This window comes from Pseudomonas sp. MWU318 (assembly GCF_016756945.1).
In the GTDB taxonomy this organism is placed as follows: Bacteria; Pseudomonadota; Gammaproteobacteria; order Pseudomonadales; family Pseudomonadaceae; genus Aquipseudomonas; species Aquipseudomonas putida_A.
On sequence record NZ_JAESJL010000007.1, the window covers coordinates 1 to 57,671 of the forward strand.

The window sequence follows — 57,671 nt, forward strand, 5'->3', positions numbered from 1 at the left end:
ATCTTCAGCCTTTGAGCGCAGCTGCCAGAATCAGCGCCTTCATCTCGGACACTGCAGACTTGAACCCGACGAACAACGCATGCGCCACCAGCGCATGGCCGATGTTCAATTCGTTGATGCCCTTGATCGCCGCCACGGCTTCGACGTTGTGATAATGCAGGCCATGCCCGGCGTTGACGATCAGGCCCTGCGCCAGACCAAACGCTACGCCGTCAGCCACACGCTTCAGCTCTTCAGCAACTTCGGTCGGGGTTTCGGCATCAGCGTAACGCCCGGTGTGCAGTTCGATGGCCGGCGCACCGACGCGCTTCGACGCAGCGATCTGGCGCTCGTCAGCATCGATGAACAGCGACACCTCGCTGCCGATCTTCGACAGGCGCTCCACCGCTGCCTTGATCCGCTCTTCCTGCCCCGCTACATCCAGACCGCCTTCAGTGGTCAGTTCCTGACGGGTTTCCGGGACCAGACAGATGTGCGCCGGACGGATGCGCTCGGCGAACGCCATCATTTCTTCGGTGACGCCCATTTCGAAATTCATGCGGGTCTGCAGCACATCCTTGAGCAGCAGCACGTCGCGTTCCTGAATGTGCCGGCGGTCTTCGCGCAGGTGCACGGTGATGCCATCGGCGCCCGCCTCTTCCGCGTCCAGCGCTGCCTTGACCGGATCCGGGTAGCGTGTGCCACGGGCCTGACGCAGGGTGGCGACGTGGTCGATGTTCACGCCAAGAAGAATGCGATTGCTGGTGGTCACGGATGCGCTCCTGAAGGGAAAGATTCGGCGCACAGCATATCAGGGCTTGCGAAATAGCTCGCGGCTGACGAGGGGGCGACCGCCCAAGTGCACGGCCAATGCCTGACGCATCAGACGCTTGGCGGCGGACAGTGCGCCGGGAGCGGTCCAGTCGGCCTCAGCCATGGCCAGCAGTTCGGTGCCGTTGAACAGCCCCGGCTGCAACAGAAACACCCGTTCAAGCCCGGCGTCCACTTGCAGACGATACAGACCGTCCGGCGCGACCGGTTCGCTGTGGATATCGGTGTTCAGGGAAAAGCCGTAACCGAGATCGTCCAGCAGGCGCCATTCGAACGAGCGCAACAACGGCTCCAGCGGGCGACCTTCGGCCAGCGCCAACAGTGTGGCAGCGTAGTGATCGAACACCGCCGGGTGCGGGTCTTCGGCGGGTAGCAGGCGGATCAGCAGCTCATTGAGATAGAGGCCGCTGAACAGCGCCTCGCCGACCATCCAGGTCGCGTTGCCGGCACTTTCCATGCGCCCGACGTTCTTCAGCTCACCCTTGCCACGAAACTCGACTTCCAGCGGCACGAACGGTCGCGCCAGTGTCCCGGCCTTGCCCCGCGCACTGCGCAACACCGCCCGCAGCCGCCCTTGCGGCGTGAGGAAGTCGACCAGCGCGCTGGTTTCGCGGTAGGCGCGCGAATGCAGGACGTAGGCGGGTTGGGCGGGAGGTGGGGTTTGCGACATGGACGTTGTTTCCCGGTCGGGATTGCAAAAAAGATCGCAGCCTTCGGCAGCTCCTACAATGTCTTGTGTACACCTGTAGGAGCTGCCGAAGGCTGCGATCTTTTGATCTTCGAATCGCTTACAGGTCGCCGTAACCCAGCGAACGCAGTGCACGCTCGTCGTCGGACCAGCCGCCCTTCACCTTGACCCACAGGTTGAGCATGATCTTGGAGTCGAACAGCAGCTCCATGTCCTTGCGCGCTTCGGTGCCGATGCGTTTGATGCGCTCACCCTTGTCGCCAATGATGATCTTCTTCTGACCGTCACGCTCGACGAGGATCAGCGCGTGGATGTGCAGGGTCTTGCCCTGCTGCTTGAACTCTTCGATCTCGACGGTGATCTGGTACGGCAGCTCGGCGCCCATCTGACGCATGATTTTCTCGCGCACCAGTTCGGCGGCAAGGAAACGGCTGCTGCGGTCGGTGATCTGGTCTTCCGGGAAGAAGTGATCGTTCTCCGGCAGATGCTCGGCGATGACCCTTTCCAGCGCGTCGAGGTTGTGCCCGTGCTGCGCGGAAATCGGGATGATCTGCGCATTCGGCAGCTGTTCCTGCAACCACGACAAGTGCGGCATCAGCTCGGACTTGTCTTCGATGCGGTCGGTCTTGTTCAGCGCGACGATCAGCGGGCCGGTCACGTACTGCACGCGCTCCAGCACCATCTGGTCCTCTTCGGTCCACTTGGTGCGATCAACCACGAAGATCACCACGTCGACGTCTTTCAATGCTGCCGAAGCGGTTTTGTTCATGTAGCGGTTCAGGGCCTTTTCGCCACCCTTGTGCATGCCGGGGGTGTCGACGTAGATCGCCTGCACGTCACCCTCGGTCTTGATCCCGAGCATGTTGTGGCGGGTGGTCTGCGGCTTGCGCGAGGTGATCGCGAGCTTCTGGCCGAGGATGTGGTTGAGCAACGTCGACTTGCCGACGTTGGGACGGCCGACGATGGCAACGTAGCCACAGCGAGTTGCGTTTGTATCAGTCATTGCCATTCTCCACGCCCAGGGCAATCAGTGCTGCGGCGGCCGCTACCTGTTCGGCAATACGACGGCTCACACCCTGACCTCGGCTTTTTTCATTCAATAAGACCACTTCGCACTCGACGAAGAAAGTACGGCAGTGCGGCTCACCCTGGATATCCACCACTTCGTAGCGTGGCAGTTCGCAACCGCGCGATTGCAGATGTTCCTGCAGACGGGTCTTGGGATCCTTGTTGGTATCGACCAGCGTCAGGCCTTCGAACTCACCGGCCAGCCAGGCCAGTACGCGCTCGCGAGCGACGTCCATGCCGGCATCGAGGTAGATCGCACCGATCAGCGCTTCGAGGGCATCGGCCAGAATCGATTCGCGACGGAAGCCACCGCTTTTCAGTTCGCCCGAGCCCAGACGCAGGTAGTCGCCCAAGTCGAAACCACGGGCCAGCACGGCCAGTGTCTCACCCTTCACCAGACGTGCGCGCAAACGCGACAACTGGCCTTCGCGGGCCAGCGGGAAGCGATCGAACAGCGCCTCGCCGGCAACGAAGTTGAGGATGGCATCGCCGAGGAATTCCAGGCGTTCGTTATTACGACCGGCAAAGCTGCGGTGCGTGAGGGCCAGCAGCATCAGCTCCTGATCCTTGAAGGTGTAACCGAGCTGGCGCTCGAGACGGCTTAGAGAAACGCTCACGGTTTACCCACGCTGAGTTCGTGGCTGGATTCCACTGCCATCGCCGGGGTACGGCGCAGGCCTGGGACAATTAACGCTGTGTTCAAAAATGACGTCCTGAATATCGTGGCTTCATGCCCTGGTGCCGATTTGTGTCGACTCCAGAAATGCATTCGGCGCTGTGGTCAACAGCGCCGTGATTGATTACTTGATCAGGCCAACCCGCGAGAAATTCGGCAGGTGGCTGAGTTTCGGTTCCGGCCAGCTCATCCAGACAGCGAAGGCTTTGCCGACGATATTCTGGTCGGGAACCATGCCCAGCAGATCCTTGGGAATGTTCGGGTCATCCCAGTAGCGACTGTCGTTGGAGTTGTCGCGGTTGTCGCCCATCATGAAGTAATGGCCGGCCGGCACGGTCCAGGTATGGTCCGGGGTAGCACGGTAGCGGCTCATTTCCTTGCGGATCAGGTGCTCGGCAGCGCCGAGTTTTTCCTTGTAGAGCTCCGCGCTGCCCAGCGTGCCCGGCTCGGAGCCGACCAGTTGTTCGGCAATCGACTCGCCATTGACCAACAGGCGCTTGTCGGCGGTGTAACGCACCGTGTCGCCCGGCAAGCCGACTACACGCTTGATGTAGTTGACGTTCGGGTCGCTCGGGTAGCGGAACACCATCACATCGCCACGCTGCGGATCACCGACTTCGATGATTTTCTTATCGATCACCGGCAGGCGGATCCCGTAAGAAAACTTGTTCACCAGAATGAAGTCGCCCACGTCCAGGGTCGGTTTCATCGAGCCGGACGGGATCTGGAACGGTTCCACCAGGAACGAACGCAGCACCAGCACGATGAACAGCACCGGAAAGAACGACTTGCCGTATTCAACCAGCAACGGCTCTTTGTTCAGCTTCTCGACCACCACGGGCTCGGGCTGGCTGACACTGCCTTGATAAGAGGCAATGGCAGCACGCCGACGCGGCGCCAGGAACAGCAGATCGAGCAACGCCAACAGGCCGCAGACGAACACGGCGATGACCAGCAACAGCGGGAAATTTAGTGACATAGGACCTGACTATTCCAACCTGAGCACGGCAAGGAAGGCTTCTTGCGGAATTTCCACGTTGCCGACCTGCTTCATGCGTTTCTTACCGGCCTTTTGCTTTTCAAGCAGCTTTTTCTTACGGCTTACGTCACCGCCGTAGCATTTGGCCAATACGTTCTTTCTGAGTGCCTTGACGGTTGTCCGGGCAACGATCTGACCGCCAATGGCCGCCTGGATCGCTACGTCGAACATCTGACGAGGAATCAGTTCTTTCATCTTCTCGGTCAACTGGCGACCTTTGAAGTGCGAATTGTCACGGTGCACGATCAACGCCAGGGCGTCGACCTTGTCACCGTTGATCAGCACGTCCAGTTTCACCAGATTAGCCGATTGGTAACGATCGAAATGGTAATCCAGCGAAGCATAGCCGCGGCTGGTGGATTTGAGGCGATCGAAGAAGTCCAGGACCACTTCGTTCATCGGCAGGTCGTAGGTCACCTGTACCTGATTGCCGAGGAACAGCATGTCGACCTGTACGCCGCGTTTCTCGATGCACAGGGTGATGACGTTGCCCAGGTGTTCCTGCGGAACCAGAATGTTGGCCCGCACGATAGGCTCGCGCATGTCTTCGATTGCCGACACATCCGGAAGCTTGGATGGGTTGTCGACGTAAATCGTTTCACCGGTTTTCAGCACCAGCTCGAAAATTACCGTTGGCGCGGTGGTGATCAGGTCCAGGTCGTATTCGCGCTCGAGGCGTTCCTGGATGATCTCCATGTGCAGCATGCCGAGGAACCCGCAACGGAAGCCGAAGCCCAGGGCGTCGGAGCTTTCCGGGGTGTACTGCAGCGACGAGTCGTTCAGGGTCAGTTTCTGCAGCGCTTCGCGGAAGTCCTCGAAGTCGTCGGAGCTGACCGGGAACAGACCGGCGTAAACCTGTGGCTGGATGCGTTTGAAGCCGGGCAGAACCGGCACATCCGGGGTCGAGCTCAGGGTCAGGGTGTCACCGACCGGCGCACCGTGAATGTCCTTGATGCTGGCGATGATGAAGCCCACTTCGCCAGCCTTGAGGTCAGCGGTAGCGGTGTGCTTCGGGTTGAATACACCAACGCTGTCGACCAGGTGGATCTTGCCGGTGGATTTCACCAGGATCTTGTCGCCCTTCTTCACGCGGCCATGACGCACGCGCACCAGGGAGACAACGCCCAGGTAGTTGTCGAACCAGGAGTCGATGATCAACGCTTGCAGCGGATCTTCGATGTTGCCGGTCGGCGCGGGAATGGTCGCGACCAGACGCTCGAGCACTTCGTCGACACCCAGGCCGGTCTTGGCGCTGCAGGTGACGGCGTCGGTGGCGTCGATGCCGATGATCTTCTCGATCTCGTCCTTGACGCGGTCCGGCTCGGCCTGGGGCAGGTCGATCTTGTTCAGCACCGGCATGACCTCGAGGCCTTGCTCGATGGCGGTGTAGCAGTTGGCCACGGACTGGGCTTCAACACCCTGACCGGCATCGACCACCAGCAACGCACCTTCACACGCGGCCAGGGAACGGCTGACTTCGTAGGTGAAGTCGACGTGACCCGGGGTGTCAATGAAGTTCAGCTGGTAGGTGACGCCATCTTTGGCCTTGTAATAGAGGGTAACGCTGTGGGCCTTGATGGTGATCCCGCGTTCGCGCTCCAGATCCATGGAATCCAGTACCTGGGCTTCCATTTCACGCTCGGCCAGGCCACCGCACATCTGGATGAAACGGTCAGCCAGCGTCGACTTGCCATGGTCAATGTGGGCGATGATGGAGAAATTGCGGATATGACTCAAATCACTCACGGATCAACACTCAAAAAGGCTGCAGGCTTGGCCCGCCGAAAAATAGCCGGGAATTGTACCTGATACACGGCGCAAGCGTCACGTTCGCCTGTCACCCCGATTGCATACGAAAACGCCCCGATCTGTCGACCGAGGCGTTTTCGCGGTTAAAGCATTGGCAACAACGCGGCCATCAGCCGGCCCGTCGCAGCAACCACACACCCGCCAGCGCACAGACCGTGGCTGGCACCAGCACCGCGAACAGCGGCGAGAAACCGAACACCAGGCTCGACGGGCCGAGCAGATCCTGGACAATGCGGAAGGTGAAGCCCACCAGCACACCGGTGAACACTCGCTGACCGAGGGTCACCGAGCGCAACGGACCGAAGATGAAGGAGATCGCCATCAGCACCAGCGCGGCGGTGACCAGCGGCTGCAACACCTTGACCCAAAATGCCAGCCAGTAGCGGCCGTTGCTCAGGCCCTGATCCGCCAGGTAGTGGATGTAGCCCCACAGACCGGAAATCGACAGCGACTCAGGCGCCATCACCACCGTGTTGAGCAGTTGCGGGCTCAGCGACACGTCCCACTCCTCGCTCGGCGCATTCACCACTTCGGTGCTGCGCTCGTGGAAGACCGTGGTGGTCACGTCGCTGAGCAGCCAGCGCTTGCCGTCGAACTCCGCACGCTTGGCGAAGCTGGAGCTGAGCAGGTGGCGCTCTTTGTCGAAGTGATAGCGGGTCACGCCATACAACAGGCCGTCGGGTTGCACGGCGTTGATGTGGATGAATTCCTCACCCTGACGGTGCCACATGCCGTGCTTGGCGCTCTGCGCATCGCCGCTGCCTTGCGCCAGCGAGCGATTGGCCTGGGCCATGCTTTCGGTGGCCGGGGCCACGTATTCGCCGATCAGCACGCCGGCCAGCATCAGCACCAGCATTGGCTTCATGACCGCCCAGACGATGCGCCCGATGGACACACCCGCGGCGCGCATGACCGTCAGTTCGCTGCTGCTGGCCAGACTGCCGAGGCCGATCAGACAGCCGATCAGCGCGGCCATCGGCAACATTTCATACAAGCGACGCGGTGCGGTGAGCAGGACAAAGCTCAGCACATCGGTCAGCGTGTAGGTATCGCTGACGTCGCTCATCTCGTCGATGAAGGCAAACAGGGTCGCCAGACCCAGAATGATCGCCAGCACGGCGATGATCGCCACGAATACGCTGCTGCCGATGTAGCGGTCGAGTTTAACCACGGGCCACCTCCAGCGCAGCGCTGCGACGGCTGGCCAGCTTCAGGCGCAACGGCTCCCAGTACAGCAGGCCGAGACCGATGACCAGGAAGATCCCGTGCACCCACCACAGTCCCAGCGCCGCTGGAATCTTGCCTTTTTCGAGGGCGCCGCGGGCGGCAATCAGGATGGTCAGGTAAGCCATATAAAGAAGAATCGCCGGCAGCAGCTTCAGGAAACGGCCCTGACGCGGATTGACCCGCGACAGCGGCACCGCCATCAGGGTCACGATGAACACCAGCAACGGCAGGGAAATCCGCCATTGCAGTTCGGCCCTGGAACGCTCGTCGTCGGCGCCCAGCAGGGTCGAAGTCGGGATCGCGTCACGGTCGGTGACTTCGTCACTGGCATCAGGTTTTGGCAGCAATACGCCGTAGGTGTCGTATTTGATCGCGCGGTAATCGGCCTGACCCGGGCTGCCGTCATAGCGATAGCCGTTGTGCAGGATCAGGTAGCGGTTGCCGTCAGAGTGGATCTCCTGACGGCCCTTTTCGGCCACCAGCACGGAAATCCCGCGGTCCTTCTGATTGGCCCCGAGATTTTTCTGCGAGATGAACACGCCGCCGAGGTTGACGCGATCGTCGGTCAGGCTTTCGGTGTAGGTCACTCGGGTACCGTCACGCAATGCCTGGAAACGGCCAGGCTCGAGGGTATCGAACTCGGTCAGGGCGTCCTGCTTGTTCAGCAGCAACTGAAACTGGTTGGCGCCTTGCGGGGCCAGACTCAGGCTCAGCCACGCCACCACCAGTGCCACCAGCGTCGCCGGGAACAGGGTCATGCGCAGCAGACGCTGCTGACTCATGCCGGTGGCCGAGAGCACGGTCATTTCGCTTTCGAGGTACAGCCGGCCGTAAGCCAGCAGGATCCCGAGAAACAGACCCAACGGCAGGATCAGTTGCATGAAACCCGGCAGACGGTAACCCATGATCAGGAACAGCGATCCCGGATCGAGTTGGCCCGCAGCGGCCTGGGCAAGGTATTTGATGAAGCGACCGCTCATGATGATGACCAGCAGCACGGCGCTGACGGCGCTCAGGGTCAACATCACTTCACGGGACAGATAACGGAAGACGATCAAACCAGACACTCCAGGGTTGTCAGGCTAAGGCGGCCAAACAAGCAAACGTTTCGAGCGACCCGCAAGGCAGAGCCGTCGAAAAAAGATGCGGCATTATCCTGTGATTGAGGGCGCCTGTCACTGCGCACACTCACCCAAGCGTAGATTCCGTTGAAGATCGCACAACCGAGGGTTGTCAGGCGCGGTGAGCGAGGTTCAAACTGCCGCCTTCGTCGCAGGCACAGACCTGCGCCTCTTCTATCTATAAGCAGGCGACTGCGGACACCGTCGAACGCCTGTGTGTTGACCATTCATTCAGGGATCCGGACATGGAACTGGTTGTAAAAAGCGTTAGCCCAGAAACGTTGAAAACCGCCACTCTGGTGGTTGCCGTCGGCGAAGGCCGCAAACTCGGCGTCGCCGCCAGACAGATCGACGAACTGAGCGGTGGCGCGATCAGCGCCGTGCTCAAGCGTGGCGATCTGGCCGGCAAGGTCGGTCAGAGCCTGCTGCTGCACAGCCTGCCGAACCTGAAAGCCGAGCGCGTGCTGCTGGTCGGCGTCGGCAAGGATGAAGAACTGGGCGACCGTCCGTTCCGCAAAATCGTTGCCGGCATCCTCAATACCCTGAAAGGTCTGGGCGGCAGCGACGCCGTGCTGGCCCTGGATGAAATCATCGTCAAGAACCGCGACAGCTACGGCAAGACCCGTCTGCTGGCGGAAACCCTGGTGGACGGCGAATACACCTTCGACCAGTTCAAGAGCCAGAAAGCCGAACCGCGCACCCTGAAAAAAATTACCCTGCTGACCATCAAGGCTGCTCAGGCTGAAGTGCAGCGCGCCGTGAACCACGCTACGGCAATCGCCAACGGCATGGCCTTCACCCGCACCCTGGGCAACCTGCCGCCGAACATCTGCCACCCGACGTTCCTTGGCGAGCAAGCGAAGAACCTCGGCAAAGAGTTCAAGGATCTGAAAGTCGAAGTCCTCGACGAGAAGAAGATCAAATCCCTGGGCATGGGCTCGTTCTACGCCGTCGGCCAGGGCAGCGCCCAGCCGCCGCGCCTGATCGTCATGCAATACAACGGTGGCAAGAAATCCGAGAAGCCTTACGCGCTGGTCGGCAAAGGCATCACCTTCGACACCGGCGGTATCAGCCTCAAGCCGGGCGCCGGCATGGACGAAATGAAGTACGACATGGGTGGCGCAGCCTCCGTGTTCGGTACCCTGCGTGCCGTGCTCGAGCTGAAGCTGCCGATCAACCTGGTGTGCATCCTCGCTTGCGCGGAAAACATGCCGAGCGGCAATGCTTCGCGTCCGGGCGACATCGTCACCACCATGAGCGGCCAGACCGTGGAAATCCTCAACACCGACGCCGAAGGCCGTCTGGTGCTGTGCGACGCCCTGACCTACTCCGAGCGCTTCAAGCCACAAGCAGTGATCGACATCGCCACCCTGACCGGTGCCTGTGTGGTTGCACTCGGTGCACACACTTCCGGCCTGCTGGGCAATAACGACGAACTGATCGAGCAACTGCTCAGCGCCGGCAAGGCTGCTGACGACCGCGCCTGGCAACTGCCGCTGTTCGACGAATACCAGGAGCAACTGGACAGCCCGTTCGCCGACATCGCCAACATTGGCGGGCCGAAGGCCGGCACCATAACCGCCGCGTGCTTCCTGTCGCGCTTCACCAAGAACCTCAACTGGGCGCACCTGGACATCGCGGGCACCGCGTGGACCAGCGGCGGCAAGGACAAGGGCGCCACCGGCCGTCCGGTTCCGCTGCTGACCCAATACCTGCTGGACCGCGCCAAAGCCTGAAACCGATGAACCTGGGCGGCGTCACTTTGCGGTGACGCCGCTCAAGGCTCAGGGAACCGCAATGACCAAAGTCGACTTCTATATCCTGCCCAGCGCCGATCCTTCGGCTCGCCTGGACTTTGCCTGCAAACTCACTGAAAAAGCCTGGCGCATGGGCCACCGCATCTACCTGCATTGCAGCGATGCCGCTCAGCGTGACGATCTCGATGCACGCCTGTGGGCGTTCAAGGGCGAAACCTTCGTGCCGCACGGCCCTGCCGAAAGCGAACCGGACGGTTTGATCGTGCTGGGATTGGGCGCTGACTGCGGCGCGCATCAGGATCTGCTGGTCAACCTCGACCTGAAAGTCCCGGCCTTCGCCAGCCAATTCGCCCGAGTGGCGGAAGTGGTGGTGGAAGATCCGACGATTCGCGCGGCGGCACGGGAGAGTTTCCGTTTCTACCGCGAACAGGGCTATCCTCTGCAAGATCACCGTTTACAGCGACTCTGAGTACGCCGATGGACACTCCAAAACCGCTGCAAAAGCCTGCACACCTGCTGGACGATCTCGAATCGATCCGCCAGTTGCTCGGCGATGACAACCTGCAACCGCCACTGCTGACCGACACGGTCGAGGACGGCGAACAGGAACAGATTCCGATGCTGTTCGAGGCCGTCGACGCCACGCCGCCGACCGTCGAACCGCCACCTGCTCCGGCCCCGGCACCTGCTGCCGCACCTGTGGATAAAGGCCCGGACGCCCTGCTGCACCTCGATAGCGAACTGCGCGCCGCCGCGCAATTGATCATGCAGGACGTGATCGACGACTTCGCGCCGCACATCGAAACCGAAATCAAACGCCGCCTCGAAGCGCGGATGGAACGGCTCCTCAGCCAGTACGAATAACCCGGATGGATCTCCTTGTGGCGAGGGGATTTATCCCCGATCGGCTGCGCAGCAGTCGTGAACCCTGCAAATACGCAGCGTGATTGAAATATTAGGGCTGCTGCGCGGCCCATCGGGGATAAATCCCCTCACCACAAGGCTCCCCCCAACATTAGTGTCCGCCCAGCCTCCCCCCCGCTCGCCCTCGGCCCCATGCCCCGCTATACTTCCCGGCTTTTCCTGAATAAATGCCAATAGGGTCCCGCCGCGCATGGATAAGACCTACCAGCCGCACGCCATTGAAACTTCCTGGTACAACACCTGGGAGTCCGAGAACTATTTCGCACCGCAAGGCGCGGGCGATTCCTACACCATCATGATCCCGCCGCCGAACGTCACCGGCAGCCTGCACATGGGTCACGGTTTCAACAACGCGATCATGGACGCCCTGATCCGTTTCCGCCGCATGCAGGGTCGCAACACCCTGTGGCAGCCGGGCACCGACCACGCCGGTATCGCCACGCAGATGCTGGTCGAGCGTCAACTGGAAGCCACCGGCCAGAACCGTCACGACCTGGGCCGCGAGAAATTCCTCGAGAAAGTCTGGGAGTGGAAGGATCAGTCCGGCGGCAACATCAGCCGCCAGATCCGCCGCCTCGGCTCGTCTGTGGACTGGAGCCGCGAGCGCTTCACCATGGACGACGGTCTCTCGGAAGCGGTTAAAGAAGCCTTCGTACGCCTGCACGAAGACGGCCTGATCTACCGCGGCAAGCGTCTGGTCAACTGGGACACCAAGTTGCACACGGCGATTTCCGACCTCGAAGTGGAAAACCACGACGAGAAAGGTTTCCTGTGGAACCTCAAGTACCCGCTGGCTGACGGCGCGAAAACCGCTGAAGGCAACGATTTCCTGATCGTCGCGACCACCCGTCCGGAAACCATGCTCGGCGACTCCGCCGTCGCGGTTAACCCGAACGATGAGCGCTACAAAGCCCTGATCGGCAAATTTGTCGAGCTGCCACTGGTTGGCCGCCGCATCCCGATCATCGCCGACGATTACTGCGATCCTGAATTCGGCACCGGTTGCGTGAAAATCACCCCGGCCCACGACTTCAACGACTACGAAGTCGGCAAGCGCCACAATCTGCCGCTGCTGAACATCTTCGACAAGAACGCCAACGTGCTGCCCGCAGCCCAGGTGTTCAACCTCGACGGCACGCTGAACGACAGCATCGACGGCAAGATTCCGGCCGAGTACGCCGGTCTCGAGCGTTTCGAAGCGCGTAAGCAGATCGTTGCCGCGTTTGATGCCGCCGGCCTGCTGGTCAGCGTCGACGATCACAACCTGAAAGTGCCGAAAGGCGACCGTTCCGGCACCGTGATCGAACCGTGGCTGACCGACCAGTGGTACGTGTCGACCAAACCGCTGGCCGAGCCAGCGATTGCCGCCGTTGAAGACGGCCGTATCCAGTTCGTGCCAAAACAGTACGAAAACATGTACTTCTCGTGGATGCGCGACATCCAGGACTGGTGCATCAGCCGTCAACTGTGGTGGGGCCACCGGATTCCGGCCTGGTACGACGAGTCGGGCAAGGTCTACGTCGGTCGCGACGAAGCCGAAGTGCGGGCCAAGCACAACCTCGGCCCGGACGTTGCGCTGCAACAGGACAACGACGTGCTCGACACCTGGTTCAGCTCGGGTCTGTGGACGTTCTCCACCCTCGGCTGGCCGGAAAAGACCGAGTTCCTGAAGAAATTCCACTCCACCGACGTGCTGGTCACCGGTTTCGACATCATTTTCTTCTGGGTTGCCCGGATGATCATGCTGACGATGCACCTGATCAAGAACGAGGACGGTACCCCGCAAGTACCGTTCAAGACCGTTTACGTGCACGGTCTGGTGCGTGATGGCCAGGGTCAGAAGATGTCCAAGTCCAAGGGCAACGTCCTGGACCCGCTGGACATCATCGACGGTATCGAGCTGGAAGCCCTGGTGCAGAAACGCACCTCCGGCATGATGCAGCCGAAACTGGCGAAGAAGATCGAGAAGCAGACCCGCGACGAGTTCGCCGACGGCATCGCCAGCTACGGCACCGACGCCCTGCGCTTCACCTTCTGCTCGCTGGCGTCCACCGGTCGCGACATCAAGTTCGACATGGGCCGCGTCGAAGGCTATCGCAACTTCTGCAACAAGATCTGGAACGCCGCGCGTTATGTTCTGGACAAGGGCGAAGACTGCGGCCAGAACGGCGAAGCCTATGAGCTGTCGCTGGCGGATCGCTGGATCATCTCGCAACTGCAACGCACCGAAGCCGAAGTGACCCGTCAACTGGATCAGTTCCGTTTCGACCTCGCCGCGCAAGCGCTGTACGAGTTCATCTGGAACCAGTACTGCGACTGGTACCTGGAACTGTCCAAGCCAGTGCTGTGGGACGAAAACGCTCCGGTCGAGCGTCAGCGCGGCACCCGTCGCACCCTGGTGCGCGTACTGGAAGTGGCGCTGCGTCTGGCGCACCCGTTCATGCCGTTCATCACCGAAGAAATCTGGCAGCGCATCGCGCCGCTGGCCGGCATTCAGGGCAAGACGATCATGCTGCAGCCTTGGCCGGTGGCCAACGAGGAGCGCATCGATCCAGCCGCCGAAGACGACATCGAGTGGCTCAAGGGCCTGATGCTCGGCACACGTAACATCCGTGGCGAAATGAACATCGGCCCGGGCAAACCGTTGCCGATCTACCTGAAGAACGTCAGCGCTGAAGATCAGCGTCGCCTGACAGAGAACGAGGCGCTGCTGAAGAAGCTGGCGCGTCTCGAGTCGATCACGGTACTCGCTGCTGGCGAAGAAGCGCCGCTGTCCGCCACCGCACTGGTGGGCGAGATGGAAGTGCTGGTGCCGATGGCCGGTCTGATCGACAAGGGCGCCGAGCTGGCACGTCTGGATAAGGAAATCCTGCGTCTGCAGGGCGAAGTCCAGCGGGTTGGCGGCAAGCTGTCGAACGCCGGTTTCGTTGACAAGGCCCCGGCCGAAGTCATCGAGAAGGAACGCGCCAAACTGGCCGAGGCTGAACAGGCCCTGGGCAAACTGGCCGAGCAGCACGCGCGGATTTCCAGCCTGTAAGGGCAAGCCGCAATGAAAAAGGGAGGCCGCAATGGCCTCCCTTTTTTATGCCCGCCACACCTCCCCTGTAGGAGCTGCCGCAGGCTGCGATCTTTTGACTTTGGATTTTTAAAAACAAGATCAAAAGATCGCAGCCTGCGGCAGCTCCTACAGGGAATGGGGTTCACAGCGGCTGGATGTGGGACAATACCCGCCACTTTCAGCCATACCCGAATCGATCACACCCATGAACGCCCCCCGCACACCCAAACCTGCGCGCAAGAAGCCTGATGCCGCGACCCCGGCCAAAGCCGTCGAGCCGCGTGAAAAGGCCAGCCTGCACCCGCGCAATCGCCACCAGGGTCGCTACGACTTCCCGGCGCTGATCAAGACCACGCCGGAACTGGCGAAATTCGTGATCACCAACCCGTACGGCAAGGAAAGCATCGACTTCGCCAGCCCCGACGCGGTGCGCGTGTTCAACCGGGCGCTGCTCAAGGCGTTCTATGGCATCGAGCATTGGGACATTCCGGCGGATTATCTGTGCCCACCGGTCCCGGGCCGTGCCGATTACGTGCATTTCCTCGCCGACCTGCTGGCGAGCATGAACGACGGCAAAGTGCCGCGCGGCGCGATCGTCAACGTGCTGGATATCGGCATGGGCGCCAACTGCGTTTATCCGCTGATCGGCAACAGCGAATACCGCTGGCACTTCCTCGGTTCGGAAATCGATCCGACCGCCGTGGCTGCCGCCCGAGCCATCGTCCAGTCCAACGGGCTGAACAAGGTGATCCAGCTGCGCCAGCAGGAAAACCGCAAGCACATCCTGATCGGCTTGCTGGAGCCGGGAGAGCGCTTCGACCTGACCATGTGCAACCCGCCGTTCCACGCTTCGATGGAAGAGGCGACCAAGGGCAGCGAGCGCAAATGGCGCGCACTGGGCAAGGCCGATCCGAAACGCAAGCTGCCGGTGCTGAACTTCGGTGGTCAGTCGGCCGAGCTGTGGTGTGAGGGCGGTGAAGCGCGTTTCGTAACGCAACTGATCGCCGAGAGCGCGAACTTCCAGCACAAGGTGCTGTGGTTCAGCACCCTGGTGTCGAAAGCCTCGAACCTGCCGGCCATCGAAACCGCCCTGAAAAAGGCCGGCGTGCTGGAAAGCCAGGTGGTGGATATGTCGCAAGGGCAGAAACAGAGCCGCTTTGTGGCATGGACCTTTCAGACCAAGTCCGAGCAGCAGATCTGGCGTCGCGAGCGCTGGGTTCGCTGATTCTGTAGGAGCTGCGGCACGCTGCGATCTTTTGATCTTGATCCTGAAAAGATCGCAGCCTCGTTTCACTCGACAGCTCCTACAGAGTGGCGTAGCTCCACGCTAAATCGCAGACACAAAAAAACCGTGCCCGGATCGCTCCGGTGCACGGTTTTTTTATCGCTGCGTCTTACTTGTTCACAGCGTCGGTCAGGCCTTTGGCCACAACCAGCTTGATCACTTTCTTGGCAGGGATTTCGATGGCAGCGCCAGTCGAAGGGTTACGGCCAGTGCGGGCAGGACGCTCGGTCACTTTCAGCTTGCCGATACCTGGCAAGGTGATTTCGCCGCCGTTTTCCAGCTGATCGGCAACGATTTGGCCCAGTTGGTCCAGAGCGTTACGCGCGGTGGTTTTCGGCGCGTCGATAGCTTCAGCGATGTCGGCGATCAGTTGGTCTTTAGTAAGAGCCATGTAGTGTTCCTTCCCTATCAAATTCATATGGATTGCAGAGTGCAGTGTCAGCCATCGAGCCCGATCTTCTGGATCTGGCACCCTCGGCGATAACCACGACGAGTCGGGTTATAGATGCCGAAATCAGGGTTTGGTTCGACCTGACAAATGCTGATTGCACGCTTAACGCAGTGACTTCGCGTAAGACCGGGCAAAACTAGCACAGAGACGGGGAAATATCCGCCTCTAGCTACCCATTTGGTCAGCTTTATTGCTCTAAATTGGTAAAAAACTGCATAAGCACAGGCGCTTGCCCCGGATTTGCCCTTCCACCCCCTGATTACGCCGCCATGGGCCACAATTTCCCGACCATCCCCCATTCATGTAGGAGCTGCCGAAGGCTGCGATCTTTTGATCTTGTTTTTGAAAAATCAAAATCAAAAGATCGCAGCCTTCGGCAGCTCCTACAGAGAGCCTCGAATGGAGATTGCGGTACACTGGGCGCTTTTTCGGGGGAGCCTGCCCTCCTCCCTTCCACCAGCCGAGAAGCCCATGCCGATCCGTCATTGCATCGTCCACCTGATCGACAAAAAACCCGACGGCACGCCCGCAGTTCTGCACGCCCGTGACTCCGAACTGGCTGAGTCCGCGGCCATCGAGAACATGCTCGCCGACCTCAACGAGAGCTACAACGCCAAACAGGGCAAAGCCTGGGGCCTGTTCCATCCGGAATCCGGCGCGTTTCCGTTCAGCGGCTGGCTGAAGGAATACATGGAAGGCGGCAAGGACTTCGCCGCGTTCAGCAAGGTTGCGGTCGAGCATCTGCAGAAGCTGATGGAAGAGTCGAACCTGTCGGTCGGTGGCCACGTGCTGTTCGCCCACTATCAGCAAGGCATGACCGACTACCTGGCGATCGCCCTGCTGCACCACAGCGAAGGCGTGGCGGTGACCGATGAGCTGGACGTGACCCCATCGCGTCACCTCGACCTCGGCCAGCTGCACCTGGCGGCGCGGATCAACGTGTCCGAGTGGCAGAACAACAAGCAGTCCAAGCAGTACATCTCGTTCATCAAGGGCAAGAACGGCAAGAAGGTTTCGGAATACTTCCGCGACTTCATCGGCTGCCAGGAAGGCGTCGACGGCCCGGGTGAGACGCGCACCCTGCTCAAGGCCTTCAGCGACTTCGTCGAGAGCGAAGACCTGCCGGAAGAGTCGGCCCGCGAAAAAACCAAGACCCTGGTCGATTACGCCAGCAGCCAGGCCAAGCTCGGCGAGCCGATGGGCCTGGAAGAGCTGTCGGAGCTGATCGACGAAGAACGCCCGAAAGCCTTTTACGACCACATCCGCAACAAGGACTACGGTCTGTCGCCGGAGATTCCGGCGGACAAACGCACCCTTAACCAGTTCCGCCGCTTCACCGGCCGCGCCGAAGGCCTGTCGATCAGCTTTGAAGCGCACCTGCTGGGTTCGAAGATCGAGTACGACGAAGAGGCCGGCACCCTGATCATCAAGGGCCTGCCGACCTCGCTCACTGATCAGCTCAAGCGCCGCAACTGATGCTCGGCAATGTGCTGAAGAAGGTCGCACTGGTCCTGCTGGTGGTCGTGGTCTATCAGAACTGGGGCAAGATCGAGCGGGTGTTCAACCCGTCGCAGATGGTCTCTGAGCAGACGCGGGCGCAGGCCCGTGTCGTGTTGTATGCCACCGACTGGTGCGGCTACTGCAAGCAGACCAAACGCTTTCTCGACAGCAAGGGGATTCCTTTCAAGGAATTCGACATCGAGAAGGACGCCGAGGCGCGCAAGGCGTATGAGGCGCTGGGTGGACGCGGGATTCCGCTGATCGACGTGAATGGCACGTTGATTCGCGGGTTTGACCCGGACGAGATCCTCGCCGCCCTGAAATAACAACTGTGGGAGCGGGCTTGCTCGCGAAAGCGGTGTGCCAGTCAATAATGATCGCGACTGATTCACCGCATTCGCGAGCAAGCCCGCTCCCACAGGTTTTGTATCTGACTTGCGAGATCAGCGAGCTTCGATGCGGAATCCAAAGCGCGGAAAGTGCACGTGCACCACGCCGCCACGCGGGTCTTCGCGACGCAGGATCAGCTCTTCGCGGCCAGCAAACAGCAACTCACCCACCACCGGATCAACCCCGTAATCTGTCGCGGCAATCGCCACCTGCTGCCCGGCCTTGAAACCGTTCGGATCGACAAACTGCTCATCCGGCAACGCCGCCGGCGTCGAACTGCGCGCGACTTCCAGCGCCTCCTCGGCAGTCATCTCACTCGCGGCACCATGACCAAAGCCCAGCACACGCCCCAGCCAGGCAGTCACGGCCGGATATTCATCGACCAACGGCGCAGTGACGTGCGTCGCCTTGAGGAACCACAGTGGATGCGCCAGGGCGAAGTCGGCAATCGACGGTTCACCGAACAGGAAGTCGCCCTGCTCGCGCTGCAACTGCTGCTCCAGCCGCGCCATGAGCGTTGGCCATTGATGCTTGGCCTGCTCGGCCGACAGTCGCGTGGCACTGCCGCCACTGAACAGCCCGGCACGGTCAGCGATAAACGCCTTGATCGCTTCCGGCGGCAACTTGCCAAAGCGCACCGCCACCGATTCCGGCTGGAACACCAGGCTGACCGCATGCTGGAACACCACCGAATCGGCCCACGCGGCGAAGCTGGCGCTGGTCATTTCCTGCCCTTCCGGGAAAAACGCCGGCAGGGCTTTTTCCTGCTCCAGACGACGGGCAATCAACGATGTGTCGCAATAGATGTCGGCGCCGACCTGCAACACCGGGGTCTTGCGATAGCCACCGGTCAGCGCGGTCAGATCCGGCTTGGGCATCACCGGCGAAATGTGCACCGAGCGCCACGACAAGCCTTTGAAGCCCAATAGCAGACGAGCCTTTTCGGCAAATGGAGAGGTCGGGTAATGATGCAGAATCAACTCGGACATGCTCGGCTCCGCCGCACAGAAAGTGAGTCCGCAGCTTAGCGTGCATTTGGTTAGCAGCCTACAGATCTGCCTGATGGGAACCGATCAGTCAGATTGATAAGACGCGACCAGGCATTCCTTGGCGCTCTTGCGCAGCTTCTTGATCAAGCGTTCCTGACGCAACGCATCGCTCTTGTCGCGGCAACGTTCGGTGTAGACCAGCGCCATCGCCGGGCTGGACAGGAAGAAGCGCGCGCCCTTGCCGCTCTGATGCTTGGCGAAGCGGCGCACCGGGTCGTCGCTGATCCCGCAATACAGCGAACCGTTGGCCGCGCGCACGAGGTAGACGAACCAGGCCTTGCTCACTGGCTCGACGACATCAAGTGGTTTTTCGCTGAGGCTGGTCACTTCGGGATCTGGACGTGTAGGAAACAGGCCGCGATCTTATCAGCGACCGGCCTGAAATGCCTTCAGCCCTTTCAGCGCCTGCGCCCGGACCGCGTTGCGCACCAGCGGTGTCCAGCCCAGCAGCAAGCCTTTGAAACCCAACGCCTGCCGCGACCAGCGCCACAGGTCGAAGTGATCGTGGTGCTCGCAGATCTTGCCGTCACGAAAGACGAAGCGCGCCTGTATATCGTTGATCACCACGTTGCCGGTCTGGCTGAACAGGTAAGTCGCCACCCAGTGCGCACCGCCACTGCGCTCGTCGGCGCGGACATTGTCGAAAGTCAGGGAGAAGTCCTTGGCGCGGGTGGTGAGCATGCGCCACATGTCGCCGGCATCGCGCCCGCGCAGTTCACCGAAAGCCGGATCGCTGAACACCACATCGTCGGTGTAGCAGGCGGCCATGGCCTCGGCGTCGAGGCGCTGGAAGGCCTGATAGAAGCGGGTGATCAGGGCGGCGTGGGCTTCGCTCATGGGCAAACTCCAGGAAATGGACAGATTGCCAGCACGATAAGCTGCAAATCGCAGAAACACTATCGGCATTCGCACAGCGAATACCCGGAGCACACAAATCCTGTAGGAGCTGCGGCACGCTGCGATCTTTTGATCTTCAAGACCGTCAAGATCAACATCAAAAGATCGCAGCGTGCCGCAGCTCCTACAGGTGTCAGATTTTTTCGCTTTGCACTTGCACGTACAGCGCACGCCCGGCACCCAGCCCGGCAATGATCGCACCAGTGCCAATGATGCCGAAGATCCAGCCCACGGCATTCCAGCCGCCGGTCCAGTCATGCACTACGCCGACCGCGAACGGTCCCATCGAAGCCAGCGTATAACCGAAGCCCTGGGACATGCTCGACAGGTTCGCCGCGACGTGCGAATCCCGTGAGCGCAGCACGATCAAGGTCAGCGCCAGGCTGAACGTACCGCCCTGCCCCAGGCCCAGCAGAATCGCCCAGCCCCAGAGCCCTTCAATCGGCGCATACAGGCAACCGAACAGACCACCGAGGGTCAGCGCCATCACCACCACGATCGCCAGGCGCTGGTCCTTGCCACGGGTCGCCAGCCACGGTGCAGCCAGCGAACTGGCGAGCTGGATGATCACCGAACCGGACAGCACCAGGCCGGCCTGGGTCGGAGTCAGGCCACGACCGATCAGGATCGACGGCAACCAGCCGAACACGATGTACGCCAGCGACGATTGCAGGCCCATGTACAAGGTCACTTGCCACGCCAGCGGATCGCGCAGCAGACCTTTCACCCGATAGGCGACGTTGTGCGCGCCGTGTTTCTGCCCGACCTGCGGCAGCCAGAACAACGCCGCCACCAGCGCCGGGATTACCCAGAAGCCCAGGCCCAGTGCCCAGCTGTGGTCGAAGTGTTCGCTCAACGGCACGGTGGAACCCGCGGCCATTGCCGCGCCCAGGCACAGGGCCATGGTGTACACGCCGGTCATGGTTCCGGCGTGTCTGGCGAAGTCGCGTTTGACGATGCCCGGCAGCAGCACGCCGATAATGCCGATGCTCGCACCGCCAAGCACGCTACCTGCAAACAGCCCGATCTCACCGAAGTTGCTGCGCACAATGATCCCGGCGGCCAGGGTCAGCAGAATCCCCAGCACCACCCGCTCAGCGCCGAAACGCCGCGCCAGAATCGGCGCCAGCGGCGCGAACAAGCCCAGGCACAACACCGGCAACGTGGTCAGCAAACCGGCCTGCGCCGCAGACAGGCCAAGGCTTTTCGACACTTCGCTGAGCAGCGGCGCCATGCTCGACAGCGCCGGGCGCAGGTTCAGCGCCACCAGAATCAGCCCCAGCAGCAACAGCCACGGGCGGCGTACCAGCGGATGGCTTTGCTGCACTTGTTCGTCGTCGGCCTCGGCGTCGATCAGCAGCTCTTCGAGTTCTGCCGTGCGCTTGGGGGTTGAGAGGTTGTTCTCGCTTTCAAGGTTCATTGATCAACTGCCTCGATATGGCTTTGGCCCGTTCCGGGTCGCGTTGTTCGACGGCATCGAGCAACTCGATGTGCAGGTCGAACACTTCCTGACGGCGCGGGACGATGTTCAGCGTCTGGCGCAATTGCGCGCCGACGATGCTGGAGAAATAGCGATACAACTCGCTGAGGGTGGGGTTGTGCGCGGCGTCCACCAGACGGCGGTGGAACACCAGATCGCAGGCAATGTAAGTGTCGAGATCGCCGTGGTAGTGGCTGCCGCTGGTGCCGAGCGCTTCGCGCAGCGCCACCAGATCTTCATCGGTGCGGCGCAACGCGGCCAGGCCAATCGCCTCGACTTCAAGGATGTGCCGGGTTTCGCGCGCCTGCTCCAGCGAGCAACGGGACAACGCCTTGAGCGTGTCCATCGGATCGACCACTGCGCGCAAATAACTGCCGTCGCCCTGACGGATTTCGATCAACCCGGAAAACGCCAGCACGCGCATGGCTTCGCGCACGGTGTTGCGGCTGATGCCCAGATCGGCGCACAGCTCAGGCTCGGTCGGCAGCCGTTCGCCGACCTGCCACACGCCATCGGTGATGCGCTGGCGCAGTTGATCCAAGGCCTGATCGACCAGGGACCGCTTGATCAAAGGTGAGATGTCTGTCATGAAATTCGCCCTTTCATCCAATCATAGGATGAATTTCCTGACATCTTAGTCAGCTGGCCCGGTTCATACAACCCCGTGTAGGACCTGCCGCAGGCTCGGGCCGCGATCGGACGATCTTTTGATCTTGTGTTTAACGATCAACGTCAAAAGATCGCAGCCTGCGGCAGCTCCTACAGGGGAAAAATGAAAATCGCGGGCAAAAGAAAACCCGGCACAGGGCCGGGTTTGTCTGGTGCATCAACCTGAAATCAATGCAGGATCTGGCTCAGGAACAGCTTGGTACGGTCATTCTGCGGGTTGTCGAAGAAGTCGTTCGGCGCAGCCTGTTCGACGATTTCGCCTTTGTCCATGAAGATCACACGGTTGGCCACGGTGCGGGCGAAGCCCATTTCGTGGGTCACGCAGAGCATGGTCATGCCGTCCTCGGCGAGACCGATCATGGTGTCCAGCACCTCTTTGACCATCTCCGGGTCGAGGGCTGAGGTCGGTTCGTCGAACAGCATGATTTTCGGTTTCATGCACAGCGCACGGGCAATCGCCACACGCTGTTGCTGACCGCCGGACAGTTGCCCCGGGAATTTATGCGCCTGCTCCGGAATGCGTACGCGCTCCAGATAATGCATGGCGATTTCCTCGGCCTTGCGCTTGGGCATCTTGCGCACCCACATCGGCGCCAGCGTGCAGTTCTGCAGGATGGTCAGGTGCGGGAACAGGTTGAAGTGCTGGAACACCATGCCGACTTCGCGGCGGATCGCTTCGATCTGCTTGAGGTCGTTGGTCAGTTCCACGCCGTCGACGACGATGCGGCCCTGCTGGTGCTCTTCCAGACGGTTGAGGCAGCGGATGGTGGTCGATTTGCCGGAACCCGACGGGCCGCACAGGACGATGCGCTCGCCCTGTTTGACGTTGAGGTTGATGTCTTTCAGCACGTGGAACTGGCCGTACCACTTGTTGACGCCCTGCATCTGGATAATGCCTTCAGGGCCCACAGGCTTTTTGATTGCTTCGCTCATTTACAGAGAACTCCTAACGCTTGTGGCCAGTGTCGAGCTTGCGTTCCAGATGCATGGAATAGCGCGACATACCAAAACAGAAAATCCAGAACACCAGGGCGGCGAACACGTAGCCTTCGGTGGCCATGCCCAGCCATTTCGGGTCGGCAGCGGCTTGCTTGACGCTGTTGAGCAGGTCGAACAGGCCGATGATGATCACCAGGCTGGTGTCCTTGAACAGCGCAATGAAGGTGTTGACGATGCCCGGAATCACCAGCTTCAGGGCTTGCGGCAGAATCACCAGGCCCATGGCGCGCCAGTAACCGAGGCCCATCGCCGCTGCCGCTTCGTACTGACCTTTGGGGATCGCTTGCAGACCGCCGCGCACCACTTCGGCAACGTAGGCCGACTGGAACAGGATCACCCCGATCAACGCCCGCAGCAGCTTGTCGAAGTTCATGCCTTCGGGCAGGAACAGCGGCAACATCACCGAGGACATGAACAGCACGGTGATCAGCGGCACGCCGCGCCAGAACTCGATGAAGGTCACGCAGACCACACGAATCGCCGGCATGTTCGAGCGCCGGCCCAGCGCCAGAATGATCCCCAGCGGCAAGGCGCCGGCGATACCCACAGTGGCGATGACCAGGGTCAGCATCAGACCGCCCCACTGGCTGGTCGCCACGGCGTCGAGGCCGAACACGCCACCGTGCAGCAGGCACCAGGCGACAATCGGGTAGATCACCAGGAAGCTCAGACCGTACACCGCTTTACGCGGGAAGCGCGAGATGAACAGCGGCGCCACACCGATCACCGCCAGCCACACGGTCAGGTCGACGCGCCAGCGCAGGCCGGTCGGGTAGTAGCCGTACATGAACTGGCCGAAACGCTGCTGAATGAACACCCAGCAGGCGCCGTCCTTGGTGCAGTCGGCGCGGGTGGTGCCGACCCAGTTGGCATCGAGAATCGCCCAACTGAGGATCGGTGGTACCACCAGATAGATCAGGTAAAACGCAAACAGGGTCAGCAGGGTGTTGAGCCAGCTGGAAAACATGTTCGCGCGTATCCATGCCATCGGGCCGAAGACCTTGGCCGGCGGTGGCATGTCGGGTTTGAAAGTATGGGTTGTCATGCGCGTTTCCTCACCGCTCGATCAGCGCAATGCGCTTGTTGTACCAGTTCATCAGCAGGGAAATGCTGATGCTGATCGCCAGGTACACGCTCATGGTGATGGCAATGACTTCGATCGCCTGACCGGTCTGGTTGAGCACGGTGCCGGCGAACAGCGAAACCATTTCCGGATAACCGATACCGGCGGCCAGCGACGAGTTCTTCGCCAGGTTCAGGTATTGGCTGGTCAGCGGCGGAATGATCACTCGCAAGGCTTGCGGAATGATCACCTTGCGCAGGGTCGGGCCGTTGCGCAGGCCGAGCGAACGCGCCGCTTCGGTCTGGCCATGGCTGACCGACTTGATCCCCGAACGGACGATTTCCGCGATGAACGCAGCGGTGTACACGGTCAGCGCCAGGGTCAACGCGAGCAGTTCCGGGATCAGCACCCAGCCGCCGACGAAGTTGAAACCCTTGAGTTGCGGCATTTCCCAGTGCAGGGGGGCACCGAAGATCAGCGCGCACAAGGTCGGGATCACCAGCAGGATCGCCAGACCGGTCCAGAACTTGTGAAACGGTACGCCGGTGTCTTCGAAACGCTTGTTGGCCCAGCGGCACATCAGCACGATGGCGACGATGGCCAGCACCACGCTGATGAAGAACGCCCAGAAGCCGTCAGCCATTTGCGCGGCCGGCATGTTCAGGCCACGGCTGCTGACGAAGAAGGTGTCGCCGAAGTTGTGGCTGTTGCGCGGTCCCGGCATGGTCAGGAATACCGCGAAGTACCAGAACAGAATCTGCAGCAGCGGCGGAATGTTGCGGAACACTTCCACATACACGGTCGCCAGTTTGCTGATGATCCAGTTCGGCGACAGCCGCGCCACACCGATGATGAAGCCCAGCAGAGTCGCCAGGATCACGCCGATGAAGGTCACCAACAGGGTGTTGAGCAGGCCGATCACGAACACCCGAGCGTAGCTGTCCGCTTCGGTGTAAGAGATCAGGTGTTGAGCGATGCCGAACCCGGCACTGCGCTCCAGAAAGTCGAAACCGGAGGTGATGCCCCGGTGCTGCAGGTTGGTCTGGGTGTTGTCGAACAGATACCAGCCCATGGCGACCACCGCCACGACGGTGATGATCTGAAACAGCCACGCACGCACTCGCGGATCGCTGAGGCTGAACCTCTGCTTTGGTGCGCCGATTGAATTTTGCATGAAGTGCCCCGGAAGAAATGGAACAGAACATCACCCGGCGGTTGGCCCGCCGGGTGATAGAACCATTAGCGCACTGGTGGTGCGTACTGAATGCCGCCGTTGGTCCACAGCGCGTTCAGGCCACGGTCGATTTCCAGCGGAGTGCTCTTGCCGAGGTTTTTCTCGAAGATTTCACCGTAGTTACCGACCTGCGAAACGATTTTCACAACCCAGTCCTTCGGCAGTTTCAGGTCCTTGCCGTATTCACCGTCAGCACCCAGCAGACGAGCGACGTCCGGGTTCTTGGTGGATTTGGCTTCTTCCAATACGTTTTTCGACGTCACGCCGGCTTCTTCAGCGTTCAGCAGCGCGTAGCCAACCCAGCGAACGATCGCCAGCCACTCGTCGTCGCCGTTACGCACGACCGGGCCAAGCGGTTCTTTGGAGATGGTTTCCGGCAGCACCACGTAGTCTTTTGGCGAAGCCAGTTTGCTGCGCTGTGCGTACAGCTGCGACTTGTCGGAGGTCAGCACGTCGCAACGACCGGATTCCAGCGACTTGGCGCTTTCATCGGAGGTGTCGAATGTGATCGGGGTGTACTTCAGGCCGTTGGCACGGAAGTAGTCGGACACGTTCAGTTCTGTGGTGGTACCGGCCTGGATGCAGATGGTTGCACCGTCCAGTTCCTTGGCACTTTTCACGCCCAGCTTGTTGTTGGCCAGGAAGCCCACGCCGTCGTAGTAAGTGATGAAGCCCGGGAATTTCAGGCCCATGCCGGCGTCACGCGAGCTGGTCATGGTGGTGTTGCGCGAGAGCAGGTCGATTTCGCCGGACTGCAGCGCGGTGAAGCGCTCCTTGGCGTTCAACTGGCTGAACTTGACCTTGTTGGCGTCGCCGAATACGGCAGCGGCCACAGCGCGGCAGACGTCAGCGTCGATCCCGAGGATCTTGCCCGAAGCGTCCGGCACCGAGAAACCCGGCAGACCGTCGCTCACGCCACACTGCACGAAACCTTTCTTCTGCACGGCATCCAGGGTTGCACCCGCCTGAGCGAACCCGCTGACGCCGAGTACTGCTGCAGCAGTCACGACCGCCAGAGTGGATTTCAACATCTTCATTCAAACCTCCAGTTTTGCTCTTGTTGTGTCGGAGCTTGAGTCCAGTCGCACCCTTTTGAGGCGTTGTTGACCCGTGTTGGCTTTTTTTGGGGTCAACCGACGTAAGACCTTCGCTATGAGTCTAGTAGGAGAAAATCCACATCATGGACAACTCACTTCTCACCAATCGGCCGAACGGGCTGTAGCCCTTTCACGTTCGCTTTGCCCGTAGCGGCCATTGGCGAACATCCATCACCGGATTCTTTGCAATCCCGTCGCAAGACGTACACTGATAGTGTTACCGCAAGGCGTAGGACGCTTCGTACAGAATCCTCCATAGCAAAGCCCGTACCACACCGCTTGCTGAAGCGATTGCGCGACAGGTCAATAGCAAAACTTGTAGCCTTGCGACATCTTCTTAACGGATCGACCGGACGCGCACCTCAATCACGCACTTATTGAGAGCGCCCGCACATTTTTGGAGCAGCCATGACCGAGCCCCTGATTCTTGAACCCGTAAAGCCCGCAGACGCCTGCGTTATATGGCTGCACGGCCTCGGCGCTGACCGCTATGACTTCCTGCCGGTCGCCGAAGCGCTGCAGGAAAGCCTGCTGACGACCCGCTTCGTCTTGCCGCAAGCGCCGACCCTGCCCGTCACCATCAATGGCGGTTACGCGATGCCGAGTTGGTACGACATAAAGGCCATGAGTCCGGCACGGTCGATTGATCGTGAGCAGTTGGAAGCGTCGGCGGATCGCATCATTGAATTGATCGAAAAGGAGCGCGCCAGCGGAATAGACGCTTCGCGGATTTTTCTCGCCGGGTTTTCCCAGGGGGGCGCCGTCGTTCTGCACACCGCTTATATAAAGTGGCAAGGTCCGTTGGGTGGCGTACTTGCCCTCTCCACCTATGCCCCGACCTTCACCGACGAGATGGAGCTTTCAGCCAGTCAGCAACGCATTCCCGCCCTTTGCTTGCACGGCCAACGCGATGGCGTGGTACTCAACGCCATGGGCCGCAGTGCTTACGAGCATTTAAACAAGCATGGTGTCACCGTGACATGGCAGGAATACCCAATGGAGCACGAAGTGTTACCCGAAGAAATTCGCGACATTGGCGTCTGGCTGAGCGAACGCCTGCGTTGATTCGGCCGCTTGGCGGACCGCTTTGATCATCCCACTACGCCGCGCCCGTTTCTTGCATTACACTGGCCGGCGTACATTCCTTAACCAATTGATGAGATGACCGTGCTCGAAGCACTCAAGAAAATGTTCGGTAAAAGCGAGGCTGAGCAGCTCGCGCCAGTCCCCATTGCGCCGTCGCACGCCCCCGGCCCTCGCAGCGATGCGCCCAAGGCTGAACGTCCGGCTCCGGTAGCGACACCCCAGCCCGAGCCGCAACCTGCCGTCGCTACCGAACCGGTCCGCGCCGAAGCGCCGAAACCACCCCGGCCGCGCCGCGAACCGAAGCCCAAGGCACCGGTCATTCCCTGGAAACTCGAAGACTTCGTCGTCGAACCCCAGGAAGGCAAAACCCGCTTCCACGATTTCAAACTCGCTCCGGAACTGATGCACGCCATCCAGGATCTGGGCTTTCCATACTGCACGCCGATCCAGGCGCAGGTGCTGGGCTTCACCCTCGCCGGCAAAGACGCCATCGGCCGCGCGCAGACCGGCACCGGCAAGACCGCCGCGTTCCTGATCTCGATCATCACTCAGTTGCTGCAGACGCCGCCGCCGAAAGAACGCTACATGGGCGAACCCCGTGCACTGATCATCGCGCCGACCCGTGAGCTGGTGGTGCAGATCGCCAAGGATGCTGCCGACCTGACCAAGTACACCGGCCTCAACGTCATGACGTTCGTTGGCGGCATGGACTTCGACAAGCAACTCAAGCACCTCGAGGCGCGCCACTGCGACATCCTCGTCGCCACCCCGGGCCGCCTGCTCGACTTCAACCAGCGCGGCGACGTGCACCTGGACATGGTTGAAGTGATGGTGCTGGACGAAGCCGACCGCATGCTCGACATGGGTTTCATCCCGCAAGTGCGGCAGATCATTCGTCAGACTCCGCCGAAGTCCGAGCGTCAGACCCTGCTGTTCTCCGCGACTTTCACCGAAGACGTGATGAACCTGGCCAAGCAATGGACCACCGATCCGGCAATCGTCGAAATCGAAATCACCAACGTGGCCAACGAAAACGTCGAGCAGCACATCTATGCGGTGGCCGCGGCTGACAAATACAAACTGCTCTACAACCTGGTCAATGACAACGGCTGGGAACGCGTGATCGTCTTCGCCAACCGCAAGGACGAAGTGCGCCGCATCGAAGAGCGCCTGGTGCGTGACGGCATCAACGCCGCGCAACTGTCCGGCGACGTGCCGCAGCACAAGCGCATCAAGACCCTCGAAGGCTTCCGTGAAGGCAAGATCCGCGTGCTGGTGGCCACCGATGTCGCCGGTCGCGGCATCCACATCGACGGCATCAGCCACGTGATCAACTTCACCCTGCCGGAAGTACCGGACGACTACGTACACCGCATCGGCCGTACCGGTCGGGCCGGCGCCGACGGCGTGTCGATCAGCTTCGCCGGTGAGGACGACTCCTACCAGTTGCCGTCGATCGAAGAGAAACTGGGTCGCAAGATCAGTTGCGAAACACCGCCGACGCACCTGTTGCGCGCGGTGGAACGCAAGCGCCCACAGCCGCAATAAACGACCCGTAACGCAAAAAGCGCAGCCGGCAACGGACTGCGCTTTTTTTTGCCCGGCGTTTTCAACAGGTGCTTGCGATAGACAACTAAAAGTCCATAATAGACAAATTAGTTTAGATCTAGCCGCCGGAGCCTGACATGTCCAATACGCCTTTCGTAATCGATCAACATCAGGCCCGCGAGCTGCTGGCGCGCATCGACGTGCCGCAGATCCTGCGCAAACTGTTCCGCGACCTCGCCGCTGGCCACGCCGTGCAACCGGCGCAGCAACTGGTGGAGTTTCCGCAGGGCGCCGGCGACTTCATCAATTATCTGGGGGTGCTGGCCGAGGATGGCGTGTACGGGGTCAAGACCTCGCCGTACATCGTCCGCGAGCAAGCGCCACTGGTCACGGCGTGGACCCTATTGATGTCGATGAAAACCGGCCAACCGCTGTTGCTTTGCGATGCCGGCGAGCTGACCAGCGCACGCACTGCAGCGACCACCGCCGTTGCTGTCGATGCCCTCGCCCCGCTGAATGCCCAACGGCTGGCGATCATCGGCAGCGGCAAGGTTGCTCAGGCGCATCTGCATTACGTGAAAGGTCTGCGTGACTGGCAGAGCATCAGCGTGTATTCGCCGAGCCTGTCTGAAGACGCTGAAACCCGGGCGCTGCTGAAAGAGATCTACCCGGGGGTGAAGATTGCCGACAGCCGCGATGTCGCCTTCACGGACGCGGACGTGATCATGCTCTGCACCTCGTCCGCCGGCCCAGTGATCGACCCGGCCAACTTGAGCAAACCGGCGCTGATCACCTCAATCAGCACCAACGCGCCACGCGCCCATGAAGTGCCGCCGGGGAGCTTGGGCGACATGCAGGTGTACTGTGATTATCGGCTGACCACACCGGGTTCGGCGGGTGAGATGTTGATCGCGACCGAGCAGCATGGCTGGAGCAAGGATTTGATTGTCGGTGACCTTGCTGACCTGCTCAGCGAGAAAGTGCCGCGCCCCGGTTACGACCGTCACGTATTTTTCCGTTCAATTGGCCTGGGCCTGGAAGACATTGCGCTGGCCAATGCGGTTTATCACCTCAAGCGCTGACACCTCGATCCCCTGTAGGAGCTGACGAGTGAAACGAGGCTGCGATCTTTTGATTTTCAAAAGACAAGATCAAAAGATCGCAGCCTCGTTTCACTCGTCAGCTCCTACAGAGAACCTTAATGACTCAGGAGACTTTCATGAGCCAGGCAGATTTCATCATCATCGGCGGCGGGATTGCCGGCGCTTCCACCGGTTTCTGGCTGTCGCCCCACGCCAAAGTGATCGTGCTCGAACGTGAATCGCACCCGGCCTATCACTCCACCGGGCGTTCTGCCGCGCTGTACACCGCCGCCTACGGTACGCCGCAGGTGCGGGCGCTGACGCTGGCCAGCCGTGAGTTTTTCGACCATCCGCCGAGCGGCTTTTGCGAGCACCCATTGCTGACACCGCGCGGCGAAATGACTGTGGACTTCAGCGGTGACGCCGCCGAACTGAATAACCAGTACCTCAGCGCCAAAGCCACGGTGCCAGAAATGCAGCTGCTCAGCGCCGACGAAGCCTGCGCCCGTCTGCCGATCCTGCGTCGGGAAAAAGTCCACGGCGCGATCTACGATCCGACCGCCAGTGACATCGACACCGACGCCCTGCATCAGGGCTACCTGCGCGGTATCCGCCGCAACAACGGCGAGGTGCGCACCGATTGCGAGGTGCTGGGCCTGACGCGCGACGCCGCTGGCCTCTGGCAGGTGCAAACCAACGGCCAGACCTTCAGCGCGCCGGTCATCATCAACGCCGCCGGCGCTTGGGCTGACCAGATCGGCGCGCTGGCTGGCGCCCAGGCGCTGGGCCTGCAACCGAAACGCCGTGCGGCGTTCATTTTCGCCGGCCCCGAGGGCGTGGACATTCATCACTGGCCGATGCTGGTCAGCCTCGACGAATCGTTCTACATGAAGCCCGACGCCGGGATGTTCCTCGGCTCGCCGGCCAACGCCGACCCGGTCGAACCGCATGACGTGCAGCCGGAAGAACTGGACATTGCCATGGGCATTTACCAGATCGAAGAGGCCACGACCCTGACCATCCGCCGCCCGACCCGCACCTGGGCCGGACTGCGCAGCTTCGTCGCCGACGGTGATCTGCTCAGCGGTTTCGATCCGCAGGTGCCGGGGCTGTTCTGGGTCGCAGCGCAGGGCGGTTACGGTATTCAGACTTCACCGGCCATGGGCCAGGCCAGCGCGGCATTGGTGCGTGGTCAGCCGTTGCCTGAGTCGTTACAGCAGTTCGGCCTGAGCAGCGCCATGCTCTCCCCCTCGCGCCTGCGCTGATGGCCCCTGCGGATGACGCGCCCAACGGATTGCGGCACACTCGCAGCGCCCCCGTGCACGGGGGCGCTGACGCCGCCTGGAGCTCCACAATCATGACCGCCCCCGAATTCGATCCGGCCCTGGATAACTTCCGTGCCATCGCCGACGCCATCGCCACGCTGTTCTTTCCCCACGCCGAAGTGGTGCTGCACGACCTGCGCACACAGAAGGTCGACTACATCGCCAACAACCTGTCCAAGCGCGAGATCGGCGACGATTCATCGCTTGAAGACATGCTCAGCGAGGAGATCAGTGAGCGCAACATCGGCCCGTACGAAAAGCTCAATTGGGACGGCCAGAAGATCCGCAGCCTGAGCACCGTACTGCGCGACGGTGAAGACCGGCCGCTGGCGGTGCTGTGCATCAATCTGAATATCTCGTTGTTCGAGAATGCCAAGGCCGCGCTGGATCTGTTCCTGTCGCCGAGCAAACTGATCCCGCAGCCGGATTCACTGTTTCGCGATGACTGGCAGGAACGCATCAACACCTTCCTCCACGCCTGGCTGCGCGAGCGGCAGCTGAGCCTGAATCTGCTGACCCGCGATCACAAGCGCGAACTGGTTCTGGCCCTGCACGCCGAGGGCGCGTTCAAGGGCAAGAGTGCCTCGAACTATGTGGCCAATGTGCTGAATATGGGGCGGGCGACGGTGTACAAGCATTTGAAGGAATTGAAGGGCTGAAGACCTGCCTTGGCATTTCCGGCCCCATCGCTGGCAAGCCAGCTCCCACAGTTTTTTTGGTGTACACAAAATCTGTGCACGACTCGGTCACTGTGGGAGCTGGCTTGTCAGCGGTAGCGGACTGTCAGTCGCCGTAAATGTCAGACTTGAAGTACTTCTCGGAAATCTTCTGATATTCGCCACTCGCACGAATCCCGTCGATGGCCGTGTTCAACTCGCTGACCAGTTCGGTATTGCCCTTGCGCACCGCAATCCCCGCGCCCTCGCCCACGTACTTCGGATCCTTCAGCTCCGGCCCGACAAACGCATAGCCCTTGCCGCGCGGCATCGACAGGAAGTCGGTCAGCGGAATGGTGTCGGCGAAAATCGCATCGAGCCGCCCGGCCGCCAGGTCCATGTAGATTTCTTCATTATTGCCGTAGCGCTTGACGTTGATACCCTTCGGTTCGAACACCTCGGTGGCATAACGGTCGGTGGTGGTGGCGCGCTGCACGCCGACGGTCTTGCCCTTGAGGCTGGCGTACTGGTCATCGACCGTGGCGCCTTCCTTCATCACCAGTCGCGACGAAGTGAAGTAGTACTTGTGGGTGAAATCCACCGACTTCTTGCGGTCCTCGTTGATGGTCATCGACGACAAAGCCATGTCGATTTTCTTCACTTTCAACGAAGGAATCAGGCCATCGAACTCACCCTCGACCCACACGCACTTGACCTTCATCTGCGCGCACAGGGCGTTGCCGATGTCGTAGTCGAAACCGACGATTTCGCCCTTGTCGGTTTTCGAAGCGAACGGTGGATAAGCGGCCTCGATGCCGATGCGCAGGGTTTTCTCGGCGGCAAACGAGCTGGTGCACGCCAACAGGCTCAGGGCCAGACCGGTGATCAGGGGGAGTTTCTTCATGTTCGTTCTCTCGCGGGTTGTTGTTGGTTTGGCAAGACAGAAGAAAAGAGCTGGAACGGGGTTTTTTGTACTTATAAATCCATACTGGACTTTTATGTTTAACCCGTCAATCGGTGGGAAAAGCAAAAAGATCGCAGCCTTCGGCAGCTCCTACAGGGGGTACGCCGACCCAATGCAGGAGCTGCCGAAGGCTGCGATCTTTTTGCTGACAAAGCAGAGATTACTTCTTCCAGCGATCCGCAGCGGCATGATCACTGTCACGCCCTTCGACCCAACGCGGGCCGTCGCTGGTGTTCTCTTTCTTCCAGAACGGCGCGCGGGTTTTCAGGTAGTCCATGACGAAAGCGCAGGCGTCGAACGCCGCCTGGCGATGGGCGCTGGCGGCGCCGACAAACACGATCGGCTCGCCCGGCTCCAGCGCGCCGATGCGGTGCAGCACTTCCAGCTTCAGCAGCGGCCAGCGCTGCTCGGCCTCGACGGCGATCTTGGCCAACGCCTTTTCGGTCATGCCCGGATAATGTTCGAGGAACATCCCGGCCACATCCAGCCCGTCGTTGAAGTCGCGCACATAACCGACAAAACTCACCACCGCGCCGACACCGACATTCGCCGCGTGCATCGCGTTGACTTCAGCGCCGGGATCGAACGCCGTGGACTGCACCCGAATCGCCATGCCTCAGCCTCCGGTCACAGTGGGGAAAAACGCCACTTCGTCGCCATCGCTCACCGGCTCGTCGAGCTGGCACAGGTCTTCGTTGCGCGCGCACATCAGGTTCTGTTCGCTCAGCACTTCGGCGCCATCACGTTGGGCGAGCAGCGCACGCACAGCGTCGACCGTGGCGAAATCGCCTTCGACCTCGACCGAGTCCACGCCCAGCGCTTCACGATAACGGGCAAAGAATTTAACCGTCAGCTTCATGGCTGCTCCGCCTGAAAATGCCCGCTCTTGCCGCCGATCTTCTCCAGCAGACGCACGCTTTCGATGACCATGCCGCGATCCACGGCTTTGCACATGTCATAGATGGTCAGCGCAGCAACGCTGGCAGCGGTCAGAGCTTCCATCTCCACGCCAGTCTGCCCCGACAGCTTGCAGCGCGCGACGATGCGCACACTGTCGTCACCCTCAGCGCTGAGTTCGACCTTGACCCCGGTGAGCATCAGCGGATGGCACAGCGGGATCAGATCACTGGTTTTCTTCGCCGCCTGAATGCCGGCAATGCGCGCCACGGCAAACACGTCGCCCTTGGGATGGCCGCCGCTGACGATCATCTGCAGGGTTTCGGGGAGCATGCGCACCAGCGCTTGGGCCGTCGCCTCACGGAACGTCACGGCTTTTTCGGTGACGTCGACCATGTTGGCGCGACCTTGGGAATCGAGATGAGTCAGCACGGGATTACTCCTGATCAGGAGCGTGGATTGTAAACCTGTGGGTCAAATTTCCGCACGTACGAATATGGCGTTCTTCGTGTAGGAGCTGCCGCAGGCTGCGATCTTTTGACTTTGATTGTTAAAAACAGGATCAAAAGATCGCAGCCTTCGGCAGCTCCTACAGTGGATCAGTGGTGTTCATCAGGCTGGCATCAATCAAGGGATTTGTAGTTCAGGCATAAAAAACCGGGCGGCTTTTGGGCCGCCCGGTTTTGTTGGAAGGGTTACAAATGCGATTCGGCGTATTCGGCCAGAATCGAACGTGGCACCCCTTGCAGGGTGATGTGCACCCCGTTGGGGAAATCCTTGAAACGTTCGGTCAGGTAGGTCAGCCCGGAGCTGGTCGCGGACAGGTAAGGGGTATCGATCTGTGCCAGGTTGCCCAGGCACACCACTTTGGAACCGGCGCCGGCCCGGGTGATGATGGTTTTCATCTGGTGCGGCGTGAGGTTCTGGCATTCGTCGATCAGGATCAGGCTCTGCTGGAAGCTGCGACCACGAATGTAGTTGAGCGATTTGAACTGCAACGGCACTTTGCTGAGGATGTAATCGACGCTGCCATGGGTGTTTTCGTCATCCATGTGCAAGGCTTCGAGGTTGTCGGTGATGGCGCCCAGCCAAGGCTCCATTTTTTCCGCTTCGGTGCCGGGCAGGAAGCCGATTTCCTGGTCCAGGCCCTGCACGCTGCGGGTCGCGATAATGCGGCGATAGCGTTTGCTGACCATGGTCTGCTCGATCGCCGCAGCCAGCGCCAGAATGGTTTTACCGGAACCCGCTGCACCCGACAGGTTGACCAGGTGAATGTCCGGATCCAGCAACGCATACAGCGCCAGGCTCTGGTAGATGTCGCGCGGTTTGAGGCCCCAGGCTTCCTGGTGCAGCAGCGGTTCCTGATGCAGGTCGAGGATCAGCAGCTTGTCTTCCTGGATTTCCTTGATCCAGCCGACAAAGCCTTGTTCGTCAATGATGAACTCGTTGATGTGCACCGCCGGCAGGTTGTCGATCAACTGCACCTGATGCCAGGTGCGGCCGTGATCCTGACGGGTTTCGACCTTGCTCACGCGGTCCCAGAAGGAGCCGGTCATGTTGTGATAACCGTTGGGCAGCAGGGACACGTCATCGACCAACTGATCGGTGCTGTAGTCCTCGGCCGCGATCCCGCAGGCGCGCGCCTTGAGGCGCATGTTTATGTCTTTGGTGACCAGCACCACGGCCTTCTTCGGATCACGGGTGTGCAGGTCGATCAACTGGTTGATGATTTTGTTGTCGTTCAGATGCTCGGGCAGAATCAGGTTCGACTCGGCCTGTTTGCTCATCAGAATTGACAGCAAGCCCTTCGGCCCGCCCTTGCCGCGCTGAATCGGCACACCCAGCTCGACGTCCTCGGGGGAGGCATCGCCCAGGGTCTTGTCGATCAGCCGGATCGCCTGGCGGCATTCGGCAGCAACGCTGTGATGGCCGCTCTTGAGCTTGTCCAGCTCTTCGAGCACGGTCATCGGGATCGCGACGTGGTGTTCTTCGAAATTCAGCAGGGCATTTGGATCGTGAATCAATACGTTGGTATCGAGTACATAAAGGATTGGCTGGTTGGAAGAAGGGCTACGTCCGTGATCATCCATACTCGGTCACCTTTGTGGGAGCCATTCGACGCAATACCTGGGCGGTGCTGCGCCTCGAAGTGACTGCCGAATTCATCCACGAGGGCCTGGATGAACTGCACACAAAAGGAGTCTTGGAAGACGCCACCTGTGTTGCAGGTTTCGGCGGTCTGTCTTCGTAATACTCCAAAACCCATGACATAAAAAAGCACTTTGACGGTTTTTTTAAGTTTATTTTGCAGAGTGACGAAAAGCCCTTGGCGGACCGTCCAGACCCCGCTAAAGTCGGAAGTCCGCCTGCATCGAATTCTCTAGAAAAATCGCCCCAAGCCCAATGTTTGCGGGGTTTTTCCGTTTGTCAGCGAAACCCGTCCTGACAGTCTTCAAAGCCGATGCCACTTTGCGCAGTTTGCGTGATCAGCCACGGCAACGCGGTCTTCACCGCATCCTGTTTCATGTTGAAATTGATCACCCCGTGACGCCACAACAGCATCAGGGTCAGCACCCGCTGCGCACTCTGTGCGCCCTTGAGCTTGCCGGCGCCGTCCTGGGCATCGATGTCCCACAGCGCCACTTGCAGGCCCTGATTGCGCAAGAAGCTGCCGGCATCAGGGCGGCGCTGTCCCTCCGGCGGACGGAACAGCGGCACATAGTTCTCCGGCAACTTGTTCTTCACCAGATCGGCGCTGCGGCGCACCGAGTCCTGCCAGTCTTGCCAATAGCTGTGGGAACGGAACTCCCAACCCTGCACGCCCACACACTGTTTCGAGAACTCCGATTGCAGGTTGCTCACCGAGCGATCGGCCAGACGCGCCTGCACATCCTTGCCCAACAGGAAGAACGTGCCGCTGAGATTGGATTTGCGCAGGTAGTCGGCAATCCAGTCGGTGTTGTCCGGCTGCAGATTGGCGGCGCTGTCGAAGCTCAGCAGAAACAGCCGGTCGTGCATCTCTTCGCCGCTACGCTCGTAGTCGCCAAAACGATCGACTTCGCTGCTGGTTTGCGGCGACAGCGCGGCCTTGCGCATCAGCTCGTCCAGGTACTGCAGATGAAACAACCGGCTCGGCTCGGCCCACCTGGTGTAATAGCTGTCGTCGCTGACCACGAACTTGGCGGCCTGCTCGCGCAGGGTCGGCAGGTCTTCGACGAGGAAGCAGAACGAGGCGTCCTGATCGCAGCTCTGCTGGGCGAAGTTGTAGTTGGCCAACAGACGTTCCCAGAGCCGCTGCCGCAGGTGGCTGATCGCGTCGACGTTGACCGTGCGCAGCCCAAGGCGCTGGGCCAGCGCGGTCTCGTCCAGCGCCTCGGTGCCGAGCAGGCCCCGGGCGAACATGAGGATTTCCGCGCGCGAGGCGACGTCGAACAGCGTCGGGCTGCTCAGTTGCTCCGGCCAGGTGCTGCGATCCAGCGTCGCCACATCGCCCGGCGCCGCCATGGCCCCGAAGCTCAACAGCCACGCGGTGAATAAAAGAACAATGCGCAAAGGGGTGTCTCCATAACCAAACCCGCGCGGCACTATATCGCGGGTGATCGCAGGACAATCAAAAGAAAGATCAAAAGATCGCAGCCTTCGGCAGCTCCTACAAAGGCAGTCATCAGTCGACCGCAACCTGTAGGAGCTGCCGAAGGCTGTGATCCTGTTCCATGACACCATCGATCACCTATCACGCTCATAGCTGGAGTCAACAGGGACAACCCCCTAGAATCGCCCCACGATTAAAGGAGACGACTTCATGCTGATGGTGATTTCCCCCGCCAAGACCCTCGATTACGAAACACCGCCGGCGACCCAGCGCTTTACCCAGCCGCAATACCTCGATCATTCTCAGGAGCTGATCCAGCAGCTGCGCGAACTGAGCCCGGCACAGATCAGCGAACTGATGCACGTGTCCGACAAGATCGGCGGCCTGAATGCCGCGCGTTTCGGCAGCTGGACGCCCGCCTTCACCCCGGAAAACGCCAAGCAGGCACTGCTCGCGTTCAAGGGTGACGTGTACACCGGCCTCGACGCGCAATCGTTCAGTGAAGCTCAGTTCGACTATGCGCAAAAGCACTTGCGCATGCTCTCCGGTCTCTATGGCCTGCTGCGTCCGCTGGACCTGATGCAGCCGTATCGTCTGGAAATGGGCACCAAACTGGCCAACGCCCGTGGCAAGGACCTGTACGCGTTCTGGGGCACGCGCATCAGCGAATGGCTCAACGAAGCGCTGGCCGATCAGGGCGACGATGTGCTGCTGAACCTGGCCTCCAACGAGTACTTTTCGGCGGTCAAACGCAGCGCCCTGAACGCGCGGATCATCAACACCGACTTCAAGGACCTGAAGAACGGCCAGTACAAGATCATCAGCTTCTACGCGAAGAAGGCCCGCGGCCTGATGAGCCGTTTCGTGATTCAGGAAAAAATCAACGATCCTGCCCTGCTCAAGCAGTTCGATGTGCAGGGTTATCGCTACAGCGCCGAGCAATCGAAACCGGACAATCTGGTGTTTCTGCGCGACCACGCCCCGGAATAAAGCATGCCCATTGCACGACTCTTTCTATAAAGAGTCGTGCAGCTCGCACGACGTCAAAAATCCCTCGCAACATTTCGCCGTTTTATTGGCGCCATAAAATCGTCCTGCCCAATTCTAATTTTAGTTTCACTCGACAGCCGCACTTTTTTTCAGTAGTGGCACGTAAATTTTTTTACGGTAGTGGCACAAAACTATCTAGCTCGATTACGCACCGATTAACAAAGGCCCAAATCGAAAGTGCTATCAAATTGAGACCAGTGCCATCTTTGGCAATATTTCAAAAAATTTCAGATTTCGCGATGAGCGGGTAGGAACTATGTCCAAATGCATAGCTCATACCACCGGTAACGATTCTCGCCGAGTTTGTACGAGATAACTTACGCAGAGCGGAGAACCATGTAACCAAGTTGTCACAGCAACTTGCCTAGATGGTTCACTCATCTGATCAACTAACGATGGATAGGTGATACGCACCATAAACATCCTCTACAAGGCCAAGGCTGCGCCCCTGTAATTGTGCTCGCCTGAGCACCCAACCGCTTGATCTACGGGCCTTTCGTCCGACATCAAGTGGACTGAACACATGCACAAGAGTCTTCCAGCAAGAAGATCCGCTGCATAACAGGGCAAGTCATAACAACTAAGGCCTAGTTGCGCACATCTTGAGTGCACTTATTTAGACACTCGGAACTTAGTATGCCTGCACACGGCATTGTGGCGCCTGTATGCCGCACTTTCGAGTGCACTATGACCGCTGAACACCATTAACTCCGGCCATCTAATGGCTTGATAAAACACAGAGGTAATTGCGATGCGCATCAGCATATTTGGTTTGGGTTACGTTGGCGCAGTGTGTGCCGGTTGCCTGTCTGCACGGGGCCATGACGTGGTTGGCGTCGATGTTGCCAAAGACAAGATCGACATGATCAACGCCGGCAAGTCGCCGATTGTGGAACCGGGTCTGGGCGAACTTCTGGCTCAGGGTATCGAGACCGGCCGTCTGCGCGGTACGACCAACTTCGCCGAGGCGATTCGTGACACCGACCTGTCGATGATCTGCGTCGGTACGCCGAGTAAGAAGAACGGCGACCTGGAACTGAACTACATCGAGGCGGTGTGCCGCGAGATCGGTTTCGTACTGCGTGAAAAAACCACCCGCCACACCATCGTGGTACGCAGCACCGTGCTGCCGGGCACCGTCGCCAACGTGGTGATCCCGATCCTCGAAGACTGCTCGGGCAAGAAGGCCGGTGTCGATTTCGGCGTCGCGGTCAACCCGGAATTCCTGCGTGAATCCACCGCGATCAAGGACTACGACCTGCCACCGATGACCGTCATCGGCGAGTTCGACAAAGCCTCGGGCGACGTTCTGCAATCGCTGTACGAAGAACTCGACGCGCCGATCATCCGCAAGGACATCGCGGTCGCCGAGATGATCAAGTACACCTGCAACGTCTGGCACGCGACCAAAGTGACCTTCGCCAACGAGATCGGCAACATCGCCAAAGCGGTCGGCGTCGATGGTCGTGAAGTGATGGACGTGGTCTGCCAGGACAAGACCCTCAACCTGTCCCAGTACTACATGCGCCCGGGCTTCGCCTTCGGCGGTTCGTGCCTGCCCAAAGACGTGCGCGCCCTGACCTACCGTGCCGGTTCGCTGGACGTCGAAGCACCGTTGCTCAACTCGCTGATGCGCAGTAACGAATCGCAAGTGCAGAACGCCTTCGACATCGTTGAAAGCCACGACAAACGCAAAGTCGCCCTGCTCGGTCTGAGCTTCAAGGCCGGTACCGATGACCTGCGCGAAAGTCCGCTGGTGGAACTGGCCGAAATGCTGATCGGCAAGGGCTACGACCTGAGCATCTACGACAGCAACGTCGAGTACGCCCGTGTTCACGGCGCGAACAAGGACTACATCGAGTCGAAGATCCCGCACGTATCGTCCCTGCTCAACTCGGACTTCGATTCGGTGATCGACAACTCCGACGTGATCATCCTCGGCAACCGCGACGAGAAATTCCGCTCGCTGGCCCAGGAAGCACCGCAAGGCAAACAGGTCATCGACCTGGTCGGCTTCATGGCCAAAGCCACCAACCCAGGTACTCGCACCGAAGGTATCTGCTGGTAAACAGCCCTGTAGGAGCTGACGAGTGAAACGAGGCTGCGATCTTTACCCCGGCCACTTGAGTCTTGAGTGAACCCGCAAAGATCAAAAGATCGCAGCCTTCGGCAGCTCCTACATGTCCTTGCAAGTTTTTGTAAGCCTGCCTTAACCCCATCGGGCCCGGCCCGAGATAGAGACGGATGCAGATTATGCACAGGCTAAAGCACGGCCTACTTCAGGCCGCCGGTTGGCTGTTTTACCTCAGTTTGTTGATGGGCCTGGCTTTGATGCTGCCCACGTCCACGTTCGACTCCGAGTCGAAGGACTTTATTTTCCTGATTGGCGCCGTGGGTATCTGGCGCTACTCGATGGGTGCAACGCACTTTGTGCGCGGCATGATTTTTCTCTACATCGTTTACCCGCACCTGCGCCGCAAAGTGCGCAAGCTGGGCAAAGCGGCGGATCCGTCGCATGTGTTTCTGATGGTCACCAGTTTCCGTATCGACGCGCTGACCACCGCGCAGGTCTACAGCTCGGTGATCCGCGAAGCCATCGACTGCGAACTGCCGACCACCGTGGTCTGCTCGATCGTCGAAATGTCCGATGAGCTGCTGGTGAAAGCGCTGTGGGCGCGGATGAATCCGCCAGACCGCGTGAAGCTCGACTTCGTGCGCATTCCCGGCACCGGCAAGCGCGATGGCTTGGCCTACGGTTTCCGCGCGATCTCCCGTCACCTGCCGGACGACCGTGCCGTGGTGGCCGTGATCGACGGCGACACCGTGCTTGGCGAAGGCACCGTGCGCAAGACCGTGCCGTGGTTCCAGCTGTTCGGCAATGTCGGCGGCCTGACCACCAACGAGTTCTGCGAAGTGCGCGGCGGCTACATCATGAGCGAATGGCACAAGCTGCGTTTTGCCCAGCGTCACATCAACATGTGCTCGATGGCCCTGTCCAAGCGCGTGCTGACCATGACCGGGCGCATGTCGGTGTTCCGCGCCACCGTGGTGACCGATCCGGAATTCATCGCCGACGTCGAAAGCGACTCGCTGCAACACTGGCGCCTGGGCCGTTTCAAGTTTCTCACCGGCGACGACAAGTCGAGCTGGTTCAGCCTGATGCGCCTGGGTTACGACACCTTTTACGTGCCGGACGCCGCGATCAACACCGTTGAGCATCCGCCGGAAAAGAGCTTCATCAAGGCCAGCCGCAAACTGATGTTCCGCTGGTACGGCAACAACCTCCGCCAGAACTCGCGAGCGCTGGGCCTGGGTGTGAAACGCCTTGGCGCCTTCACCTCGGTGGTGCTGTTCGACCAGCGCGTATCGATGTGGACGTCGTTGCTGGGCCTGACCGTGGCGATCATCGCCAGCTTCAAGTACGGCGGCGCGTTCATCCTCGCCTACCTGCTGTGGATCGGCATCACCCGCCTGATTCTGACCCTGTTGCTGTCGTGCTCCGGTCACCGGATCGGCCCGGCTTACCCGGCGATTCTCTATTACAACCAGATCGTTGGTGCGCTGGTGAAGATCTACGTGTTCTTCCGCCTCGACCAGCAATCCTGGACGCGCCAACCCACTTCCCTGACCCGTGATCTCGCCAGCTTTCAACGTTGGTTCAACACCTGGTCGTCTCGGACCATGACCTTCTCCGCCGGCAGCATTTTCGTCGCCGTGCTGCTGATGATGGTCTGACCTGCCCCTATTGAATTAACAAGGAAATCGCCCCCATGAATACCGCCGTCAACGCCAACGTAGTGCATGAATCCGAAGCCCAGCGTCAGCACGCCCGAGTGAAAATCCCGGCCAAACTGCGTTTCTTCGGTCCGGACCGGACGCCGGTCGAAGCGCGGGTCCTCGACCTGTCCGCCGGTGGTCTGGCGTTCAACGCCGGGCAACTGCCGCTGACCATCGGCGAGGTGTACAAGGCACGCCTGCAATTCGTCATCGACAACCTCGGTCTGGCCATGGACGTCGAACTGCAAGTGCGCTCCTACGATCGCCAGAGCGGCCGCGCCGGTTGCCAGTTCCAGAACCTGGAACCGCAGGATATTTCCACCCTGCGCCACCTGATCACTTCGCACCTGGCCGGCGACATCGTCAGCATGGGTGAAGTGCTGGCGACCCTGCAGCGCGACAACTTCACCAAGGCGCGCAAGGTCAAGGACGGCGGCAGCGGCATGACCCCGTTCGGGCGTCTGAAAGCCGTGACTTTCAGCGCCGGCATTTTCGCCATCGGTCTGGTCGCTTTCGGTTTCGTCTTCAAGTCGGTGTACGGCATGTACTTCGTCAGCCACGCGCAAGCAGGTCTGGTCAGCGTGCCGGGAATGAACATCACCATGCCGCGTGACGGCACCGTGCAGAGCCTGGTCAAGTCCGACGGCGTGGCCGCCAAAGGCGCCCCGCTGGCGACCTTCAGCACCAGCATGCTCGACGTGCTCAAGGGCCATCTGGACGAAGACCAGTTGCAACCGGCCAAGGTTGAAGAACTGTTCGGCAAGCAGATGACCGGCACCCTGACCTCGCCTTGCGATTGCACCGTGGCCCAGCAACTGGTGGCTGACGGTCAGTACGCGAGCAAGGGCGACGTGATCTTCACTCTGGTACCGCGCAACACCCAGGCCACCGTCGATGCACGCTTCTCCTATCGCCAGTTCGGCGACGTGCGTCCGGGGACGCCAGTGAGCTTCCAGATTGCCGGCGAAGACCAGACCCGCACCGGCAAGATCGTCAGCAGCACCAGCCTGAAAAGCGCCGACCTGTCCTCCGACATCCGCGTGCAGATCCAGCCGGACGAACCGCTGGACAGCAGCTTCGCCGGCCGCCCGGTGGAAGTGAACAGCGACCGTGGCCCGAACCTGAACTGGCTGATCGACAAAGCCATGGCTGCCGGTCTTTAAGTCGAGGACATGCCTGTGACGATTCCTACTCTTTTGAACACGCCGCAGCCCTTGTGGGAGCGGGCTTGCTCGCGAATGCGGTTCAACATTCAAAATCAGTGTGGGCTGACACACCGCCTTCGCGAGCAAGCCCGCTCCCACATGGGTCCGCTGTGTGCAGTCGCACTGGCGGTAAGTCTCGCCGGTTGCGCCGGCCTGCCCGACCAACGCCTGGCCAACGAAGCGCTCAAGCGTGGCGACACCGCCACCGCCGCGCAGAACTACCGCGCACTGGCAGATCTGGGTTACAGCGAGGCGCAAGTCGGTCTCGCCGATATCCAGGTCGACAGCCGCGACCCCGAGCAGATCAAACAGGCCGAAGCAACCTACCGTGCCGCCGCCGACGTGTCGCCACGGGCCCAGGCCCGTCTCGGTCGCCTGCTGGTGGCCAAACCGGGTTCCACCGAGGCCGAGCACCACGAAGCCGAAAGCCTGTTGAAAAAAGCCGCCGCCAATGGCGAAGGCAACACGTTGATTCCGCTGGCGATGCTGTACCTGCAATTCCCGCACAGCTTCCCGAACATCAACGCACAGCAGCAGATCGATCAGTGGCGCAAATCCGGTTACCCGGAAGCGGGTCTGGCGCAGGTGCTGCTGTATCGCACCCAGGGCACTTACGACCAGCATCTGGATGACGTGGAAAAAATCTGCAAGGCCGCGCTCAACACCACCGACATCTGCTACGTCGAACTGGCCACGGTCTATCAGAAACGCGCCCAGCCGGAGCAACAGGCCGAGCTGATCAAGCAGATGCAGGCCGGTTACAGCCGTGGCACGGTCAGCGCGCAGCGCGTCGATTCGGTGGCCCGCGTGCTGGCCGATTCGACCCTGGGCAAGACCGACGAGAAGACCGCGCAGTCGCTGCTCGAACCGATCGCCCCGGGCTACCCGGCATCGTGGGTGACCCTCGCGCAGCTGCTCTACGACTTCCCGGAACTGGGCGACGTCGATCAGATGATGAAGTACCTGGACAACGGCCGCGCCGCCGATCAGCCGCGCGCCGAACTGTTGCTGGGCAAGCTCTACTACGAAGGCAAACTGGTGCCGGCCGACGCGAAAGTTGCCGAAGAACACTTCCAGAAAGCCGTCGGCCGCGAAGTCGCCGCCGACTACTACCTCGGCCAGATCTATCGCCGTGGTTACCTGGGCAAGGTCTACCCGCAGAAGGCCCTCGACCATCTGCTGACCGCGGCGCGCAACGGCCAGAACAGCGCCGATTTCGCCATCGCCCAACTGTTTTCCCAAGGCAAGGGCACCAAACCCGACCCGCTCAACGCCTATGTCTTCAGCCAATTGGCCAAGGCGCAGAACACCCCGCAAGCCGATGAACTGGCGACCACCCTCGCAGCGCAATTGCCACCCGAGCGTCTGGCCGAAGCCCAGCGCCTGCTGCAACAGGAACAGGCCAGCCGTGGCGCCCTGAACCAGAACACGCTGCAACTGCACGCCCTGCAAGAAGAAGACGGCGAGGAATCCCTATGAAGTTGAATCCCTTTGTGAAGGCCGGCATTGGCCTCACGTTCGCGCTGATCTGGTCTTGCCCGACACTGGCCGCGATCACTGAAACCAAGAACTTCGGCCTGGAAGTGAAAATCACCGGCCAGTCCGAAGACGACCGCGACCTCGGCACCGCCAGCGGCGGCGACGTCAACGGTGTGGGCCTGGACCTGCGTCCGTGGGTCTACGGCGAAAGCGGCGCGTGGAGTGCCTACGCCATGGGCCAGGCCGTGACCTCGTCCGACATCATCGAGACCGACACCCTGCAGCAGTCCGACGGTGAGCAAACCACCGACAACAGCGACCGCAAAACCAAGAAAAACTATCTGGCGATGCGCGAGTTCTGGGTCGGCTACAGCGGCCTGACGCCGTACCCCGGCGAGATGCTCAAGCTCGGTCGCCAGCGCCTGCGCAATGACGACGGCCAATGGCGCGACACCAACATCGAAGCGCTGAACTGGACCTTCGACACCACCCTGTTGCGCGCCAACGTCGGTGTTGCCGAACGCTTCAGCGAATACCGCACCGACCTCAAAGAGCTGGCGCCGAAAGACAAGGACCGCCTGCACGCCTACGCCGATGCCGCCTACCAGTGGACACCGGGTAACTGGATCGGCATTCGCGGTCATCACACCCACGACAACGGCAAGCTCGATTACGCCGAACCGGGCGTGCCCCGCGACACCCTCGACAAAACCCAGAACGGCGACATCAGCTGGCTCGGTCTGACCGCCGACAGCGACGCTTACAACTGGCGCAACACCAACACCGTCAACTACTGGGGCAGCATCACCGGCATGAGCGGCGACCTCGATTCGGTCAACCCGCTGAACGCCGATGGCAGCCGTCCGGCACAAGCCAAGCGCAGTGATGACATCAACGGCTGGGCCACCGACCTTGGTGTGCGCCTGCGCCTCGATCCGCAGTGGCAGGTCGGTGCGGCCTACGCCCGCGCCAGCGCCGATTACCAGCAGAACGGTCTGGAGAGCAACCGCTCCAACTACACCGGTACCCGCTCGCGCGTGCACCGCTTCGGCGAAGCGTTCCGTGGCGAAATGAACAACATGCAGACCGCCACCCTGTTCGGTTCGTGGATGCTCAACGATCAGTACGACGCCAGCGTGATCTACCACAAGTTCTGGCGCGTGGACGGCAACAAGCCGGTGGGCAGCAACGGCATCAACGCCGTGGAAAACAACACCGACGACGTCACTGGCGCGATCCTCTCCAGCACCTCGCTGCCACTGCAGGATGGCAACAAGGATCTGGGTCAGGAAATGGACCTGGTGGTGACCAAGTACTTCAAGCAGGGCTTGCTGCCAGCGGCGTTGAGCCAGTCGATCGACGAACCGTCGGCGCTGGTGCGTTTCCGTGGCGGCGTGTTCAAGCCCGGTGATGCCTATGGCAGCCAGGTCGATTCGTACATGCACCGCGCGTTCATCGATGTGATCTGGCGCTTCTGATGCAAACCGCCAAGGGAGTGCCCGACATGCACCATGCAAGGAAAGGCTCGCTCAGCCTGTTGGCCGGCGCCATGCTGCTGGCCTCCGCTGGCGCGTTCGCCACGGTGGAACCGGCCAAGCCGGTGACCACCGCCAAAGAGCTGCAACAAGCCAAGACCTACACCGTCAGCAGCGCGCCGACCGAGGCGCTGGAACTGGCCAAGCCGAAACTGCCCGACCTGTCCGGCTTCACCGCCGAGGCCGCTGCCGCGAAGATCATTCGCAGTAAACCGGGCAAGATCAGCGTGCGTCGGATGATGCAGGAAGACGCCCTGAAGGACTTCATCGGCGGCGACAACAAGATGGCCGAATGGGTGGTGCGTCAGCACGGCATCCCGCAGGCGATCTTCGTCGACGACGGTTACCTGAACCTCAAGGAGCTGGCGCAGAAGCTGCCCAAGCAGTACTTCAGCGAAACCGCGCCGGGCGTGTACCTGGCGAAACTGCCGATCGTGGTCGGTCGCAAAGGCATCCTCGAAATCGATGGTCAGACCCAGGAGTTGCGTCTGTCGCAAGAGGCCGGTTCGTTCCTGGTCAACGACGGTCAGCTGTTCGTGCGTGACACCAAAGTCACTGGCTGGCGCGAGAAGGACAACGGCCCGGCCACCTTCCGTTCGCCGAAGGAATTCCGGCCGTTTCTGTTGGCCTGGGGCGGCACCGAGACCTACATCGTCAACAGCAAGATGGCCAGCTTCGGCTACGCCAACAGTAAGTCGTACGGGGTGAGTATTTCCCAGTACACGCCGAACATGGCCAAGGTGCTCAAGCGCCCTGAACCGACCGGCTGGATCGTCGGCTCCGAGTTCTCCGACATGTGGTACGGCTTCTACTGCTACGAGACCCGCGACTTCGTGGTCAAGGGCAACACTTACAAGGACAACATCGTCTACGGCATCGACCCGCACGACCGTTCCCACGGTCTGATCATTGCCGAGAACACCGTCCACGGTACGAAGAAGAAGCACGGCATCATCATTTCCCGAGAAGTGAACGACAGCTTCATCTTCAACAACAAGAGCTACGACAACCACCTCTCGGGCCTGGTGATCGACCGTAACAGCGTCAACAACATCATCGCCTACAACGAGATCTACAAGAACCACACGGACGGCATCACGCTTTACGAGTCCGCCGACAACCTGCTGTGGGGCAACAAGGTCATCAGCAACAAACGTCACGGCATCCGCATTCGTAATAGCGTGAACATCCGCCTTTACGAAAACGTCGCCATGGCCAACGGCCTGACCGGCGTCTACGGCCACATCAAGGATCTGACCGACACCGACCGGGACATCAAGCTCGACCCGTTCGACGCGCAAGTCTCGCTGATCGTGGTCGGCGGTGAACTGGCGGCCAACGGCAGCGGGCCGATGGCCATCGATTCGCCGTTGAGCGTCGAGCTGTATCGCGTATCGATGCTGGCGCCGACCAAATCCAGCGGCATCAGCTTCAACGGCATCCTCGGCGAGCGCCAGGATGAAATTCTCGACCTGCTGGTGCGCCAGCAGAAAGCCGTACTGATCGACCCTGTCGAACGCCAGACCGAACTGCGGGACTGAGGATAATTTTATGCACCCACACTTGATCAAATTACTCAGCCTGTCGGCCCTGACCGTGGGCATTCTGGCGGCCAGCAATGCTGCCCGCGCCGATGACGCGGCGGGCGCCACCCCGCCAAAATTCAGCGCCGAACCGTGCTGCAACCTGTGCCCGGCCGCCCATGACGCGAAGAACTACACCACGCGCTACCAGCAGAACTTCACCACCTTGGTGCAGGCGCAGGGCGACTGGCTGTTCCGCACCCAGGAAGATTTGCGCACCGAGTTCAACACCACCCCGGCCGGCTACAAACGCCTGCAACAGCTGCACGATGCGTTCAAGGCCAAAGGCGTCGAACTGGTGATCGTCTATCAGCCGACCCGTGGCCTGGTGAACCGCAACAAACTCAACCCGCAGGAAAAAGCCGCGTTCGATTACGAGAAAGCGCTGGGCAACTACAAGACCATGCTCGGGCGTTTCGCGCAGATGGGTTACGTGGTGCCGGACCTCTCGCCGCTGACCAACGAATCGCTGCCGGACACCCTGCCCGCCCACGATTTCTACTTCCGCGGCGACCAGCACTGGACCCCATACGGTGCCCAGCGCACAGCGAAAATCGTCGCCGAGAAGGTCAAGCAGATCCCGGCCTTCGCCGACATTCCCAAGCGTGAATTCGAAACCAAACGCACCGGACGCATGGGCAAGACCGGCACCCTGCACAACATGGCCGGGCAACTGTGCGGCACCAGTTACGCGATCCAGTACATGGACCAGTTCACCACCGAGCCGAAAGGCGAGGCCGGTGACGGCGACCTGTTCGGTGATTCCGGCAACCCGCAAATCACCCTCGTGGGCACCTCGCACAGCGGCAAGAACTACAACTTCGCCGGCTTCCTCGAAGAAGCCATTGGCGCTGACATTCTCAACGTCGCCTTCCCCGGCGGTGGTCTGGAAGGTTCGATGCTGCAGTACCTCGGTAGCGACGAATTCCAGAAAACTCCGCCGAAGATTCTGATCTGGGAATTCTCGCCGCTGTACCGCCTCGACCAGGAAACCATCTATCGCCAGATGATGTCTCTTCTCGACAACGGCTGCGAAGGCAAAGACGCGCAAATGTCCGCCAGCACCACGCTCAAGCCCGGCGGCAAACAGGAACTGCTGGTCAACAGCAAGAACCTGAACCTGCAGAACAGCAGTCATCAGGTCGACATCCGCTTCGCCGACACCTCGGTGAAAACTCTGCAAGCCACCCTCTGGTACATGAACGGTCGCCACGAGGACATCAAGATCGAGAAACCGGAAACCTCCGACACCGACGGTCGTTTCGCCTTTGAGCTGCGCACGGACGAAGACTGGGCCTCGCAAAATCTGCTGGCAGTCGAAGTCCAGGGCCCGGAAGCGGGTACCGCGCCACAAAAAGTCGAAGCGAAAATCTGCAAACGCAACGTATTCCCGGGCGCTGGGCCACAAACCGCTCAGCTCGGGCAATGAGGTCTGCTATGCGAAATCGAACGATCAAACACTTGCTTGCGCCATCCCTGCTGACCCTGGCGATGTTTACCGGGGCCACTCAGGCCGCCGCGCCACTGCGCCCGCCGCAGGGTTACTTTGCCCCGGTGGATAAATTCAAGAGCGGCGACAACAGCGAAGGCTGCGACGCGATGCCGGCGCCGTACACCGGGCCGCTGCAATTTCGCAGCAAGTACGAAGGCTCGGACAAGGCCCGCGCGACCCTGAACGTGCAGTCGGAAAAAGCCTTCCGCGACACCACCAAGGACATCACCACCCTGGAGCGCGGCACCGCCAAACGCGTCATGCAGTTCATGCGCGACGGTCGCCCGGAGCAGCTCGACTGCACGCTCAACTGGTTGACCGCGTGGGCCAAGGCCGATGCGTTGATGTCGAAAGACTTCAACCACACCGGCAAGTCGATGCGCAAATGGGCGCTGGGCAGCATGGCCTCTTCGTACATTCGCCTGAAGTTCTCCGACTCGCATCCGCTGGCCACGCATCAGCAAGAAGCGCAGCAGATCGAGGCGTGGTTCAGCAAGATGGCCGATCAGGTGGTCAGCGACTGGGACAACCTGCCGCTGGAAAAAACCAACAACCACTCGTACTGGGCCGCGTGGTCGGTGATGGCGACCTCGATCGCAACCAACCGTCGCGACCTGTTTGATTGGGCGGTGAAGGAATACAAGGTCGGGGTCAATCAAATCGACGCCGACGGCTTCCTGCCCAACGAACTCAAGCGCCAGCAACGCGCCCTCGCCTATCACAACTACGCCCTGCCGCCACTGGCGATGATCGCCAGTTTCGCCCAGGTCAACGGTGTCGATCTGCGTCAGGAAAACAACAGCGCGCTCAAGCGTCTGGGCGACCGGGTGCTGGCCGGGGTGAAAGACCCGGATCAGTTCGAGAAGAAGAACGGCAAAGAGCAGGACATGACCGACCTGAAAGAGGACATGAAATTCGCCTGGCTCGAACCGTTCTGCACCCTCTACACCTGCCCGGCGGATGTGATCGAGAAGAAGCACGGCATGCAACCCTTCAAGACCTTCCGCCTCGGCGGCGACCTGACCAAGGTCTACGACCCGTCGCATGAGAAGGGCAACAAGGGTTCATAAGGCCAAAACCCTGTAGGAGCCGCGGCACGCTGCGATCTTTTGACTTTGATTTTCAAAAGACCAGATCAAAAGATCGCAGCCTTCGGCAGCTCCTACAGGGGGCAGCAAGATTTGAGTTAGCCCTCCAGTTTACGTGGGGGGTTTGGGGGGGCTTTGGCCCTTGACTGTTGGTTCAAACATGGAGAGATCGGGATGGTATTTTCATCCAACGTGTTCCTGTTTCTGTTCTTGCCGATCTTTCTCGGCTTGTACTACTTGAGCGGGCAACGCTATCGCAACCTGTTGCTGCTGATCGCCAGCTACGTGTTCTACGCGTGGTGGAGGGTGGACTTCCTGGCGCTGTTCGCCGGTGTCACCCTGTGGAACTACTGGATCGGCCTGAAAGTCGGTGCCGCCGGCGTGCGCACCAAACCGGCACAGCGCTGGCTGCTGCTCGGCGTCGCGGTCGACCTGTGCATCCTCGGCTACTTCAAGTACGCCAACTTCGGCGTGGACAGCATCAACGCGATCATGACCTCGTTCGGTCTGGAACCGTTCATCCTGACCCACGTGCTGCTGCCGATCGGTATCTCGTTCTACATCTTCGAGTCGATCAGCTACATCATCGACGTGTATCGCGGCGACACCCCGGCCACGCGCAACCTGATCGACTTCGCGGCGTTCGTGGCGATCTTCCCGCACCTGATTGCCGGCCCGGTCCTGCGTTTTCGCGACCTCGCCGACCAGTTCAACAACCGTACCCACACCCTCGACAAGTTCTCCGAGGGCTGCACGCGGTTCATGCAGGGTTTCATCAAGAAGGTCTTCATCGCCGACACCCTCGCGGTGGTCGCCGACCACTGCTTCGCCCTGCAAAACCCGACCACGGGTGACGCCTGGCTCGGCGCGCTGGCGTACACCGCGCAGCTGTATTTCGACTTCTCCGGTTACAGCGACATGGCCATTGGTCTGGGCCTGATGATGGGTTTCCGCTTCATGGAAAACTTCAAGCAGCCGTACATCAGCCAGTCGATCACCGAGTTCTGGCGCCGCTGGCACATCAGCCTGTCGACCTGGCTGCGTGACTATCTGTACATCACCCTCGGCGGTAACCGTAAAGGCACGCTGATGACCTATCGCAACCTGTTCCTGACCATGCTCCTGGGTGGTCTGTGGCACGGCGCGAACATCACTTATATCGTCTGGGGCGCCTGGCACGGCATGTGGCTGGCGATCGAAAAAATGCTCGGCATCAACACCTCGCCGCGCAGCCTCAACCCGATCCGCTGGGCGCTGACCTTCCTGCTGGTGGTGATGGGCTGGGTGATCTTCCGTGCCGAAAACCTGCACGTCGCCGGGCGCATGTACGGCGCGATGTTCAGCTTCAGCGACTGGTCGCTGTCGGAACTCAACCGCGCCAGCCTCACCGGTCTGCAAGTGGCAACCCTGGTGGTGGCGTACGCAACCCTGGCGTTCTTCGGTCTGCGTGATCTGTACACCAACCAGCCTCCGGTGAAGAGCAAACCTGAAGTCAACGTCGAGGCCAACGGCCCTGCCACCGCGACCCCGGGCATGATCAAAGCCGCGCCTGGCGAAAACCCGGCGAGCATCCATGAGCCTGGCTACACCGTCGGCGTCGAAGCCCAGGTGCAACCGGCTTACTGGACGGCGGACTGGTCACGCTACGTGATGCGCGGGCTGATCCTGCTGCTGTTCATCGCCTCGATTCTCAAACTCTCGGCGCAAAGCTTCTCGCCGTTCCTTTACTTCCAGTTCTGAGGGATCTGACATGACCCGCTCATTACGCATCTTCTACATCGCGCTGTTTCTGCTGACCTTGCTGGTGCTCGGTCTGTGGTCGGTGCGCAGCTTCTTCGGCTTCAGCACCAATGCCGATGCGACGGTGCTCAACGGTCGCTGGACCAAAGCCGTGGAAACCCACTACGACGATCAGTTTCCGATCAAGCGTCTGGGCACCAACCTCTGGGCGGCGCTGGATTTCAAACTGTTCAACGAAGGTCGTCCAGGCGTAGTGCTCGGTCGCGATCAGTGGCTGTACAGCGACGAGGAATTCAACCCGATCGTCAACGAAGAACTGAACCTGCAAGGCAACTACGCGCTGGTCGAAGGCGTGCGCCAGACCCTGAAAGAGAAAGGCGTGAAACTGGTGATGGCGATCGTACCGGCCAAGGTGCGCCTGTACCCGGAACACCTGGGTGAAGTAAAACCGGCGAGCATCCACGCCAACCTCTATCAGGACTTCCACGCCCGTGTCGCGGCGGACAAGATCCTCGCCCCGGACCTGCTTGGCCCACTGCAAAGAGCCAAGCAGAACGGTCAGCAAGTGTTCCTGCGCACCGACACCCACTGGACCCCGGAAGGCGCTGAAATCGCCGCCAACACCCTGGCGAAAACCATCGCCGACAAGTTCCCGCTCAGCGGCGAGCCACAGCGCTTTGTCACCACGCCAGCGGAGAAGGTCACGCACAAGGGCGACCTGCGTCTGTTCCTGCCGCTGGATCCGCTGTTCGAAAACCTGATGCCGGCGCAAGAGCCGCTGCAAAAGCGCAACACCGTGGCCGCCGAGCAGCCTGCCGGTGACGACGCGCTGTTCGCCAGCAGCGAAGTACCGGTCGCGCTGATCGGCACCAGCTACAGCGCCAACCCCAACTGGAACTTCGTCGGTGCGCTGAAACAAGCGCTGCACAGCGACGTCGTGAACTACGCCGAAGACGGCCACGGTCCGATCCTGCCGATGCTCAGCTACCTGAAAAGCGATGACTTCAAGAATAGCCCGCCACAGGTGCTGATCTGGGAGTTTCCTGAACGATATCTGCCTGTGAACAACGAAATCGGCGACGCCGACCCGCAGTGGGTCGCAGAGCTCAAACAAGCCGGTGCTCGCCAACAAAACGTAGCCATCAACACTAAATCCGAGACGCCCGATCGGGCGCAAAACTGAAAGAGAGGTAACACCATGACTTTCACAACTACTCCTCGTCGTCTCGCAAAACGCTTCGCACTGGTTGCAGGCCTCAGCGTGCTTTCCGTCCAGGCTTTCGCCGGTGGCGACGCCGCGCTGTACGGCCCGACCGCCCCGAAAGGCTCGACCTTCGTGCGGGTCTACAACGCCAGCAACGCCGAAGTCAGCGCCACCGTCGGCAGCACCAACCTGAGCGACGTCGCGCCGCTGGCCAGCAGCGACTTCAGCTTCATGCCGGGCGGTGACTACAGCGCCAAAATCGGCAGCCAGACCCTGCCGGTGAAACTTGCCGGTGACCACTACTACACCTTGGTCAACAACGCTTCCGGCGCGCCGCAGCTGATCGAAGAGCCGCCGTTCAAGAACAAGCAGAAATCCCTGGTGCGCGTGCAGAACCTCAGCGACAAGCCGCTGACCCTGAAGACCGCCGACGGCAAGACCGAGGTAGTGCCGAACGTGGCCGCCAAGGGCCGTGGCGAACGTGAAATCAACCCGGTGAAAGTCAGCCTGGCGCTGTACGAAGGTGACAAGAAAGTCGGCGACGTGAAACCGGTCGCCCTGGAGCGCGGTGAAGCAGCGGTGCTGTACGTCACCGGTTCCGGCAGCAGCCTGTCGCCAGTCTGGGTGAAACGCCCGGTGTCGACTCGCTAACAATTTCCCGATGAGACGCTGATCCCTGTAGGAGCTGTCGAGTGAAACGAGGCTGCGATCTTTTGATCTTCGGCGTCATTAAAGACGCCAAAAGATCGCAGCCTTCGGCAGCTCCTACAGGGGAATGCGGCGGCCTCTCGGTACGAGACAAAAACAAGAGTGAAACGACACAACGTTCGTGCCTCTAACCAATCGATTTTTATGGAGTAAACAACATGATTCCGGTGATCTTGTCAGGTGGTAGCGGTTCACGTCTTTGGCCGCTTTCGCGCAAGCAATTCCCTAAACAATTCCTGGCCCTGACCGGTGAACACACGCTGTTCCAGCAAACTCTGGAGCGCCTGGTTTTCGAAGGCATGGACACGCCGATCGTGGTCTGCAACAAGGATCACCGCTTCATCGTCAACGAGCAGTTGGCCACCCGTAACCTTGAATGCCAGCGCATCCTCATGGAGCCGTTCGGCCGCAACACCGCGCCAGCGGTAGCGCTGACCGCGATGATGCTGGTCAATGAAGGTCGCGACGAACTGATGCTGGTGCTGCCGGCCGACCACGTGCTGGAAGACCAGAAAGCCCTGCAACGCGCCCTGGCCCTGGCCACCGTGGCTGCCGAAAACGGCGAGATGGTGTTGTTCGGCGTGCCGGCGACCAAACCGGAAACCGGCTACGGCTACATCAAATCCACCGGCGATTCGCTGCTGCCCGAAGGCGTCAGTCGCGTCTCGCACTTCGTCGAGAAACCCGACGTCAAACGTGCCACCGAGTACGTTGAATCCGGCGGCTACTACTGGAACAGCGGCATGTTCCTGTTCCGCGCCAGCCGCTTCCTCGAAGAGCTGAAAAAGCACGATCCGGACATCTACGACACCTGCCTGCTGACCCTCGAGCGCAGCCAGCAGGACGCCGACACCGTCACCCTGGACGAAGCCACCTTCGCCTGCTGCCCGGACAATTCCATCGACTACTCCGTCATGGAAAAAACCCAGCGCGCCTGCGTGGTGCCGCTGAGCGCCGGCTGGAGCGATGTCGGTTGCTGGTCGTCGCTGTGGGAAGTCAATGAGAAGGATGCCAACGGCAACGTCAGCAAAGGCGACGTGGTGATCCAGGACAGCAAGAACTGCATGATCCACGGCAACGGCAAACTGGTGTCGGTGATCGGTCTGGAAAACATTGTCGTGGTCGAAACCAAGGACGCGATGATGATCGCGCACAAGGACAAGGTTCAGGGCGTCAAGCAGATGGTCAACACCCTCAACGAGCAGGGCCGCAGCGAAACCCAGAACCACTGCGAGGTCTACCGTCCGTGGGGTTCCTACGACTCGGTGGACATGGGCGGCCGCTTCCAGGTCAAGCACATCTCGGTGAAGCCGGGCGCGTGCCTGTCGCTGCAGATGCACCATCACCGCGCCGAACACTGGATCGTGGTCAGCGGCACCGCCGAAGTGACCTGCGATGACAACGTGTTCCTGCTCTGCGAGAACCAGTCGACCTACATCCCGATCGCCTCGGTGCACCGCCTGCGCAACCCGGGCAAGATCCCGCTGGAAATCATCGAAGTGCAATCGGGTTCGTACCTGGGTGAAGACGATATCGAACGCTTCGAAGATATCTACGGTCGCTCCACGCCGGTCGAACGCGGCGTGTCGGTGAAGACCATCGCGCAATAACGTTCAGCAAGACAAGAAGCCCCCGTCCAGCCCACTGTGTCCCCTATCCGCAGTGGGTTGGGCGGGGGCTTTTTATTGACGCAATACGGCGACCGAGCAGAGCTTCCATCCTGCCGGCCGATAATACGCAGACCCCAGAGTGATCGTTGCCGTTACGTAGCTGCCGGCCTGGGAAGCTTGCGCCGTCCAGTACTCGGCAACGTGCGCGTCATGATTGTTGCTGACATCGAATGCACCGATCGGCCATTGGTAGCCACGGACCATGTCCCCCCACTCCGGGTATAACGCCCCCGGGTAGCGCAGCAAGTAACTGTTGCCAAGCTCCTGCGGTCGGGGCAGCGCCGCACCGAACCCGATCGAAAAGCTGTTGGCCGTCGCCCAGTTCTGGTGGCATGCCAGCGCGGTGAACCACAGTTTTGCCTTGGGCATGCTGAACTGCACAGACTGCCCGGCAGCATCCTTGATGGTGAATAGCACCTGCGCATGCCCGATGAGCGTCACGTCCCCCGTGCGCGGATCAACCCTGGCGGTACCGGGATCAGAGCTGCTGAATACATACGGTGCGCGCCCACCCATGACATTGATCTTGAACCTCGCGCCGCTGAATCCGGTCATGGGAAAGCCGCTGTCCGGTGCGAAGGTAAAAGGATCGCCCTGAGGTGAGGCGGTCAGCGAACTGATGCGCAGCAACTTGCTTTGGGGATCGAACACTTGATCCCGCAGATCGAATGCAAACGCCGCCACGTCTGCCGGAGTCGCCGGCAGCCTGATGCGAATGATCGGCAGCATCACCCCGCTGCGGTCATAAAAGTCCTGTTGGTCATATTGGGCAGCTGGTAAACCATTGCCCACGTAGTACAGGGCCTGGATCGGCAACTGCGCGGGAATATCCTGCGGCCATGTTGCGAGCATCATTTCATTGCGGCTGTGGAAGGCGACGTCACGATGTAACGTCATGACCCGGATGGCCTGATAAAACGCGTCTGCTGCCGCCACATTCATCTGGTCACGAACATCGAAACTGCACTGGTAATAACTCTGCGCGACGCCGGGGCGCACGACATGTGCCAGCCATTGCTCAGCCGTGGTAATGCCTTGTGACTGACAGCGCCGGCTCTGCTGTGGATAAGCCCGGTGGGCACCGCAACCGGGATTGTCGCGATCGAATGTGGCGCCATCGATGGGGAACACGCAGAGGATTTCGATACGTCGCTTGTCCGGCGGCATGCTCAGGATCGGATAAAAAACAAATCCATGATCGTAAGTCGAGTCGATCTGCCGAAACTGCGAATCCCGCCTCAGGAAGGAAAATGACACGCCGCCCTTTTGCACGGCAATCGGGCTGGGGTTCCAGAAGTGATAAAGCGGCGAGTGGATGGTCCCACGGAACAGAATGCCGGAACAAAGAAAGGCCGGTGTCGAGGCACTGCCGCAATCGCGCCGCGTATCGGCGTAGCGGGCGGCCAAGGCAGCCGCCGTGGCGTGGCCTTCCTGCTCGAACCGCGTCTGCTGCGGCGCGTGACCGGACAAGTTATCCACGACGGGCTGTGTGCAGGCTACCAGCAACAGGCAAATCACACCGCTGAACCAGACACGCATTACGACCTCCCGACTCTCCGTGACAGGGCGGGTCAAAACCATAGTGGCCAATGCCTGCCGAATGCCCTCTATCCAATACCTGGCCACTGTGGCCGACCACTGTCAGAAATTACAGTCCCGACCAATGGCGTCATGCTTTGCTCGGCGAATATCCATTCCC

At 60.4% G+C, this 57,671-nt stretch carries 50 protein-coding genes; 25 read left to right on the top strand and 25 right to left on the bottom strand.

What is annotated here, in order from left to right:
* Positions 1–4 precede the first annotated feature (4 nt).
* The 8 genes from pdxJ to lptF all read right to left on the bottom strand — a co-directional run bounded on the left by pdxJ (position 5) and on the right by lptF (position 8,375).
* Positions 5–751, bottom strand: coding sequence for a pyridoxine 5'-phosphate synthase (pdxJ, locus tag JN524_RS17080; protein WP_047292711.1), 747 nt, complete (start codon positions 749–751; stop codon positions 5–7).
* Between the two features lie 39 nt (positions 752–790).
* Positions 791–1,480, bottom strand: coding sequence for a DNA repair protein RecO (gene recO, locus JN524_RS17085; RefSeq protein ID WP_202370092.1), 690 nt, complete (start codon positions 1,478–1,480; stop codon positions 791–793).
* Between the two features lie 118 nt (positions 1,481–1,598).
* Positions 1,599–2,501 carry a GTPase Era gene (gene era, locus JN524_RS17090; RefSeq protein ID WP_202370093.1) on the bottom strand — a complete coding sequence of 301 codons (903 nt, stop codon included), beginning with the start codon at positions 2,499–2,501 and terminating at the stop codon, positions 1,599–1,601.
* Positions 2,494–3,183 carry a ribonuclease III gene (rnc, locus tag JN524_RS17095; RefSeq protein ID WP_024011703.1) on the bottom strand — a complete coding sequence of 230 codons (690 nt, stop codon included), beginning with the start codon at positions 3,181–3,183 and terminating at the stop codon, positions 2,494–2,496. Before rnc ends, era begins: the two co-directional genes overlap by 8 nt.
* Before the next feature lie 183 nt (positions 3,184–3,366).
* A complete protein-coding gene (gene lepB, locus JN524_RS17100; protein ID WP_025112167.1) occupies positions 3,367–4,221 on the bottom strand; it encodes a signal peptidase I in 855 nt (284 codons plus the stop codon).
* Between the two features lie 9 nt (positions 4,222–4,230).
* A complete protein-coding gene (lepA, locus tag JN524_RS17105) occupies positions 4,231–6,027 on the bottom strand; it encodes a translation elongation factor 4 (RefSeq protein WP_003221926.1) in 1,797 nt (598 codons plus the stop codon).
* A gap of 172 nt (positions 6,028–6,199) precedes the next feature.
* Positions 6,200–7,261, bottom strand: coding sequence for an LPS export ABC transporter permease LptG (gene lptG / locus JN524_RS17110; RefSeq protein WP_007965162.1), 1,062 nt, complete (start codon positions 7,259–7,261; stop codon positions 6,200–6,202).
* Positions 7,254–8,375, bottom strand: a complete 1,122-nt coding sequence (lptF, locus tag JN524_RS17115; RefSeq protein WP_202370094.1) for an LPS export ABC transporter permease LptF — start codon at positions 8,373–8,375, stop codon at positions 7,254–7,256. The genes lptG and lptF overlap by 8 nt, the downstream gene beginning before the upstream one ends.
* A 308-nt stretch (positions 8,376–8,683) precedes the next feature.
* Here lptF and JN524_RS17120 point away from each other — a divergent pair, with 308 nt between their 5' ends.
* From JN524_RS17120 to rlmF, 5 genes are all read left to right on the top strand, one after another.
* Positions 8,684–10,174, top strand: coding sequence for a leucyl aminopeptidase (locus tag JN524_RS17120; RefSeq protein WP_202370095.1), 1,491 nt, complete (start codon positions 8,684–8,686; stop codon positions 10,172–10,174).
* A gap of 61 nt (positions 10,175–10,235) precedes the next feature.
* A complete protein-coding gene (locus JN524_RS17125) occupies positions 10,236–10,664 on the top strand; it encodes a DNA polymerase III subunit chi (RefSeq protein WP_202370096.1) in 429 nt (142 codons plus the stop codon).
* 8 nt (positions 10,665–10,672) lie between these two features.
* On the top strand, positions 10,673–11,059 hold the full coding sequence (locus tag JN524_RS17130; protein ID WP_202370097.1) for a DNA polymerase III subunit chi: 387 nt from the start codon (positions 10,673–10,675) through the stop codon (positions 11,057–11,059).
* A gap of 250 nt (positions 11,060–11,309) precedes the next feature.
* The gene (locus JN524_RS17135) at positions 11,310–14,156 is read left to right on the top strand and encodes a valine--tRNA ligase (RefSeq protein WP_007965170.1); all 2,847 of its coding nucleotides are present in this window, start codon (positions 11,310–11,312) and stop codon (positions 14,154–14,156) included.
* Positions 14,157–14,382: 226 nt separating this feature from the next.
* On the top strand, positions 14,383–15,402 hold the full coding sequence (gene rlmF / locus JN524_RS17140) for a 23S rRNA (adenine(1618)-N(6))-methyltransferase RlmF (RefSeq protein WP_202370098.1): 1,020 nt from the start codon (positions 14,383–14,385) through the stop codon (positions 15,400–15,402).
* A gap of 169 nt (positions 15,403–15,571) precedes the next feature.
* Here the strand turns inward: rlmF and JN524_RS17145 are convergent, their stop codons facing one another.
* Positions 15,572–15,853 (bottom strand): HU family DNA-binding protein, encoded by a 282-nt coding sequence (locus JN524_RS17145; RefSeq protein ID WP_003221909.1) that lies wholly within the window; start codon positions 15,851–15,853, stop codon positions 15,572–15,574.
* A 531-nt stretch (positions 15,854–16,384) separates the two neighbouring features.
* On the opposite strand from JN524_RS17145, the gene yejK reads away from it, so the two are divergent.
* On the top strand, positions 16,385–17,389 hold the full coding sequence (gene yejK, locus JN524_RS17150; protein ID WP_202370099.1) for a nucleoid-associated protein YejK: 1,005 nt from the start codon (positions 16,385–16,387) through the stop codon (positions 17,387–17,389).
* On the top strand, positions 17,389–17,739 hold the full coding sequence (locus tag JN524_RS17155) for a glutaredoxin family protein (RefSeq protein ID WP_115986579.1): 351 nt from the start codon (positions 17,389–17,391) through the stop codon (positions 17,737–17,739). Before yejK ends, JN524_RS17155 begins: the two co-directional genes overlap by 1 nt.
* Positions 17,740–17,856: 117 nt before the next feature.
* Here JN524_RS17155 and JN524_RS17160 read toward each other — a convergent pair whose 3' ends face one another.
* The 9 genes from JN524_RS17160 to JN524_RS17200 all read right to left on the bottom strand — a co-directional run bounded on the left by JN524_RS17160 (position 17,857) and on the right by JN524_RS17200 (position 26,231).
* Entirely contained in the window at positions 17,857–18,792 is a 936-nt protein-coding gene (locus JN524_RS17160) for a glutathione S-transferase family protein (RefSeq protein WP_202370100.1), read from the bottom strand.
* 84 nt (positions 18,793–18,876) lie between these two features.
* Complete coding sequence (locus tag JN524_RS17165; RefSeq protein ID WP_202370101.1) at positions 18,877–19,179, bottom strand: GIY-YIG nuclease family protein; 303 nt, start codon at positions 19,177–19,179, stop codon at positions 18,877–18,879.
* 39 nt (positions 19,180–19,218) lie between these two features.
* Positions 19,219–19,689: a nuclear transport factor 2 family protein gene (locus JN524_RS17170; protein ID WP_003221901.1), complete on the bottom strand. Its 471-nt coding sequence runs from the start codon at positions 19,687–19,689 to the stop codon at positions 19,219–19,221.
* 193 nt (positions 19,690–19,882) lie between these two features.
* A complete protein-coding gene (locus JN524_RS17175; RefSeq protein ID WP_202370102.1) occupies positions 19,883–21,169 on the bottom strand; it encodes a CynX/NimT family MFS transporter in 1,287 nt (428 codons plus the stop codon).
* Positions 21,159–21,818, bottom strand: coding sequence for a FadR/GntR family transcriptional regulator (locus JN524_RS17180; protein WP_202370103.1), 660 nt, complete (start codon positions 21,816–21,818; stop codon positions 21,159–21,161). The genes JN524_RS17175 and JN524_RS17180 overlap by 11 nt, the downstream gene beginning before the upstream one ends.
* A 248-nt stretch (positions 21,819–22,066) precedes the next feature.
* Positions 22,067–22,831, bottom strand: a complete 765-nt coding sequence (locus tag JN524_RS17185) for an amino acid ABC transporter ATP-binding protein (protein WP_003221897.1) — start codon at positions 22,829–22,831, stop codon at positions 22,067–22,069.
* 13 nt (positions 22,832–22,844) lie between these two features.
* Positions 22,845–23,942, bottom strand: a complete 1,098-nt coding sequence (locus JN524_RS17190) for an amino acid ABC transporter permease (protein ID WP_007965184.1) — start codon at positions 23,940–23,942, stop codon at positions 22,845–22,847.
* Between the two features lie 10 nt (positions 23,943–23,952).
* Complete coding sequence (locus tag JN524_RS17195) at positions 23,953–25,134, bottom strand: amino acid ABC transporter permease (RefSeq protein WP_123587170.1); 1,182 nt, start codon at positions 25,132–25,134, stop codon at positions 23,953–23,955.
* Between the two features lie 65 nt (positions 25,135–25,199).
* Entirely contained in the window at positions 25,200–26,231 is a 1,032-nt protein-coding gene (locus JN524_RS17200) for an amino acid ABC transporter substrate-binding protein (protein WP_047292688.1), read from the bottom strand.
* A 468-nt stretch (positions 26,232–26,699) separates the two neighbouring features.
* On the opposite strand from JN524_RS17200, the gene JN524_RS17205 reads away from it, so the two are divergent.
* The 5 genes from JN524_RS17205 (at position 26,700) to JN524_RS17225 (ending at position 31,991) form a co-directional block, all read left to right on the top strand.
* Positions 26,700–27,356 (top strand): alpha/beta hydrolase, encoded by a 657-nt coding sequence (locus tag JN524_RS17205; protein WP_150370317.1) that lies wholly within the window; start codon positions 26,700–26,702, stop codon positions 27,354–27,356.
* Between the two features lie 96 nt (positions 27,357–27,452).
* Positions 27,453–28,925, top strand: coding sequence for an ATP-dependent RNA helicase RhlB (gene rhlB / locus JN524_RS17210; protein WP_202370104.1), 1,473 nt, complete (start codon positions 27,453–27,455; stop codon positions 28,923–28,925).
* Between the two features lie 137 nt (positions 28,926–29,062).
* A complete protein-coding gene (locus JN524_RS17215) occupies positions 29,063–30,007 on the top strand; it encodes an ornithine cyclodeaminase family protein (protein ID WP_202370105.1) in 945 nt (314 codons plus the stop codon).
* A 137-nt stretch (positions 30,008–30,144) separates the two neighbouring features.
* The gene (locus JN524_RS17220) at positions 30,145–31,272 is read left to right on the top strand and encodes an NAD(P)/FAD-dependent oxidoreductase (RefSeq protein ID WP_202370106.1); all 1,128 of its coding nucleotides are present in this window, start codon (positions 30,145–30,147) and stop codon (positions 31,270–31,272) included.
* Positions 31,273–31,364: 92 nt separating this feature from the next.
* Positions 31,365–31,991, top strand: a complete 627-nt coding sequence (locus tag JN524_RS17225) for a helix-turn-helix transcriptional regulator (RefSeq protein WP_202370107.1) — start codon at positions 31,365–31,367, stop codon at positions 31,989–31,991.
* A gap of 124 nt (positions 31,992–32,115) precedes the next feature.
* Here the strand turns inward: JN524_RS17225 and JN524_RS17230 are convergent, their stop codons facing one another.
* The 6 genes from JN524_RS17230 to JN524_RS17255 form a co-directional block, all read right to left on the bottom strand.
* Entirely contained in the window at positions 32,116–32,892 is a 777-nt protein-coding gene (locus JN524_RS17230; protein WP_108589921.1) for an ABC transporter substrate-binding protein, read from the bottom strand.
* Positions 32,893–33,112: 220 nt separating this feature from the next.
* Positions 33,113–33,565 carry a molybdopterin synthase catalytic subunit MoaE gene (moaE, locus tag JN524_RS17235; RefSeq protein ID WP_202370108.1) on the bottom strand — a complete coding sequence of 151 codons (453 nt, stop codon included), beginning with the start codon at positions 33,563–33,565 and terminating at the stop codon, positions 33,113–33,115.
* 3 nt (positions 33,566–33,568) lie between these two features.
* Positions 33,569–33,811 carry a molybdopterin converting factor subunit 1 gene (gene moaD, locus JN524_RS17240; protein ID WP_166496244.1) on the bottom strand — a complete coding sequence of 81 codons (243 nt, stop codon included), beginning with the start codon at positions 33,809–33,811 and terminating at the stop codon, positions 33,569–33,571.
* A complete protein-coding gene (gene moaC, locus JN524_RS17245; protein WP_202370109.1) occupies positions 33,808–34,281 on the bottom strand; it encodes a cyclic pyranopterin monophosphate synthase MoaC in 474 nt (157 codons plus the stop codon). Before moaC ends, moaD begins: the two co-directional genes overlap by 4 nt.
* A gap of 263 nt (positions 34,282–34,544) precedes the next feature.
* Entirely contained in the window at positions 34,545–35,939 is a 1,395-nt protein-coding gene (locus JN524_RS17250; protein ID WP_095139594.1) for a PhoH family protein, read from the bottom strand.
* Positions 35,940–36,276: 337 nt separating this feature from the next.
* Positions 36,277–37,353 (bottom strand): polysaccharide deacetylase family protein, encoded by a 1,077-nt coding sequence (locus JN524_RS17255; RefSeq protein ID WP_442964284.1) that lies wholly within the window; start codon positions 37,351–37,353, stop codon positions 36,277–36,279.
* Positions 37,354–37,651: 298 nt separating this feature from the next.
* Between JN524_RS17255 and yaaA the strand changes: the two genes are divergently transcribed.
* The 13 genes from yaaA to JN524_RS17320 all read left to right on the top strand — a co-directional run bounded on the left by yaaA (position 37,652) and on the right by JN524_RS17320 (position 55,912).
* Entirely contained in the window at positions 37,652–38,431 is a 780-nt protein-coding gene (gene yaaA, locus JN524_RS17260; protein WP_108181747.1) for a peroxide stress protein YaaA, read from the top strand.
* An 811-nt stretch (positions 38,432–39,242) separates the two neighbouring features.
* The gene (locus JN524_RS17265; RefSeq protein WP_007965217.1) at positions 39,243–40,559 is read left to right on the top strand and encodes a nucleotide sugar dehydrogenase; all 1,317 of its coding nucleotides are present in this window, start codon (positions 39,243–39,245) and stop codon (positions 40,557–40,559) included.
* Positions 40,560–40,744: 185 nt separating this feature from the next.
* Positions 40,745–42,226, top strand: a complete 1,482-nt coding sequence (alg8, locus tag JN524_RS17270; RefSeq protein ID WP_237403101.1) for a mannuronan synthase — start codon at positions 40,745–40,747, stop codon at positions 42,224–42,226.
* Between the two features lie 35 nt (positions 42,227–42,261).
* On the top strand, positions 42,262–43,431 hold the full coding sequence (locus tag JN524_RS17275) for an alginate biosynthesis protein Alg44 (protein ID WP_027610927.1): 1,170 nt from the start codon (positions 42,262–42,264) through the stop codon (positions 43,429–43,431).
* A 15-nt stretch (positions 43,432–43,446) separates the two neighbouring features.
* Complete coding sequence (gene algK, locus JN524_RS17280) at positions 43,447–44,952, top strand: alginate biosynthesis TPR repeat lipoprotein AlgK (RefSeq protein ID WP_177416189.1); 1,506 nt, start codon at positions 43,447–43,449, stop codon at positions 44,950–44,952.
* The gene (locus JN524_RS17285; protein WP_202370111.1) at positions 44,949–46,430 is read left to right on the top strand and encodes an alginate export family protein; all 1,482 of its coding nucleotides are present in this window, start codon (positions 44,949–44,951) and stop codon (positions 46,428–46,430) included. The genes algK and JN524_RS17285 overlap by 4 nt, the downstream gene beginning before the upstream one ends.
* A 26-nt stretch (positions 46,431–46,456) precedes the next feature.
* Positions 46,457–48,028, top strand: coding sequence for a mannuronan 5-epimerase AlgG (algG, locus tag JN524_RS17290; RefSeq protein WP_202370112.1), 1,572 nt, complete (start codon positions 46,457–46,459; stop codon positions 48,026–48,028).
* Positions 48,029–48,038: 10 nt separating this feature from the next.
* The gene (locus JN524_RS17295; protein ID WP_202370113.1) at positions 48,039–49,499 is read left to right on the top strand and encodes an alginate O-acetyltransferase; all 1,461 of its coding nucleotides are present in this window, start codon (positions 48,039–48,041) and stop codon (positions 49,497–49,499) included.
* Between the two features lie 8 nt (positions 49,500–49,507).
* A complete protein-coding gene (locus JN524_RS17300; protein WP_202370114.1) occupies positions 49,508–50,632 on the top strand; it encodes a mannuronate-specific alginate lyase in 1,125 nt (374 codons plus the stop codon).
* Positions 50,633–50,824: 192 nt separating this feature from the next.
* A complete protein-coding gene (locus JN524_RS17305) occupies positions 50,825–52,390 on the top strand; it encodes an MBOAT family O-acyltransferase (RefSeq protein ID WP_007969546.1) in 1,566 nt (521 codons plus the stop codon).
* 10 nt (positions 52,391–52,400) lie between these two features.
* Complete coding sequence (locus tag JN524_RS17310; protein ID WP_202370115.1) at positions 52,401–53,573, top strand: alginate O-acetyltransferase; 1,173 nt, start codon at positions 52,401–52,403, stop codon at positions 53,571–53,573.
* Positions 53,574–53,588: 15 nt separating this feature from the next.
* The gene (locus JN524_RS17315; protein WP_202370116.1) at positions 53,589–54,245 is read left to right on the top strand and encodes an alginate O-acetyltransferase AlgF; all 657 of its coding nucleotides are present in this window, start codon (positions 53,589–53,591) and stop codon (positions 54,243–54,245) included.
* 215 nt (positions 54,246–54,460) lie between these two features.
* Positions 54,461–55,912 carry a mannose-1-phosphate guanylyltransferase/mannose-6-phosphate isomerase gene (locus JN524_RS17320; protein ID WP_202370117.1) on the top strand — a complete coding sequence of 484 codons (1,452 nt, stop codon included), beginning with the start codon at positions 54,461–54,463 and terminating at the stop codon, positions 55,910–55,912.
* A gap of 72 nt (positions 55,913–55,984) precedes the next feature.
* Here JN524_RS17320 and JN524_RS17325 read toward each other — a convergent pair whose 3' ends face one another.
* Positions 55,985–57,511 (bottom strand): hypothetical protein, encoded by a 1,527-nt coding sequence (locus tag JN524_RS17325; protein ID WP_202370118.1) that lies wholly within the window; start codon positions 57,509–57,511, stop codon positions 55,985–55,987.
* Positions 57,512–57,671: the final 160 nt, after the last annotated feature.

Excerpts from the sequence above, each read along its gene's own strand:
- recO (WP_202370092.1), bottom strand. The coding sequence starts at position 1,480 with ATGTCGCAAACCCCACCTCCCGCCCAACCCGCCTACGTCCTGCATTCG.
- era (WP_202370093.1), bottom strand. The coding sequence starts at position 2,501 with ATGACTGATACAAACGCAACTCGCTGTGGCTACGTTGCCATCGTCGGC.
- lepB (WP_025112167.1), bottom strand. The coding sequence starts at position 4,221 with ATGTCACTAAATTTCCCGCTGTTGCTGGTCATCGCCGTGTTCGTCTGC.
- JN524_RS17120 (WP_202370095.1), top strand. The coding sequence starts at position 8,684 with ATGGAACTGGTTGTAAAAAGCGTTAGCCCAGAAACGTTGAAAACCGCC.
- JN524_RS17125 (WP_202370096.1), top strand. The coding sequence starts at position 10,236 with ATGACCAAAGTCGACTTCTATATCCTGCCCAGCGCCGATCCTTCGGCT.
- JN524_RS17130 (WP_202370097.1), top strand. The coding sequence starts at position 10,673 with ATGGACACTCCAAAACCGCTGCAAAAGCCTGCACACCTGCTGGACGAT.
- JN524_RS17135 (WP_007965170.1), top strand. The coding sequence starts at position 11,310 with ATGGATAAGACCTACCAGCCGCACGCCATTGAAACTTCCTGGTACAAC.
- rlmF (WP_202370098.1), top strand. The coding sequence starts at position 14,383 with ATGAACGCCCCCCGCACACCCAAACCTGCGCGCAAGAAGCCTGATGCC.
- JN524_RS17145 (WP_003221909.1), bottom strand. The coding sequence starts at position 15,853 with ATGGCTCTTACTAAAGACCAACTGATCGCCGACATCGCTGAAGCTATC.
- yejK (WP_202370099.1), top strand. The coding sequence starts at position 16,385 with ATGCCGATCCGTCATTGCATCGTCCACCTGATCGACAAAAAACCCGAC.
- JN524_RS17155 (WP_115986579.1), top strand. The coding sequence starts at position 17,389 with ATGCTCGGCAATGTGCTGAAGAAGGTCGCACTGGTCCTGCTGGTGGTC.
- JN524_RS17160 (WP_202370100.1), bottom strand. The coding sequence starts at position 18,792 with ATGTCCGAGTTGATTCTGCATCATTACCCGACCTCTCCATTTGCCGAA.
- JN524_RS17170 (WP_003221901.1), bottom strand. The coding sequence starts at position 19,689 with ATGAGCGAAGCCCACGCCGCCCTGATCACCCGCTTCTATCAGGCCTTC.
- JN524_RS17175 (WP_202370102.1), bottom strand. The coding sequence starts at position 21,169 with ATGAACCTTGAAAGCGAGAACAACCTCTCAACCCCCAAGCGCACGGCA.
- JN524_RS17180 (WP_202370103.1), bottom strand. The coding sequence starts at position 21,818 with ATGACAGACATCTCACCTTTGATCAAGCGGTCCCTGGTCGATCAGGCC.
- JN524_RS17185 (WP_003221897.1), bottom strand. The coding sequence starts at position 22,831 with ATGAGCGAAGCAATCAAAAAGCCTGTGGGCCCTGAAGGCATTATCCAG.
- JN524_RS17190 (WP_007965184.1), bottom strand. The coding sequence starts at position 23,942 with ATGACAACCCATACTTTCAAACCCGACATGCCACCGCCGGCCAAGGTC.
- JN524_RS17195 (WP_123587170.1), bottom strand. The coding sequence starts at position 25,134 with ATGCAAAATTCAATCGGCGCACCAAAGCAGAGGTTCAGCCTCAGCGAT.
- JN524_RS17200 (WP_047292688.1), bottom strand. The coding sequence starts at position 26,231 with ATGAAGATGTTGAAATCCACTCTGGCGGTCGTGACTGCTGCAGCAGTA.
- JN524_RS17205 (WP_150370317.1), top strand. The coding sequence starts at position 26,700 with ATGACCGAGCCCCTGATTCTTGAACCCGTAAAGCCCGCAGACGCCTGC.
- rhlB (WP_202370104.1), top strand. The coding sequence starts at position 27,453 with ATGACCGTGCTCGAAGCACTCAAGAAAATGTTCGGTAAAAGCGAGGCT.
- JN524_RS17215 (WP_202370105.1), top strand. The coding sequence starts at position 29,063 with ATGTCCAATACGCCTTTCGTAATCGATCAACATCAGGCCCGCGAGCTG.
- JN524_RS17220 (WP_202370106.1), top strand. The coding sequence starts at position 30,145 with ATGAGCCAGGCAGATTTCATCATCATCGGCGGCGGGATTGCCGGCGCT.
- JN524_RS17225 (WP_202370107.1), top strand. The coding sequence starts at position 31,365 with ATGACCGCCCCCGAATTCGATCCGGCCCTGGATAACTTCCGTGCCATC.
- JN524_RS17230 (WP_108589921.1), bottom strand. The coding sequence starts at position 32,892 with ATGAAGAAACTCCCCCTGATCACCGGTCTGGCCCTGAGCCTGTTGGCG.
- moaE (WP_202370108.1), bottom strand. The coding sequence starts at position 33,565 with ATGGCGATTCGGGTGCAGTCCACGGCGTTCGATCCCGGCGCTGAAGTC.
- moaD (WP_166496244.1), bottom strand. The coding sequence starts at position 33,811 with ATGAAGCTGACGGTTAAATTCTTTGCCCGTTATCGTGAAGCGCTGGGC.
- JN524_RS17250 (WP_095139594.1), bottom strand. The coding sequence starts at position 35,939 with ATGGATGATCACGGACGTAGCCCTTCTTCCAACCAGCCAATCCTTTAT.
- JN524_RS17255 (WP_442964284.1), bottom strand. The coding sequence starts at position 37,353 with ATGGCGGCGCCGGGCGATGTGGCGACGCTGGATCGCAGCACCTGGCCG.
- yaaA (WP_108181747.1), top strand. The coding sequence starts at position 37,652 with ATGCTGATGGTGATTTCCCCCGCCAAGACCCTCGATTACGAAACACCG.
- JN524_RS17265 (WP_007965217.1), top strand. The coding sequence starts at position 39,243 with ATGCGCATCAGCATATTTGGTTTGGGTTACGTTGGCGCAGTGTGTGCC.
- alg8 (WP_237403101.1), top strand. The coding sequence starts at position 40,745 with ATGCACAGGCTAAAGCACGGCCTACTTCAGGCCGCCGGTTGGCTGTTT.
- JN524_RS17275 (WP_027610927.1), top strand. The coding sequence starts at position 42,262 with ATGAATACCGCCGTCAACGCCAACGTAGTGCATGAATCCGAAGCCCAG.
- JN524_RS17285 (WP_202370111.1), top strand. The coding sequence starts at position 44,949 with ATGAAGTTGAATCCCTTTGTGAAGGCCGGCATTGGCCTCACGTTCGCG.
- algG (WP_202370112.1), top strand. The coding sequence starts at position 46,457 with ATGCACCATGCAAGGAAAGGCTCGCTCAGCCTGTTGGCCGGCGCCATG.
- JN524_RS17295 (WP_202370113.1), top strand. The coding sequence starts at position 48,039 with ATGCACCCACACTTGATCAAATTACTCAGCCTGTCGGCCCTGACCGTG.
- JN524_RS17300 (WP_202370114.1), top strand. The coding sequence starts at position 49,508 with ATGCGAAATCGAACGATCAAACACTTGCTTGCGCCATCCCTGCTGACC.
- JN524_RS17305 (WP_007969546.1), top strand. The coding sequence starts at position 50,825 with ATGGTATTTTCATCCAACGTGTTCCTGTTTCTGTTCTTGCCGATCTTT.
- JN524_RS17310 (WP_202370115.1), top strand. The coding sequence starts at position 52,401 with ATGACCCGCTCATTACGCATCTTCTACATCGCGCTGTTTCTGCTGACC.
- JN524_RS17315 (WP_202370116.1), top strand. The coding sequence starts at position 53,589 with ATGACTTTCACAACTACTCCTCGTCGTCTCGCAAAACGCTTCGCACTG.
- JN524_RS17320 (WP_202370117.1), top strand. The coding sequence starts at position 54,461 with ATGATTCCGGTGATCTTGTCAGGTGGTAGCGGTTCACGTCTTTGGCCG.
- JN524_RS17325 (WP_202370118.1), bottom strand. The coding sequence starts at position 57,511 with ATGCGTGTCTGGTTCAGCGGTGTGATTTGCCTGTTGCTGGTAGCCTGC.